Consider the following 55096-nt stretch of genomic DNA (forward strand, 5'->3'; position numbering starts at 1 on the left):
CCATTGCAGCATTGGTTCCCCCTGATCGGTTTGGAAGTGACGCGACACTAGACCGTTGCGGCGGGCTGCCGCAAGTTGCCTTTCACGCTTCATGAACAGCTTGAAACACTGGAGGGCCGGCCGACATCATTTTTATCTGACATTTGCCGCCCGGGCCTTTTCGGGACCAGGAGAATATGATTCAACCCGACAGGGGCGGGCGTCGGCACACATTGCGGCGAGTATCGGAACACCGGACTTCAAGAGCAGGGGGCACATGGCCAAGGAAACGCGCGGCGATTTCTATCCGGTACCGATCGTCGATCAGAACACGCGGCCGGGCGCCGTCACCCGGCTCGTCATCTTCATTGCCGTCCTGACGGGGGCCGCGATCGTTTTCGGCCTGTTTCGCGAGCGGCTCGGCGACCCTTTCCTGCTGGGCATGCTCGGCGTGCTGGCGATGATCGGCGTCGGCTTCCTATTCGCCACGGCAATTGGCTTCGTGCAGATCACGCCACGCTCGACGGGCGACGAACTGTCGAAAGCATTCGTCGATTCGATGTCGCAGGGCCTTCTGGTCACGGACACCAAGGGCCGCGTGGTCTATGCCAACCGCGCCTATGCCGACATGACCGGAGCCTCTTCCGCGGCCGACCTGAAGACGGTCGAAGGGCTGCTTTCGGATGTTCCGGAAGCTTCGGTCACCATCTACCGACTGGCCTCCGGCCTGCGTGACGGCCAGCCGGGCGACGGCGAGTTCCGGCTCGCGCAGTCGATCAAGCCTGGCGCTGAGCCAGGCGCGCGCTGGTATCGCGCCCGCGCCCGCGCTTTCAGCGTGCCGGGCCAGCGGCCGCCGATGCTCGCCTGGCAACTTGCCGACATTTCGCAGGAACGCGCCGAGCAGGAGCGTTTCTTCCTGGACCTGCAGAAGGCGATCGATCATCTCGACCACGCGCCCGCCGGCTTCTTTTCCGCCGACCAGGAAGGCCGCGTCACCTATATCAACGCCACGCTCGCCGAATGGCTGGGCATCGACCTTGCCAGCTTCACGCCCGGCGCCGTCTCCCTGCCGGAGATCGTCGCCGGCGACGGCATGGCGCTGGTGCGCTCGGTCAAGGCCGACCCCGGTACGACGCGCAACGCGGTCATCGATCTCGACCTCACGACAATGACGGGCGAGGCGCTGCCGGTGCGCTTCATGCATCGCGTTTCAGCCAGCCGCGAAGGCCTCAACGGTCCGACGCGCACGATCGTGCTCAACCGCACGCAAGGCGAGGACGCCTCGGCGGACCTGCGCGCTTCGGAAGTGCGGTTCACCCGCTTCTTCAACTCGACGCCGATGGCGATCGCCGGCGTCGACGCCAGCGGGCGCATCCTGCGCACCAATGCGCCGTTCCTTTCGCTGTTTTCATCGGTCGTCGACCGGGACGCCGTCGATCGCCGCATGCGGCTCGACACCGTCATCCACGAACGTGACCGCCCGGCCTTTGCCGCGGCCTTCGAAAAGGCAAGGCAGCGGCAGGCCGATATCGAGCCGATCGACACGCTTCTGCCCGGCAATGAGGAGCGCCACATCCGTTTTTACGTCAATGCGGTCGCCGACGGCACAGGCGGCGAGGGGGCCGAGGAGTCGGCCATCGTCTACGCCGTCGAGACGACGGAGCAGAAGGCGCTCGAAGGGCAGATGGCGCAAAGCCAGAAGATGCAGGCGGTCGGCCAGCTTGCCGGCGGCATCGCGCACGACTTCAACAATGTGCTGACCGCCATCATCATGGCGTCTGATCTGCTTCTGACCAACCATCGGCCGTCGGACCCATCCTTCCCCGACATCATGAACATCAAGCAGAATGCCAACCGGGCAGCCTCGCTGGTGCGGCAGTTGCTGGCCTTTTCGCGCAAGCAGACGCTGCGGCCGGAAGTGCTGAACCTCACCGACGTGCTCGCCGATCTCAGGATGTTGCTCGCCCGTCTGGTCGGCAACGACATCAAGCTGAAGATCGATCACGGTCGCGATCTTTGGCCGGTCAAGGTCGATATCGGCCAGTTCGAGCAGGTGGTGGTCAACCTGGCGGTCAACGCGCGCGATGCAATGCCGGCGGGCGGCGACCTCACGGTGCGCACCCGCAATGTGACCGCCGACGAGTGCAAGACTTTTCCCTACCGGGAACTCACTCCGGCGGACTATGTGGTGGCCGAGGTCGAGGACACCGGCAGCGGCATCGCGCCCGACGTGCTGAAGAAGATATTCGAACCGTTCTTCACCACCAAGGAAGTCGGCAAGGGCACCGGCCTTGGCCTGTCCATGGTCTACGGCATCATCAAGCAGACCGGCGGCTTTATCTTCTGCGATTCCGAGGTCGGCAAGGGTTCGGTCTTCCGCATCTTCCTGCCGCGCCACATCGCCGAGGCAAAGAAGGCAGGCGAACCCGGGGAAGCACCGGCAGCGGTGCCTGCCAAGTCGGCCGAGACAGGCAAGGATTTGTCCGGCTCGGCCACGGTGCTGCTGGTCGAGGACGAGGATGCGGTGCGCATGGGCGGCATGCGGGCACTGACCTCGCGCGGCTATACCGTGCACGAGGCGTCCTCCGGAGTCGAGGCGCTGGAAGTGTTCGAAGCGCTCGGCGGCAAGGTCGACATCGTGGTTTCGGATGTGGTGATGCCGGAGATGGACGGGCCGACGCTGCTCGGCGAACTGCGCAAGCGCCAGCCGGACATCAAGTTCGTCTTCGTGTCCGGCTATGCCGAGGATGCATTCGCCAGGAACCTGCCGGCGGACGCGCATTTCGGATTCCTGCCGAAACCGTTTTCGCTCAAGCAGTTGGCAACGATCGTCAAGGACATGCTGGAGTCTTAGGCCGTGAACCCATAAATCGGGAAATGGCCGAGATTGGTGGTTTCCGGAGGGCAGCTTAGGAGGCGGAATCGCCGAATAGCGGCCGTTCAGCAAATCCGAGCAGCAAGGTTTTTGCGATCTCTCGCGCCTTCGAGGCAAGCGCCTCATCCGGCAGTTCGCCGGCGGTCCAGAATGACAGGACCCCACGAAAGGCAAATGCGAGCTGCTCCGGCAAACTGCGCAGCGCCTCCTGCCTGCCGGCCGCGATCAAGCCTTCGCCCGCTCCAAGGGCCAGCGACCACAAGGTTGTGGAGTGCGCCAGGACCTTTCCGGGGGACGGGCCGGCCGTGCCGATCCATCCCATCACGGCCCGGTTTATCTCCGGCTCCTCCAACATCACCTCGACCGCGGTATCGATGGCCAACAGCACGCGGCCTGCGGCATCGGCAGGCGGTGACATCCCGGCAAAGCGCTGGGCCATCGTATCGATCCGCCGCCGCGAAAGGGCATGCATGATCGCGGCCTTGCTCCCGAACTGATTGAACGGCGTCGCGAAACTGACTCCGGCCTCGGTGGCGAGGTCGCGCATCGAGAAATCGGCCTTACCCTGTCGGAGCAGTCGCTCCGCCGCATCGATCACACGCCGGCGAAGCGGCTCACCCCGCGTGGCGGTCGGAGCAACCTTGGTCTTGTTTGGTGTCATGTTGTTATCTATATCATGATATAGTTTTAATCATAGCCCGGAGTGAACCATGACTTCCACCCCTAAGACATTCCTCATCACCGGTGTCAGCTCCGGGCTGGGGCGAGCATTTGCAAGAGGCGCGCTTGAAGCGGGCCATCGGGTGATCGGCACCGTGCGGCGGGAAGCCGACGCCGAGATCTTCGCCGCGCTCGCGCCCGATCGCGCCCACCCGCTCTTGCTGGACGTGACCGATTTCGAGACGGTCCCGGCGGCTGTCACCGCGGCGGAACGGCAGGCGGGTCTAATCGACGTGCTGGTGAACAACGCCGGTTACGGCCATGAGGGCGTGCTGGAGGAGTCCTCCCTGGACGATCTCCAGCGCCAGTTCGCCGCCAACGTCTTCGGGCCCGTCGCGATGATCAAGGCGGTGCTGCCGGGCATGCGCGAGCGGCGTCGCGGCCATATCATCAACGTCACGTCCATGGGCGGCTTCATCACCATGCCCGGGATCACCTTCTATTGCGGAAGCAAATTCGCGCTCGAAGGCATTTCCGAAGCGCTCGGCAAGGAAGTAGCAGGCTTTGGAATTCGGGTGACGGCGCTCGCTCCCGGCCAATTCCGCACGGATTGGGCCGGACGCTCGATGGATCGCACGCCGCGCAGCATTGCCGACTATGACGCGGTCATGGACCCGATCCGCGCCGCGCGACAGGCCAAGAGCGGCAACCAACCGGGCGATCCGGCCAAGGCCGCGCAGGCGTTGCTCGTGCTGGTCGATGCCGCGAACCCGCCGGTACGGCTGTTCCTGGGCGACGACGCGCTGGGGCTGGTCGACCAGAAGCTGGACGCGATGCGGAGCGAAATCAGCGCGTGGGAGGAGCTTTCGCGATCAACCAGCTTCGCATCATGAGCGCTTGGAGTGCGTCGGCTGATGAAGACGCGCCGCGCGTCTTCATCAGCCTGCAATTGGGGCGGCCTGTGACCGCCGGCCGAACATCCCGCCGAAGAGCAACCAAGTGAAGCCTTGCTTCAGCGGCTCTATCGCGAGCGCAACCTGATCGAGCGGTTCTTCTCTGAGCTGAAGCACTTCCGGCGTGTCGCCACCCGCTACGACAAGCTCGCCGCCAACTTCCTCGCCATGGTCCAGCTCGCCTCAATGCGGCTGTGGCTCCGCGCTTGTGAGTCTACGTCCTAGAACAGTTCAGCTTTGATAGAGTCGCCGGCCGCTTTAACTCTTTGTTTTCGTGATATTGTCGTCCTGAAACGAAGTTTCCGTGTATTAGCGTTCCCGAATGCCTCTTGCGCAATACTGCGACAAGGCCATGATTGTGGATGAAACGGCAGGGACGAGCTGTTGACGCCACACATCGAAGCCAGCAAGGGTGACTACGCCGACATTGTGCTGTTGCCGGGCGACCCCCAGCGCGCCGAATGGATGGCCATGACATTCCTGGAGGCCCCACGCTGCATCAACCGCCGGCGCGGTGCCCTTGGCTTCACTGGCCTGTTTCGTGGTCAGCCGGTCAGCATCCAGGCGACCGGCATCGGCGTATCCTCCTTTCTGATCTATGCGCATGAGCTGCTGGACGGCTACGGTGTGCGGACTTTGATCCGTACCGGCACCTGCGGCGGGCTGACCGCTGAGGTAAAACTACGCAGCCTCGTCATCTCGCAATCGGTGCGGCCCGAAAGCGCCCGAAGCGGTCAGGTTTTCGGCCTCTATGACGCTGCAGCCGGGCCGGACCCGGCGCTGTTTGCTCGCGCATTGGCGAAGGCGGCCGAACTCGGCATCGACCATCGTGCCGGGCTGACGGCATGCAGCGACGTCTTCCACCATCCGCAGGGACGCGCCCGTTTTGCCGATGCGCAGGCAGCCGGCGCGCTGGCCGTGGACATGGAGACCAGTGCGCTCTATCGCATTTCCAGGCATTTCGGGGCCCGTGCGCTATCGATCTGCACGGTGGTCGACGATATCGACAGCGGCGAACAGACCCAATATGCGGAACGCCAGGATCTTTTTACCGACATGACGCGGCTGGCGCTGGAAATCGCCGCCGCCGATCGGCCCGGTGCGTGATAGGCCCGCCGAGCCGCCCCAGTTCCTGATGCATTCCGAACACAAAGCCGGCGGGCACTTTTCTGGATTCTTCAGGCGGCTTCCCATTTCGGCGGCATCTGGTCTTCCATACCCGGCCGGTGGCTGCGCAGATAGAGTGCGCAGGTGGTGCGCAGCATGGAGGCGAAGTTGGGAATCTCGCCATTGATCTCGATGGCTTCGTCATAGAGTTTCGAGATGAATTTCGGCGTCGTCAGGTCCTGGCTTTCGGCGATTTCGTCGAGCAGTGCCCAAAACGTCGCCTCAAGCTGGATGCTGGTCGAATATCCGTCGATGCGGATCGACCGGTTGATCTGACGATAACCTTCGGGGTCCTGGGCCGCAAATACCCTGCACATCCGACAACCTCCCACGTTCGTTGATTTTTGGCGTTGATTTTGGGTGGACAGATGCTTTTGCCGCCAGAGGCGACGCGGCCTTTGTCCCCGACAGCATTCTCCGGCAAAATCGGCTGAACAGCAATCGGACTTTCGTCCTTGCGGTTGTCAGGCGAGTCGATCTTCGGAGCGTGGTAACCGGCTGCCACCATCTTTTGCCGTCGCCGCGCATAATCATCTTCGAAGCATCGAGTGGCGAGGACTGATTTGGCGAAGGCAATCCACACCATGATCCGGGTTCTCGACGAGACCCGCTCCGTCGATTTCTACAGAAATGTCTTCGGCCTCGATGTCGCCGAAAGGCTGGATTTCGACACGTTCACGCTCATCTACCTCAGCAATGCCGAGACGCAATTCGAAGTCGAACTGACCGTGAACAAGGGTCGGCAGGAGCCTTATGCGCTTGGCGATGGCTACGGCCATCTCGCGGTTTCGGTCGTCGATCTCGACGGCGAGCACGACCGGCTCGGCGCGCTCGGCCTCAACCCGAAGAAGATCGTCGAATTCAACCGTGACGGTTCGCTGATCGCACGCTTCTTCTTCATCGAGGATCCGGACGGCTACAGGATCGAGGTTCTGCAACGAGGAGGCAGGTTCCAGTAGAGATCGCGGCCGCGTGTGCGCGGCGCCAGCCAAGGCATCCCATGGATGCAACCAGCAAGCAGGGAGGAAAATATGGTCACGATCTATGAAAGCAGGCCCGGGCTTTCGCGGCGCGAGCTTCTGAAGCGCGGCGGCGTCGGAGCCTTGCTCGTCATTTCCGGCAGCGCGGTCATCAGCCCGGAACATGCCTGGGGCCTCGAAACGTCGGCGCTGAAGCCGGAGACGATGGCGACGCTGATCCAAATGGGGCGGGACGTCTACCCGCACGATCAGCTTCCCGACAAATATTACGCCATCGCGGTCAAGAGCCATGACGATCAGGCCGGCAAGGATGCCGCACATAGGGATCTCATCGAGAACGGCATCGCCGATCTCGACAAGAGGTCCGGCAAGGGCGGCTACCGGAACCTTGGTTGGGAGGATCAGCGTGTCGCAGTGCTGAAGCAGGTCGAAGCCACGCCTTTCTTCCAGGCGGTGCGCGGGGGCCTCGTCGTCAGCCTCTACAACCAGAAGGAGGTCTGGCCGGTCTTTGGCTATGAGGGCGAATCCTATTCCAAGGGCGGCTATATCGCGCGCGGCTTCGACGACATCGAGTGGCTCTGAGCCGCTCCTCTCGCCACCCAGCAAAATCGAAATCATGGGAGGAAACCATGGCAGCAGCATTTGATCTGAAAAACGACAATTTGGTCGTCATCATCGGCTCGGGAGCCGGCGGCGGCACACTCGGCAATGAACTCGCCCAGAAGGGCATCGACGTCGTGATCCTGGAGGCCGGCGCTCGCCACGAATTCGACGACTTCATCAATGACGAGTGGGACTCCTTTGCCCAACTCGCCTGGAAAGACAAGCGCACGACTTCGGGCGACTGGCGCGTAGCCAGGGATTTTCCGAACCTGCCGGCCTGGATCGTGAAATCGGTCGGCGGCTCGACCACGCACTGGGCCGGCGCTTCGCTGCGCTTCCAGGAGCATGAGTTCAAGACCGCCTCGACCTACGGCAAGGTGGAGGGCGCGAACCTGCTCGATTGGCCGGTGACACTGGCCGAGATGGAGCCCTATTACGCCAAGGCCGAAGCCAAGATGGGCGTCACCGGCACCAATGACTGGCCGAGGCTGCCGGGCAACAATAATTTCAAGCTGTTGAAGGCTGGCGCCGACAAGCTCGGCTACAAGGAATGCCACACCGGCAACATGGCGATCAATTCGGTCGAGCGTGACGACCGGATGTCCTGCCAGCAGACCGGCTTCTGCTTCCAGGGCTGCAAATGGGGCGCCAAATGGTCGACGCTCTACACCGAGATCCCGAAAGGCGAAGCGACAGGCCATCTCGAGGTGAGGCCGAACGCCATGGCCGTCAAGATCAACCATGACGCCTCGGGAAAGGTGACCGGCGTCGTCTATGCCGACAAGGACGGCAAGCTGCAGGAGCAGAAGGCCCGCATCGTCGCCGTCGCCGGCAATTCGATTGAAAGCCCGCGCCTGCTGCTCAATTCGGCTTCGAGCAAGTTCCCTGACGGCCTCGCCAATTCATCGGGGCAGGTGGGCAAGAACTACATGCGCCACACCACCGGCTCGGTCTATGCCATCTTCGACAAACCGGTGCACATGTATCGCGGCACCACGATGGCCGGCATCATCCGCGACGAGGCGCGGCATGATCCATCGCGCGGTTTCGTCGGCGGCTACGAATTCGAGACGCTTTCGCTCGGCCTGCCGTTTATGGCGGCCTTCCTCGATCCCGGCGCTTGGGGCCGCTCCTTCACCACCGCGCTCGACCACTACGACCACATGGCAGGGCTGTGGATCGTCGGCGAGGACATGCCGCGCGAAGAAAACCGCATCACGCTGCATGCCGACGAAAAGGACGAGCACGGCATGCCGATCGCCGATGTGCATTTCGACGATCATCCCAACGATACGGCGATGCGCGATCATGCCTACAAACAGGCCATGGCGCTCTACGACGCGGTTGGAGCGACGCGGACTTTCCCGACGCCGCCCTATCCTTCCACCCATAATCTCGGCACCAACCGGATGAGCGAGAAGGCGGCCGACGGTGTCGTCAACAAGCACGGCCAGACGCACGACATCAAGAACCTGTTCGTTTCCGACGGCAGCCAGTTCACGACAGGCGCGGCCGAGAACCCGACGCTGACGATCGTCTCGCTGGCGATCCGGCAGGCCGATTACATCGCCAGCCAAATGTCAGCGAGAAGCATCTAGTTCCACCTCCCGACTGCCTGCTGGCGCGGAGCCCCGACCGGGGTTCCGCGCCATTTTTCTCGACTTTCAGCCCTTGGTGCAGGTCGAGGCGGTGAAGGCGCCGTCGGGCTGTCTCATGATGATGTCGAATGAGGGCGGGCCCTGGCCATCCAGAGTCGCCTGAGTGAGGGACAACGAGTTGCCGCCGGCGGTGTAGCCGCCGAGTGGTCCCAGCCAGGAGATCACCCCATTTGCGTCCATCTGGTAATTGTAGCCCTGCTGGGCGGTCCCGAAGGTGACTGGGCCGGTATAGACGTTTCCCTTGATGGTGATGTCGCCGAGGTTGAGGAACATGCCGAGCAGGTAGACCTCGCAATGATAAATGCCGTCGGGCATCTTGCCGTCGCTGAAGTCGGCTCGCGCCGCCCCGGTCGCCGCCGCCAGAAACAATAGGCCGGTAGAGATGCGTGAAATTCCGGATGCCATGACGTCGCTCGGTTGAGGGGCGAGCTTGCCCCATTTGTGTGCCGTACCGCAATATTTGTCGCGTGCGGCCCGCGTCCGGAGATCAAAATCTAGGCATTTGGAGAAATTGGACGAAAATTAGGCAAAAACTGTGTGCGCTGCGCAAATTTCTCTCAACCAATTTTTAACCGGGCGCTCACGATTTCTCTAAGTACGATACATCAAGCCGCTGATAACATTGAGCATTAACTCCTCCCGCGAGACCGCCTCGGCGGTTGGCATGGGGGTTGCTTCGTAGTGTTGCGTTGCAATCAATCAGCTTGGGAGTGTCAGGCATGAGGGGTAATTTCTCGACAATAACAAAAATGTTTTCGGCGGGCGTGGTCGCTGCCGGCCTGTCGATGTCGGCGCCCGCGAAAGCGGCCGACGACACGATCAAGGTCGGCATCCTCCATTCGCTGTCCGGCACTATGGCGATTTCGGAGACGACGCTGAAGGATGCCATGCTGATGCTCATCGACGAGCAGAATGCCAAGGGCGGCCTGCTCGGCAGGAAGCTCGAAGCGGTCGTCGTCGATCCGGCGTCCAACTGGCCGCTCTTCGCCGAGAAAGCGCGCGAGCTGATCTCCAAAGACAAGGTCGCGGCGGTGTTCGGCTGCTGGACCTCGGTGTCGCGCAAATCGGTGCTGCCGGTGTTCTCGGAACTCGACAACATCCTGTTCTATCCCGTCCAGTATGAGGGCGAGGAGAGCGAGCGCAACGTGTTCTATACGGGCGCGGCGCCGAACCAGCAGGCCATTCCGGCCGTCGACTATCTGATGAGCGAGGATGGCGGCTCGGTGAAGCGATGGGTGCTGGAAGGCACCGACTATGTCTATCCCCGCACCACCAACAAGATCCTCGAGGCCTATCTGAAGGCCAAGGGCGTCGCGGCGGAAGACATCATGGTCAACTACACGCCGTTCGGTTTCTCGGACTGGCAGACCGAAGTCTCGGCAATCAAGAAGTTCGGTTCGGCCGGCAAGAAGACCGCCGTCGTCTCCACCGTCAACGGCGACGCCAACGTGCCGTTCTACAAGGAACTGGGCAACCAGGGCATCAAGGCCGAGGACATCCCGGTCATGGCCTTCTCGGTCGGCGAGGAGGAGCTTGCCGGTCTCGACACGGCGCCGCTGGTCGGCCATCTCGCCGCCTGGAACTACTTCGAGAGCGTCGACACGCCCGAGAACAAGAAGTTCATCGCCGACTGGCACAAGTTCATCAAGAACGACAAGCGCACCACCAACGACCCGATGGAGGCCCACTATATCGGCTTCAACATGTGGGTGAAGGCGGTCGAGAAGGCCGGCACCACCGATCCGGACAAGGTGATTGACGCCATGGTCGGCGTCTCGGTGCCGAACCTGACCGGCGGCTATTCGACGATGATGCCGAACCATCACATCACCAAGCCGGTGCTGATCGGTGAAATCCAGGCCGACGGCCAGTTCGAGACGGTCTCGCGCACGCCGGGGCTGGTGATGGGCGACGAGTGGTCGGATTACCTGCCCGACTCCAAGGACTTGATCTCCGATTGGCGGGCGCCTCTGTCCTGCGGCAACTTCAATGTCGCTACCGGCAAATGCGGCGGCAAGGGCACAAACTGATCCTCCCGGGCTGGACCTTCAGGTCCATGCCCATGACCGCGAGCGTCCGGACGGTTCCTTCGCCGTCCGGACGTCCAACTCAACCCTGAAGAGTCGCCTGACGCCGATGAACCTTTTCCGCGCACTTGGCCTGACACTGCTGTTCTTGCTGGCGACGCTGTCGTCATCGGGCGCCGGCGAAGCCGATCTGCGTGGCATCATCGCCAAGTTCGCCGCCGCCAAGGGTTTTTCGGAGACGGGAGCTGTCGTTCACGACCTGGCGGCGACCGGCGATCCGGCAGTGGAGCGGCCTCTTGCGGCACTCGCCGATGGCAATCTTTACATCCGCAAGATCGATTCCCTGGTCTTCGTCGGCAAGGAAGGCGGCGAACGGGTCCAGCTTTTCGACCCGCTGAGCGGTGAGCCATCCGGTGAAGCAGCCAAGGACGACATCACCAAGATCAAGGTCAACAACACGCTGCGCCGCACCATCCGCGATGCGCTGGGCACGCTGACGCTTGGCGCCAAGGATCCGGCCGTGCGGCTCGCCGCCGCCGACACCATGTTCAAGACGCCCGATTCCGCAAACATCGAGCCGCTCGACGCTGCGATCGCCAATGAGACGGTCGCCAGTGTCAAGACCTTGCTGGAACAGGCTCGTGCCGCGTCGATCCTGAGCTCGGATCGGCCGGATGCCGACAAGCTCGCGGCAATCGCCTTGATCGGCGCGCGCGGCGACCGCGATGCGGTATCGCTGCTCACCTCGGCAGAGGCCAATGCGTCGGGCGCAGTGAAGGAAGCGGCGACAGCGGCAATCGCCAACATCAATTCGACGCTGGCCCTGTGGGACGCCGGACAGAACATCTGGTACGGCATTTCGCTGGGCTCGGTGCTGCTGCTGGCGGCGATCGGGCTTGCCATCACCTTCGGCGTCATGGGCGTCATCAACATGGCGCATGGCGAGATGGTGATGCTCGGCGCGTACACGACCTTCGTCGTCCAGCAGGTGATCCGTACATCCTTTCCCGGCCTGTTCGACTGGTCGCTGGTGATCGCGCTGCCGCTCGCCTTCCTGGTCGCGGGGCTTGTCGGCCTTGCCATCGAGCGCGGCGTTATCCGCTTCCTCTACGGGCGGCCGCTGGAGACGCTGCTGGCGACATGGGGCGTTTCGCTGATCCTGCAGCAGGCAGTGCGCTCGATCTTCGGGCCAACCAACCAGGAGGTCGGCAATCCCTCCTGGATGTCGGGTTCGTTCGATGTCGGCCAGCTTGCCATCACCTGGAACCGGCTCTGGATCCTGGTCTTCGCGCTTAGCGTCTTTGCCGTGCTGCTCTATGTGATGAAGCGCACCCCCTGGGGCCTACAGATGCGCGCCGTCACCGCCAACCGCCGCATGGCCGCCTCTATGGGCATCAGGACGCCATGGGTCGACGCGCTGACCTTCGCGCTCGGCTCCGGCATTGCCGGCATTGCCGGCGTGGCGCTCAGCCAGATCGACAATGTCTCGCCCAATCTCGGCCGCGGCTACATCATCGACAGTTTCATGGTCGTCGTCTTCGGCGGCGTCGGCAATCTGTGGGGCACGCTGGTCGGCGCCTTTTCGCTGGGCATCGTCAACAAGTTCCTCGAACCCTATGCCGGCGCCGTGCTCGGCAAGATCGTCGTGCTGGTGCTGATCATCCTGTTCATCCAGAAGCGCCCGCGCGGCCTGTTCGCGCTCAAGGGCAGGGCGGTGGAAGCATGATGTCGGGACGCTTCTTCGCCGCGGGCGCGGACCGCCGCATCGCCATCACCATCCTCATTCTGCTGGCGGCGGCCATCATCGTGCCGCTGCTCAACCTGGTTGTTTCGCCTACGAGCGCATTCTACGTTCCACCCTATATCGTGGCGCTGACCGGCAAATATCTCTGCTACGCGCTGCTGGCACTCGCGCTTGATCTTGTCTGGGGCTATTGCGGCATACTCTCGCTCGGCCACGGCGCCTTCTTCGCGCTCGGCGGCTACGCGATGGGCATGTATCTGATGCGCCAGATCGGCTCGCGCGGCGTCTATGGCAACCCGGTCCTGCCTGATTTCATGGTGTTCCTGAACTACAAGGAACTGCCCTGGTTCTGGACCGGCTTCGACCATTTCTGGTTCGCCGGCCTCATGGTGCTTGCGGTACCCGGCCTGCTTGCCTTCGTCTTCGGCTGGTTCGCCTTCCGCAGCCGCGTCACAGGCGTCTATCTCTCCATCATCACACAGGCGATGACCTATGCGCTGCTGCTCGCCTTCTTCCGCAACGACATGGGCTTCGGCGGCAACAACGGCCTGACCGATTTCAAGGACATTCTGGGCTTCAACATCCAGGCCGACGTGACCCGCTCGGCGCTGTTCGCGGCCAGCGCGGTGATGCTTGCGCTCGGCGTCTTCGTCACCTGGGCGATCGTCGGCTCCAAATACGGCAAGCTGCTGATGGCGGTGCGCGATGCCGAAAGCCGCACCCGCTTCCTCGGCTGGCGGGCTGAGAATGTGAAGTTGTTCGCCTTCACGGTTTCAGCTGTCATGGCCGGCGTCGCGGGCGCGCTTTACGTGCCGCAGGTCGGCATCATCAATCCGGGCGAATTCGAACCCTCCAATTCGATCGAGGTGGTGATCTGGGCCGCGGTCGGCGGGCGCGGCACCATCATCGGGCCGATCATCGGTGCGCTGCTGGTCAACACCGGAAAATCCTGGTTCACCGGCGTGCTGCCTGAACTGTGGCTGTTCGCACTCGGCGGCGTGTTCGTCGCCGTGACGCTGCTCTTGCCGAAAGGCATCATCGGCATGTGGGATAGCCGGCGCGGCAACGCCAAGGCGCTGCGTGCGGCATCGTTGGCCGAGGAGGCCGGCGCCGATGGTGAAATCGCGCCATCCAAAGTCGTGCAGTCGGCGGCCAGAACACCCGGCGAATGGTCCTCGTCCAGCCTCGAACCACAGCCGGCGGAGTAACGAGCGATGCCGAAGTCGAACACCATTCTCTATCTCGACGGCGTTTCGGTTTCCTTCGACGGCTTTCGCGCCATCAACAATCTGTCGCTGGTGCTCGACAAGGGCGAGATGCGCGCCATCATCGGCCCCAACGGCGCCGGCAAGACCACGATGATGGACATCGTCACCGGCAAGACACGGCCCGACGAGGGCGAGGTGTTCTTCGACGGCCAGGTCGATCTCACCTGCCATGACGAGGCCGAGATCGCCATGATGGGCATCGGCCGCAAATTCCAGAAGCCGACGGTTTTCGAAAGCCATACGATCGAGGAAAATTTGATGCTGGCGCTGAAGGGGCCGCGCTCGATCTTTCCGGCGCTGTTCCATCGACGCTCGCCCGCCGAGACGCGGCGGATCGATGACATCCTCGGGACCATCCGGCTCGGCGACAAACGCGACGAGCTCGCCGCCAATCTCAGCCATGGGCAGAAGCAGTGGCTGGAGATCGGCATGCTCCTGGCGCAGGACCCGAAGCTGCTGCTGGTCGACGAGCCGGTCGCCGGCATGACCGACGCCGAAACCGAGGAAACCGCGCGCCTGCTCAAGGAGATCGCCCGCGACCATTCAGTGATCGTCGTCGAGCACGACATGCATTTCGTGCGCGAGCTCGGCGTCAAGGTCACCTGCCTGCATGAGGGCTCGGTGCTTTCCGAAGGCACACTCGATTTCGTATCCGCCGATGAACGCGTCGTCGAAGTCTATCTGGGGAGATGAGCATGGTTTGGCGGGTGCAATTCCATCGCTTCGATCTTGCCTTCCTTCGGTTCTGGAGAAGGCGCTGACATGCTCGAAGTTTCCGATGCCACGCTCCACTACGGCGCCGCCCAGGCGCTGCGCGGCGTGTCGCTGAAGGCGGGCGCCGGCAAGATCACTTGCGTGCTCGGCCGCAATGGCGTCGGCAAGACCAGTTTGATGAGATCGATCGTCGGCCACCACAGGCTGACGAGCGGAAGCGTTGCCTTCGAGGGGAAGGCGCTCGACCGGAGCGCGGCGTATGACCGCGCCCGGTCGGGCATCGCATTCGTGCCGCAGGGCAGGGAGATCTTTCCGCTGCTCAGCGTGCGGGAAAACCTTGAATCGGGATTCTCGCCCCTGAAACGGGCCGACCGCAACGTGCCGGCGCATGTTTTCGAATTGTTTCCGGTGCTCAAGCAGATGCTTGGCCGCCGCGGCGGCGATCTCTCCGGCGGCCAGCAGCAGCAGCTCGCCATCGGCAGGGCGCTGGTGATGCGGCCCAAGCTTCTGGTGCTCGATGAGCCGACGGAAGGTATCCAGCCGTCCGTTATCAAGGACATCGGCCGCGCCATCCGCTATTTGCGCGACCAGGCCGGCATTGCGGTTCTTCTCGTGGAGCAATATCTCGACTTCTGCCGCGAACTCGCCGACGAGGTCAACATCATGGACCGCGGCCAGATCGTCCATACTGGTCCTGCGGAAGATCTCGACCGGGCGGATGTCAGGAAGTTCCTGACGGTGTAAATCCATCTCCTGATGAAAGATTGCTCAATCTTTCTTCAACACCCGCTGGCACGCTCAATACTACATGCTAGTCTTCTGATGGCTTTGTGAGTCGGCCGCTTCCGTATCAGTCTGGTTTGTCGCAGATCGAGGTGGGCGACGGGCAAGTTCCGCGCAAGCATGCGTTCCTAGCATCCTCCCTGCGATCTCTGTCGTTCAACGCGTTTGGGCATACAGGCCAAGGGGCAGCCATGGAACGTTACGTCGAGGACTACCAGAAGCGGCGGCTCACAGAGCGCGTCGACATCATCACAGCCATCAACATTCTGAAGTCCCAGGGCTATGACCACGACGAGCTGATCGAGGAGATCACCAAGGTCTTCTATGTCGACCTCGATGCCTTCAATGAAATTGTCATGGCGGCGTAAAAGCCGCATTCGGCCATTCAACAATGATGGGCACGGCATTGATGCGCTTGGTCAGCTAGCGCGCCGGAATGGAGAGGCGGTGACGCGGTTGCGGCCGCCGCGCTTGGCGGCATAGAGCGCCTTGTCGGCGGCGCTAAGCACCTTGTCGAAGCTCAGGCCCTCTTTGGTGCCGAAAGCAAAGCCGGCGCTGACGGTGCACGTCAGGGGACCGTTCTCGGTGTCGATGCGGCGCGCGGCGAACGAGGTCCGTATCGTCTCGGCCGTGTTTTCCACTGTTTCGGGCAAAGTCCGCTTTAGCACCACCGCGAACTCCTCGCCGCCCATGCGCGCGGCGACATCGGTCGGGCGAAGGTTGCCGGCAAGCTCCTTGGCGAACACTTTCAGCACCTCATCGCCCGTCGCGTGGCCGAACTCGTCATTGATGGCCTTGAAGCTATCGAGGTCGAACACGACCACGGCGGTAAAGGCGCCGACGGGAGAATCGCCAAAGAGGTCGAACAGCGCGCGGCGGTTGAGCAGGCCGGTCAGCTGATCCGTCAGCGCGTTGCGGCGGTGATGCCCCGCCAGACGCCCCTGGTTGAGGGCCAGCGACAAGGCGCCGATGCCGGTCATGCTGGCGATGACGACGATGAGGCTGAGATCCTCGGCCCAGTTCCTTGGCGCATGGCTCATGATCAGCTTGCCGTCCCATGCCAAAACCGTCGCGCAGAGCAGGAAGGACATGGCGGTCGCTGAATAGAGTGCGGCGGCGCCGATGGTAAGCGCTGGGGCCTCGGCGCGGCCCTTCCAGTATTCGGCGGCGGTTGCGAACAGGAGCAGGGCCGCGAACAGGTTCTCGAACATGAAGCCGAGCCCGTCATAGCCGAGAGCCATGGGCGGCAGCGCCACCGCCAGCGAAATGCCGCTGCCGATTAAAATCCTGGAGACCGGCGAGCCGCCGCTTCTGAATTGGTAGGCGGCGCCCAGCATCATGGAGAAGCCGACCAGCAGCAAGGTGAAGGTGGCGATGCCGAGGCCGCGCCTGGGCGCGTCGATATAGGCGTCATAGGTGAAGACCTCGCCCACCACCAGCAAGGCGCTGAGCGCCCAGGTGAGCAGGAACTTGTCGGTGCGGGCGGTGAGCCATGTGCCGAACAGCGTCAGGCTCAGGCAGGCAGCGGAGAAACCGACCGCCAGCAGAAGTGAGTTGTAGTCGAGCGACATGCCCCTCGTTCCTTGCCCGCGACGACCCTGCAGCCTGACGTTGCTGGAGTCATGACGCAAGGAAGTGTCGATAAGGTTACGATCGCGGCGAAAAAGCCAAGCTTGCACGGCGTTAGAGGACTACCGCCGACAGGAGCAGAACCGCACCGACCGCCATCATCAGCAGACCCGGCCAATTCTGTGACACGCCTAGGAAACCGAGGCCGCGCCGGCGTGGCTCAAGCGTCGGGGCCTGCGTTGCGAGATTGGGCATCCGTCGATCCGAAGCTGCAGGTGCCGGATCGCTGAGCCGTCCACGCCTGAGAGCTGCGCCCGCCATATACACAACGCCGGCGACGATGAGAAACGCACCGATAAGGATGACAGCCATCCTTCCTCGCTTTTCTGCTGGTTTTCCCGCGCGGGAACCCGCCACCAAGGCAAAACGACGATGACGCCTTGAGGTTCCGACAGAGGCTGTTGACGCCGGCAATTCATGCAAATGGAAATAGCCGCAGAGGCTTGCCGCTTAGCTGGTTTCTGTCACTCGCTTCATCAGCGCCATGGCGCCGAAGGGCGCGCGCACCTTGCCCTCGGTGATGAAGTAGACGAACACGTCGCGCGGTTGCACCGGCGCGTCGGTAGCAGGGTCGGCGCGCCGCAAATCGGCCGGCTGCTTGCCTTCCGCCCAGACCTTGGCCCGCGCCGCCCATTCATCGAGGCCTTTTGGCGTGTAGCAGTCGGGATTGTCATCCGAGCCGGTCTGCAGCCGCGCATAGATGAAATCGCCGGTGATATCGGCGATATCAGGATATTTTGCGTGATCGGCATAGACGATGGCCGCCTTGTATTTGCGCGCGAGCGCCGGGAATTCCGGCACGATGAAACTGTCGTTGCGAACTTCAAGCGCGTGGCGCAACGCGACACCGTCTTGGCTTTCCGGCAACAACTTCAGAAAAGCCTCGAAATCGTCGGGATCGAATTTCTTTGTCGGCGCGAACTGCCAAAGGATCGGCCCAAGCTTATCGCCGAGCGCGGCGACGCCGGAGCCAAGGAAACGCATCATCGATTCACCGGCTTCGCCCAGCACGCGGCGGTTGGTGACGAAGCGGTTGCCCTTCAGCGAATAGACGAAACCGTCGGGGGCCTCATTGGCCCATTTGACGAAGGTCGGTTCCTTGAAGCTGGAATAGTAGGTGCCGTTGACCTCGATGCTCGGTACCTGCCGGCTGGCGTATTGCAACTGCTTGGCCTTGGGGAGTTTTTCCGGGTAGAAGGACGTGTCCCACGGCTCGAAGGTCCAGCCGCCCATGCCGGCGCGGATCGTTCCCGATTTGCTCATTGTCGTCCTCCCGTTTCAGAAATCTGGCCGCGTTCAGAAAAATCAGGCCGCCGTGACCTCGTCGACCGGCTTGGCCATGTCGACGAGCACCCATCCTGGCCGATAGGGATTGGGCCGGCGACCCGTTTCGCGATAGCCGTAGGCCAAATAGAGCGCGATGTTGCGCTCCATTTTCGCATTGGTGTAGAGCCGCACCTCCGGCACGCCCCACAGGCGCGCCTGCTGATCCGCATGTTTCAACAATGCGATGCCGAAGCCCTTGCCCTGAAATCCTGGCGCCACCGCGACGGAGAAGATCATCGCGTGGTCTTCGTGCCGCTCCAGGACGATCAGCCCGGCCAGGTCGCCGCCGCTCTCCAGCAGCCAGGCCTCGCCGCGTTCGATGCGCGGCGCATAGTCTTCGGTGACCGGGATCGGCGGCGCGCCCAACAGCGCGGTGTAGGGCGCGTAGGCATCCGTGGTCAGAGTCATGACGGCGGTGACATCCGGGGCGAGGGCTTTCCTGATCTTCATTCCGGAGATTCCCAACGCCAGCCCGCCATCACTCCGCTGCTTCGCGCTTGCCTCCGGGGCGTCGCTCCAGCAATTCCTTGAGGAATTGGCCGGTGTAGCTGCGTTTTTCGCGCACGATCGCTTCCGGCGTGCCGGAGGCGACCAGCTCGCCGCCGCCATCGCCACCCTCGGGGCCGAGATCGAGCACCCAGTCGGCGGTCTTGATCACTTCGAGATTGTGCTCGATCACCACCACCGTGTTGCCCTGGTCGACCAGTTCGTGCAGCACTTCCAGCAGCTTGGCGACATCGTGAAAGTGCAGGCCAGTGGTCGGCTCGTCCAGGATATAGAGCGTCTTGCCGGTCGCCTTGCGCGACAGCTCCTTGGCGAGTTTTATCCGCTGCGCCTCGCCGCCCGACAGCGTCGTCGCCTGCTGGCCGATATGGATGTAGCCGAGGCCGACCTGCTTCAGCGTGTCGAGCTTGTCGCGCACGCCGGGCACGGCGGCGAAAAAATCGACGCCTTCCTCGACCGTCATGTCGAGCACGTCGGCGATCGACTTGCCCTTGAACAGCACGTCGAGCGTCTCTCTGTTATAGCGCTTGCCGTGGCAGACGTCGCAGGTGACGTAGACGTCGGGCAGGAAGTGCATCTCGATCTTGATAACGCCGTCGCCCTGGCAGGCCTCGCAGCGGCCGCCCTTGACGTTGAAGGAGAAGCGGCCCGGCTGGTAGCCGCGCGCCTTGGCCTCGGGCAGGCCCGCGAACCAATCGCGGATCGGCGTGAAGGCGCCGGTATAGGTGGCGGGGTTGGAGCGCGGGGTGCGTCCGATCGGCGACTGATCGATGTCGATGACCTTGTCGAGGAACTCCAAGCCCTCGATGCGGTCGTGCTCGGCCGGATGCTCGCGCGAGCCCATGATGCGGCGCGAGGCCGCCTTGAAAAGCGTTTCGATCAGGAAGGTCGATTTGCCGCCGCCCGATACGCCGGTGACGGCGGTGAAGGTGCCGAGCGGAATTTCGGCGGTGACGTTCTTCAGATTGTTGCCGCGCGCGCCGACGACTTTCAGGCGGCGGTTCTTCTTCGCCTCGCGGCGAACCGCTGGTGTCGCCACTTCGAGCTCGCCCGAAAGGTATTTGCCGGTGATCGAATTCGGGTTGGCCATCACCTGCTGAGGCGTGCCCTGGGCAATGATTTCGCCGCCATGGATGCCGGCGGCCGGGCCGATGTCGACGACGTAGTCGGCATGCAGGATGGCGTCCTCGTCATGCTCGACCACGATGACCGTGTTGCCGATGTCGCGCAGGTGCTTGAGCGTGTCGAGCAGGCGCGCATTATCGCGCTGGTGCAGGCCGATCGACGGTTCGTCCAGCACGTAGAGCACGCCGGTGAGGCCGGAGCCGATCTGCGATGCCAGCCGGATGCGCTGGCTCTCGCCGCCCGACAGCGTGCCGGAATTGCGCGACAAAGTGAGATAATCGAGGCCGACGTCGTTGAGGAAGCGCAGCCGCTCGCGGATTTCCTTGAGCACGCGCACGGCGATCTCGTTCTGCTTGTCGTTGAGCTGCGCCGGCAGGTCGGTGAACCACTGGTCGGCCTTGCGGATCGACTGTTCGGTCACTTCGCCGATGTGCTTGCCGGCGATCTTCACCGCCAGCGCTTCCGGCTTCAGCCTGTAGCCACGACAGGCCGGGCAGGGGGTGGCCGACATGAAGCGCTCGATCTCCTCGCGCATCCAGGCGGATTCGGTCTCTTTCCAGCGCCGCTCGAGGTTGGGGATGACGCCCTCGAAGGTCTTGGTCGTCTTGTAGGAGCGCAGGCCGTCATCATACTGGAAGGTGATCTCGCGCTCGCCGGTGCCGCGCAGGATGGCTTCCTGGGCTTCCCTGCTCAAATCCTTGAACTTGTCGCCGAGCTTGAAGCCGTAAGCCTTGCCGAGCGCCTCCAGCGTCTGCACGTAGTAGGGCGAAGTCGATTTCGCCCATGGGCTGACGGCGCCATCGCGCAGCGAGACGTTCTCGTCGGGAACGACCAGATTGGGATCGATGGCGCGCTGGCTGCCCAGCCCGTCGCAGGTCGGGCAGGCGCCGAACGGGTTGTTGAACGAGAACAGCCTGGGCTCGATCTCGGGAATGGTGAAACCGGAGACCGGACAGGCGAATTTTTCCGAGAACAGGATGCGCTCATGCGTCTCGTTCTTCGATTTGTTGACCGAATCCTCGCCCGTCTGACTGGCATCGAGCGGCTTGTCGGCGAACTCCGCCACCGCCAGCCCCTCCGCGAGCTTCAGCGCGGTCTCCATGGAATCGGCAAGGCGCGTTGCGAGGTCGCCACGCACGACGATGCGGTCCACGACCACGTCGATGTCGTGCTTGTATTTCTTGTCGAGTGGCGGCACATCAGCGATCTCATAGAAGACGCCGTCGACCTTGACGCGCTGAAATCCCTTTTTCTGCAGCTCGAGCAATTCCTTGCGGTACTCGCCTTTGCGGCCGCGCACGATCGGCGCCAGGATGAACAGGCGCGTGCCTTCCTCGACCGCCAGCACGCGATCGACCATCTGCGACACCGTCTGGCTCTCGATCGGCAGTCCGGTGGCGGGCGAATAGGGTACGCCGACACGCGCGAACAGAAGCCGCATGTAGTCGTATATCTCGGTGACGGTGCCGACCGTCGAGCGCGGGTTCTTCGAAGTGGTCTTCTGCTCGATGGAGATGGCCGGCGAAAGGCCGTCGATCTGGTCGACATCCGGCTTCTGCATCATTTCGAGGAATTGCCGCGCATAGGCCGACAGGCTCTCGACATAGCGGCGCTGGCCTTCGGCATAGATGGTGTCGAAGGCAAGCGACGATTTGCCGGAGCCCGACAGGCCCGTCATGACGATCAGGCTGTCACGCGGCAGGTCGAGATCGACATTCTTCAGATTGTGTTCGCGCGCCCCGCGAATGGAAAGATATTTATGGTCGGCCATTGCCGGTCGCCGCCTCAGATCTGGAATTTGTGGGATCGGCGGGTTTTCCCCGGCCGTCCCCTATGTAGGTATTTTTGCCGCCGCGTCGAGAGACGCCACAATTCTCGACCAAGTCGTTTAACCGTCTTTCGCACGAACGGGCAAGCGGAAAGAACAAAGACCGAACACGCTCCTGACAAAAGCGGTGGAGCAGGCGGCGTGGTTCCCATCAGGGGATATCTCGCTCGATCACATTTTTTCCGATCGGACATCGAGCGGTTGACGTCCCTGGCTGAGGGGAGCAGACTCCACACGTCAATGAAGCCGGCTGTCTTTCGATGGCCTCGCCGCCCAAAGGCGGTCTGCGAGACGCCGCGGGCTATTGCGATCAGTGCTTCTGACGACGATTGTCGCAATGGACACAGGAGTGGAGCATGACGCCACCGGACAGTCCCTTGAGGCTCCAGCAGTGACTGGAGCCGCGGCAGGCATGAATGCCAGGGAGACGCGAGCGCCTTCCGACGTGACCCTGCCGGATGCACCAAAATCAGAGACTACTGGTCGGATCGTCGGCTGAACGCCGCGAAGCGTCCGAAATCGAAAGCCGGTAAAACATTCCCGGCGAAAGATTGGATTATAGATCCAGAAAAGCCCCGTCCGTTTGCTAAAAGCACGGCGGGGCTGCTCTTTTGGGGGAACGCGCAGGTACTGACGGCCCCGACATGTCAGCTACCGCGGCGGTTTGATCCCGCCGGCGCCGACATCGACCGTGATGCTGCCGGAAATCCTGACATCGGTATCGCCGATCTTGAACCGGCCGTTGCCGTTGGCGGGGAAGGCGTCATCGGGTTCGGGCTGCGGGGCCGGCTTGGCGATGCGATAATCGCCGGCCACACCGGGCAGGCTGCCTTTCTGGCTGTCGTTGGCAAAGGCGCCGCCGGCCAGCATGAGCGCACCGGCGAAAATAGTGACGGCAAGACGCCAAGGTTGGAATAAGCGGCTGTCGATCATCGGCCGGTTATAGCGCCGCCCCGCCGAGGTGGCCAGACCGGCGGTCATCAAATCGCCGGACGGCGGGGCCGTCGCAATTCATCGTGCTTGTGCCGGTCACGCCGCCTTTTTGCGGGTATCGTAGACATGATCGACGAGACCCCATGCCTTCGCTTCCTCGGCGGTCATGAAATAGTCCCGGTCGAGCGTGCGCTCGACCTCTTCATAGGTGCGGCCGCAATGGCGCGCATAGAGCTCGGTCATCTGCCGCTTGGTGCGCAGAATGCCTTCGGCGTGACGCTGGATGTCCGATGCCTGACCCTGGAAGCCGCCAAGCGGCTGGTGCAGGACGAGGCTGGCGTTGGGCAGCGCGATGCGCCGTCCCGGCGTGCCAGCCATCAGCAGGAACGAAGCCATCGAGGCGGCAAAGCCCATGCACACCGTCGACACCGGACAGCTGACATATTGCATCGTGTCGTAGATGGCGAAGCCGCTGGTCACCACGCCGCCAGGCGAGTTGATGTAAAGCGAGATCTCCTTGTCGGGATTATCCGATTCCAGCGACAGAAGCTGGGCGCAGACCAGCGCCGACATGCCGTCGTTGATCTCGCCGTTGATAAAGACGATGCGCTCGCGCAGCAGCCGCGAGAAAATGTCGAAGGCGCGCTCGCCGCGGCTCGATTGCTCGATCACCATCGGCACCAGATTGGCAAAACCGGTCATCGTCTCTCTCCGTTTCTCATGTGTCGGCCACTCAAGCGGCGCGCTGCAGAAGGCAAAATGAATTGGCGGCGGCCGTACGGCCGGAGGCGCTCGCAGCGAATGAAAGCCGGCAGCCGACACCTGCCATGGTCACCATGGGCCTGGCGGCGGATGTCGCCACACGGGCAAAGCCTTCATGGATAATATGCAGATGCGTGCCGCCCGAAACGGTGGGGGCGAGCGTGAAGGTGACGATGCTGTCGAGCGGGTTCCGTTCCTCGTCGGGCCGCGGCTGTTCCCGCCAGGAATAGCGAAGCCTTTTTCCGGGCTCGGCATCGAGGATCTCGCATTCGATCGGCGCATCCGGCCCGGCAAAGGCGAAATTGCTGCCGATCTCAGGATTGATGTCGTTGGGCATCATCCAGGCCGCAAGCAATTCGGGCACGGTCAGCGCCCGCCATACCTTTTCCGGCGGCTCGGGGAGATCGCACTCGAACTCGATCGCGTCGGGGGCGGTCCGCGCAGGGCTTTCGTCGGTCACTGGTGCGTGCGTCATTGGTCCATGTCCTTGAGAACCGTCCTCAGTTTTTCGATGCGCTCGGGCCAGAACGTCCGGTAGCGTTCGATCCAGCCAAGCAGCGGGTCGAGCCCTTGCGGATCGGCGCGGTAATAGGCGTTGCGGCCCGCCCGCCGCTCGACCACCAGGCCTGCGCCGCGCAGCACCGCCAGGTGCTGCGACACAGCCGGCTGCGATACCGTCATGCCGGTGCGCAGCTGCGACACCGTCATCTCGCTGGTGGCGAGGCGTTCATAGACGGCGCGTCGGGTGGGGTCGGCCAGCGCCCGAAAAATTTCCGCTTCGATCATGACAAAAGCATAAGTCGATACTTATCGGTTTGGCAAGCGGTCTTTTGCGGCCCATATGAAAGGAAGCTGGTGGCTCCTGCATTGCTGCCAATCCTTGACAATGAGCGGCGATGCATATAGGAACGAAAAGAGAACAAAAACCTTGTGGGAAAAGGCAGCCACAGCAGGCAACAGGTGTGCGCAACCTGTAAGGTGCTGCGACAAAAATTTGTTTCGGACGAGCGCGGAGAAGTATCATGGCGGGTAGCGTCAACAAGGTCATTCTGGTCGGCAATCTCGGAGCGGATCCGGAGATCCGCCGCCTGAATTCGGGCGAGCCGGTCGTCAACATCCGCATCGCAACATCGGAAAGCTGGCGCGACAAGAATTCCGGCGAGCGCAAGGAAAAGACCGAGTGGCACAATGTCGTCATCTTCAATGAGGGCATCGCCAAGGTTGCCGAGCAGTATCTGAAGAAGGGCATGAAGGTTTATGTCGAGGGCCAGTTGCAGACACGCAAATGGCAAGACCAGACCGGTGCCGACAAATACACGACGGAAGTCGTGCTGCAGAGATTCCGCGGCGAGCTGCAGATGCTGGACGCGCGCGGCCAGGGTGAGGGCGGCCAGGTCGGGGGTTATTCCGGCGGCGGCAGCCGTGGTTCCGATTTCGGCCAGTCCGGCCCGAACGAAGGCTTCAATCGTGGCGGCGGCGCTCCCAAGGGCGGCGGCGGTTCGTCGCGCGAGCTGGACGACGAAATTCCGTTCTGAGCATCGACACGGCGTGACGGGCATTTGAGGAGAGGGCGCGATGTCGCTCGGACCGCTCCTATCGGCACGTCCTCCGATCCCATGGCATGCGCTCGCGGCCTTTGCCGCGCTGGCGATAGGCGGCGTGCAGCTGGCGCTGCCGAAAGGCACGCTGCGCCACCGCGCGATGGGCTATCTCTGGGCGGCGCTGATGCTGGCCGTCGCCATCTCGAGTTTCTGGATCCAGCAGATACGGCTCATTGGCCCTTTCAGCCCGATCCATCTCTTGTCGATCCTGGTGCTGGTCACGGTGCCGCTGGCGGTCTGGCATGCACGCAATCACCGCGTCGCCAAGCACCGCAAGGCGATGATTGCGTTGTATATCTTTGCACTGGTGGGTGCCGGTGTCTTTACGCTGGTGCCCGGCAGAATCTTGCACGACGTGGTCTTCGGCGTCGCGCAAGCCAGACCGTGATCCCGAGTGGAAGGAATATCAGTTGAAAGCACGCATCAAATGGGTCGAGGAACGCACCTTCGTCGGCGAGTCCGGCACAGGCCATAAGGTCGTACTGGGGACCGCGTTCGGCCCTGAAGGGAGAACGCCGGGGCCGAGCCCGATGGAACTGGTGCTGATCGGCACCGGCGGCTGCTCGGCCTATGATGTCGTCCATATCCTCGAAAAGGGGCGCGAGGCGATCGAGGACTGTGTGGTCGAGCTCGATTCCGACCGAGCCGAGACCGATCCCAAGGTGTTCACCCGCATTCATATGCATTTCATCGTCAAGGGCAGGGCGCTGTCGCCCGACAAGGTGAAGCGGGCGATCGATCTCTCGATCGAAAAATACTGTTCGGCTTCGGCCATGATGTCCAAGACCGCCGCCATTACCCACGATTTCGAAATTATCGACACGACGGCAAAATAAGCGGCCTATGAGGCCATCAGCGCCTTGATGCCGTCAGCCACGAACTGGACGGCAAGTGCCGCCAGGATAACGCCGAGCAGGCGGGTCAGGATCGAACGGCCGGTCTGGCCGAGGATGCGGTCTATGCGCTCCGACAGCACGAACACGAGATAGGTGATGGCGAGGCAGACGAAGATGATGCCGACCAGTGCCGCCTGGGCGCCAAAGCCCTGAAACGAGCCGGAGAGCAGCACAGTCGCCGAAATCGCGCCGGGGCCGGCGATCAGCGGGATCGCCAGCGGGAAAGCGGCGATGTTGTGGATCATGTCCTTGGTGATGGCCACGTCGCCGATCTTCTCCTTACGGTCCTGCCGGCGCTCGAACACCATTTCAAAAGCGATGAAGAAGAGCAAAAAGCCGCCGGCGACACGGAAGGCCGGCAGCGTGATGCCGAACACCGACAGGATCGAGGCGCCGGCAACGGCGAACAGCGCCATCACCAGGAAGCCGATGACCGAAGCGCGGACCGAGACCTGCTGGCGCTCCTCGCGGTTCATGCCGCGCGTTATCGCCAGAAACAGCGGCGCCAGCCCGGGCGGGTCGATGGTCACCAGAATGGTGACGAAGGCGTTGAACAGGCTGTCGAAACTCGGCATCTCTCACCCCTCCCGCCGGGCCGAGCCCGCATCCCGACATTGGTAGAGCAAAGCAGGGACGGAGGAAACCGGCTGGGGAGAGGCGGCTCGCGAACTCTGCGAAAGCCGGCTGGGCCGAGGGAGACGCGAAAGAACGCAGGGAGTGCCTGAGTTTGCGTCGCGGGCTTGCTTGATCAGGTACGGCCAGAGCGCCGCGCCAGGAACTCCACTTCGAGCCGCCATGTCGCGCCATTGTCGTGCGAGCGCTCGCCGAGCCAGCGGAAGGAATTTTCGGTTATTCGTGAAAAGCTCCAACGTACGGAGGAACCGGTGCCGTCGGCGCCCACTTGGACAATCGTGTCGCCTTCGGCGCGACCGAGTTGGCGGCTGTAATACTGGTTGCGCGGATCGCTCCAGAAAATATGCCAGGCATTTGCGCCGGGATCGTAGACGCGCAAGGTCGTGCCATAAAAGGTCCATTTGCCGAGAGAAGGCGAGGGGCCGGCATCGCGCGCGGGCAGGATCCAGACGTCCTGAATCGCGCGGCCTTCCAGCACCCAGCCGAAATGCACCTCGCCGCGTCCGGTCAGCACGGTGCCGTCCTCGAGATGACGGCTGGCATCGAAAGTCCAGGCGCCGACGAAGCGGCCGTAGAGATCCAAATTCTCGGCAAAGCCGGGGGCTGGCCCGTCGCTGTGCAGGGCTTCGGTAAAAGTGGGCTGGTTGGTCATGGCTGGTGCCTTCATGCTGTCAGGAGGCCGCAAGCGATAGGCCGGGGCAGGGTTCTGCGCTTGGGAAAAATTGCTATCTTTCAGGCTATGACGACGAGCCACAGGATCATTGCCTCGGGGCCAGGCTGGCAGGTGTCGGACGTGGTGTGCACGGCCGGCGCCGGCGACCGGCCGTTCGAGGAGGAGCACCGGACATTCTGCGTCGCCGCGGTGACCAGCGGCACCTTCCGCTATCGCGCCAGCCAGGGTACCGCGATGCTCGCGCCAGGCGCGATGCTGCTCGGTAATCCCGGCACATGCTACGAATGCGGCCACGAGCACGGCGCCGGTGACCGCTGCCTCTCCTTCCATTTTGCTCCGGCCTATATGGAACGGATCGTGGAGGACGTACCGGGCGCCAGAATGCTGGCCTTCAAGACGCCGCGCTTGCCGCCCCTGCCGGCGCTGATGCCGCTGCTGGCCGAAGCGGAGGCCGCGCGCGATGTGGGCGAAACCGCTGCTTTCGAGGAACTCGGCTTGCGCATTGCCAGCGCAGCAGTCGCCGCAAGCTCAGGGCGCACCAAGATGGCGCGGACACCCAGCGGCCGCGACCAAAAACGGGTCGCGGAGGCGGTTCGGCGTATCGAGATCGATGCCGATCAGCCGCTTTCGCTGGCCGTGCTGGCCCGGGAGACGGCGACCAGTCCGTATCATTTCCTGCGCACATTCCGGCAGATTGCCGGAATGACCCCCTACCGGTTTCTGCTGAGGACCAGGCTGCACCGGGCAGCAGTGCGGCTCCACGCTTCGGACAAGGCGATCTCGACGATCGCCTTCGAGGCGGGCTTCAACGACCTGTCAACTTTCAATCGCCGCTTCCGGCGCGAAATGGGCGAGACGCCCGGCAGCTATCGCGCCCGCCGCGCAGGCCGCCGCTAACACGAGATGGCGGGCCTTTGCGTCGACGGCTCCGAAAAGCACATCGGCCATATCGTCGCAATCACCGGTATCCTTTTGAAATCACCGCCAAAATCGACACTGGAAAAGTGCCGTCGACATTGGAGTTTCGGCCCGGCTTCCTATATATACGGCAAGTGATTCCTGTTTAGATTGTGATCCGATTTGACCGACCAAAAAACACCGCGCGGCGCCGACGGCGGCCCCACCGGCATCGAGCCGATTTCGATCATCGAGGAGATGCAGCGATCCTATCTCGATTACGCCATGAGCGTGATCGTCAGCCGCGCGCTGCCCGACGTGCGCGACGGCCTGAAGCCGGTGCATCGCCGCATTCTCTTCGCCGCGCATGAGAGCGGCTATCACTGGAACCGCAAATATGTGAAGTCGGCGCGCCCGGTCGCCGACGTGATGGGTAAATACCATCCGCATGGCGACGCCTCTATCTATGACGCCCTGGTGCGCATGGCGCAGGACTGGTCGCTGCGCGTGCCGCTCATCGACGGGCAAGGCAATTTCGGCTCGATCGACGGCGATCCGCCGGCGGCCATGCGCTACACCGAGTCGCGGCTGACCAAGGTCGCGCATGAACTGCTGGAGGATATCGACAAGGATACGGTCGATTTCCAGGACACTTACGATGCTTCCGGCAGCGAGCCGAAGGTCCTGCCGGCGCGCTTTCCCAATCTGCTGGTCAATGGCTCGGGCGGCATCGCCGTCGGCATGGCCACCAACATCCCGCCGCACAATCTGGGCGAAGTCTGCAACGCCGCGATCGCGATCATCGACAATCCGGCCATCGACCTGCCGGCGCTGATGGAAATCATTCCGGGGCCGGATTTCCCGACCGGCGGCATCGTGCTCGGCCGCTCCGGCATCTACAGCGCCTATTCGACCGGCCGCGGCTCCATCGTCATGCGCGGTAAGGTCAACATCGAGGCCCGCGGCAATGACCGCGAATCGATCATCATCACCGAAGTTCCCTACCAGGTGAACAAGTCGTCGATGATCGAGAAGATGGCCGAACTGGTGCGCGACAAGCGCATCGAGGGCATTTCCGACATTCGCGACGAGAGCGACCGCCAGGGCTATCGGGTCGTCGTCGAGCTGAAGCGCGACGCCGTGGCCGACGTCATCCTCAACCAGCTCTATCGCTTCACGCCGCTGCAAACCTCTTTCGGCGCCAACATGGTGGCGCTCAATGGCGGCAAGCCCGAACTGCTGACGCTGACCGATATGCTGAGGGCATTCGTGTCCTTCCGCGAGGAGGTGGTTACCCGGCGCACGAAGTTCCTGCTGCGCAAGGCGCGCGACCGGGCCCACGTGCTGGTCGGCCTCGCAATCGCCGTCGCCAACATCGATGAAGTGATAAAGCTGATCCGCACCGCGCCGGACCCGCAGACGGCGCGCGAGCAGTTGATGGAGCGGCGCTGGCCGTCCGGCGACGTCGAATCTCTGATCCTCCTGATCGACGACCCGCGCCACCGCATCAACGAGGACGGCACCTACAATCTGTCCGAGGAACAGGCGCGCGCGATCCTGGAGTTGCGCCTGCAGCGCCTGACGGCTCTCGGCCGCGACGAAATCGCCGACGAGTTGAACACGATCGGCGCCGAGATCGTCGACTATCTCGATATCCTTTCGTCCCGCGCCCGCGTCCAGCAGATCGTCAAGGACGAGCTCGCGGCCGTGCGCGACGAATTCGGCACGCCGCGCCGCACCGAGCTGAGCGAAGGCGGCGCGGACATGGAAGACGAGGACCTGATCCAGCGCGAGGACATGGTCGTGACGGTGAGCCATTCCGGCTACATCAAGCGCGTGCCGTTGTCGCTCTACCGGGCGCAACGCCGCGGCGGCAAGGGTCGCTCGGGCATGTCGACCAAGGAAGAGGATTTCGTCACCCGCCTGTTCGTGGCCAATACGCACACGCCGGTGCTGTTCTTCTCCTCGCGCGGCATCGTCTATAAGGAGAAGGTCTGGCGCCTGCCGATCGGGAATCCGCAGTCGCGCGGCAAGGCGTTGATCAACATGCTGCCGCTGGAGCAGGGCGAGCGCATCACCACCATCATGCCGCTGCCGGAGGATGAGACGAGCTGGGGCGAGCTCGACGTGATGTTCGCCACCACGCGCGGCACGGTGCGCCGCAACAAGCTTTCCGACTTCGTCCAGGTCAACCGCAACGGCAAGATCGCCATGAAGCTGGAGGAGGAGGGCGACGAGATCCTCGGCGTCGAGACCTGCACCGACAGTGACGACGTGCTTCTGACCGCCAGCTCCGGCCAGTGCATCCGCTTTTCCGTCGGCGACGTGCGCGTCTTCCAGAGCCGCAACTCGGTCGGCGTGCGCGGCATCGCCATGGCCGAAACGGACCGCGTCATTTCGATGGCCGTCATCGAGCATGTCGATGCGCCGCCGGCCGAACGCGCCGCCTATCTGAAGCGCGTGGTGGCCGAACGGCGCCTGGCCGCCGGCATCCCGGCAGGCGAGGAGGAAGAGATCGCGTTGACCAACGAAGAGGTCGGCGAGGAGGCGGAGCTGTCGGACGAGCGCTATGAGTTCCTCAAGGCGCATGAGCAGTTCGTGCTGACGGTGACGGAATACGGCTACGGCAAGCGCTCATCGTCCTATGATTTCCGTCTGACCGGACGCGGCGGCAAGGGCATTCGGGCCACCGACGTGTCGAAGACGGCCGAGATCGGCAGGCTGGTGGCAACCTTCCCGGTCGGCAATGACGACCAGATCATGCTGGTGTCCGACGGCGGTACCGTTATCCGGGTGCCGGTCAATGGCATCCGCTTCGCCAGCCGCGCCACCAAGGGCGTGACCATTTTCAACACGGCGGAAGGCGAGAAGGTGGTTTCGGTCGAGCGGATTTCCGAGCCGCAATCGGACGAGGAAGAAATCGTCGAGGTTGGTGCCGAGATCGATCCGGCGGCCGATGCCGGCCCGGATGATGCGCAATAAGTCTGGCTTGGACAGACATGGCAACGCCGGCCAATCGGCCGGCGCGTCGCAACAAATTCAGGCTAGTTCAATAGTGACGGTGAGGCTTGCGGGGGCCGAACCCTTCGAAGCGTTTGGCGTTGGTCTTGATGCGGACGCGCTGGGCCTCCTGATGCAGCCCGAATACAGTGGCGATCAGCATGGCGACGGTCATTGCAGTGGCGAGCATGTAGATCAGCATGTGCGTGTTCTCCTGCGCTCTACAACGCTTACATGGGACTTTGGTTTCATCTTCTTAAAGGGGCAAGGTAGTGAACGCTGCGTGAAGCGTTCGTGATCGGCGCATTCATCTGTCGTTCATCCCTGCAAAAAGGTTCAAGGGGATCGCATCAATGAGATTTGCCTTCCGTCCGCGCGCCCGTTAGAAGCACCGGCATGAACGAACGAATTGCCCTTTATGCCGGCTCCTTCGACCCGTTGACGAACGGCCATCTCGACGTGCTGAAGGCGTCGCTGGCCGTGGCCGACATTGTCTATGCGGCGATCGGTATCCATCCCGGCAAGAAGCCGCTATTTTCCTTCGAGGAACGGGTCGAACTGATCGAGGCCGCGACCAAGGCCGAATTTGGCCGCGACGGCACGCGCATCAAGGTGGTCGCCTTCGACGGGCTGGTCATCGATGCGGCCAGGAAACAGGGGGCCTCGATCATGATCCGCGGCCTGCGCGACGGCACCGATCTCGACTACGAGATGCAGATGGCCGGCATGAACGAAACCATGGCGCCTGAGCTGCAGACGGTTTTTCTGCCCGCCAGCCCCTCGGTGCGCACCATTACCGCCACACTTGTGCGCCAGATTGCCTCGATGGGCGGCGACATCCGCCCCTTCGTGCCGGCCGCGGTCGCCGGTGCACTCGCCGCCAAATTCACAAAATAGGGTTCTCGGAGAAGACCATGCAGCTGAAAAAGCTCGCCTCGTTCCTCGTCGTGCTTGCCGGTCTCGTGACAGCATCGGCCTCGGCCTATGCCGCCGACCCGGAAAACACCATGATCATCACCCTGAAGGACGGCGATGTAACCATCGCGCTGCGTCCCGATCTCGCGCCCAAGCATGTCGCGCAGATCAAGAAGCTGGTGCGTGAGCATGCCTATGACAACGTCGCCTTCCACCGCGTCATCGACGGCTTCATGGCGCAGACCGGCGACGTCAAATTCGGCAACATGAACAAAGGCTTCAACGCCCAGGCTGTCGGTACCGGCGGCTCCGACCTGCCGGACCTGCCGGCGGAATTCTCGCAGACCGAGCACTACAAGCGCGGCGTGGTCGGCATGGCACGCTCGCAGGATCCGAATTCGGCAAACTCGCAGTTCTTTATCATGTTCGCGCCGGCGCCGCCGCTCGACGGCCAGTACACGATCGTGGGCAATGTCGTCAGCGGCATGGAACTGGTGGACCACATCAAGAAGGGCGACGAGGCCGACAACGGCACGGTCACCGATCCCGACCGGATGATCAAGGTGCGCATCGCCGCCGACAAATAGTTTTGTTTTTTGAAAAGGATATCAGACATGGCCGACATCAAGGATCGCGAAAACGCGCTCATCATGGAAACGACCAAGGGCAAGGTCGTCATCGAAATGCTTCCCGACCTGGCGCCCGGCCATGTCGCCCGCATCAAGGAACTGGCCCGCGAAGGTGCCTATGACGGCGTGGTCTTCCACCGCGTCATCGAGGGCTTCATGGCGCAAACCGGCGACGTCAAGTTCGGCAATTCGAGCAAGCCCTCTTTCGCGCCTTCTCGCGCTGGCATGGGCGGTTCCGACAAGCCGGATCTCAAGGCCGAATTCTCCAATGCCAACCACGGCCGCGGCACCTGCTCGATGGCGCGCTCGCAGAATCCGAACTCGGCCAATTCGCAGTTCTTCATCTGCTTCGACGATGCAGCCTTCCTCAATCGCCAGTACACGGTCTGGGGCCAGGTCATCGAAGGCATGGACAATGTCGACAAGATCAAGCGCGGCGAGCCGGTGCAGGATCCCGACAAGATCGTGTCGCTGAAGGTCGCGGCCGACGTCAAGTAAGGCGACAGGACAATGATGGGCGTCGTCTGGTCGCTTCTCGGCATCCTGTCCGGCGCCTTCATTGCCATTCAGGCGCCGATCAATTCGCAGTTGGCGCGCGGCCTGGGGCTCCCGGTCGCGGCTGCCGCGTTTTCGTTCCTGTCGGGCGCCATCGTGCTCGGCATCATTGCCGTCGCGGTGGTGAGGCTGCAAGGCATCTCGCTCGACTGGAAGGCGCCCGCGCCGTGGCTGTTCATCGCCGGCGGCATGCTGGGCGGCTTCTACGTCACACTGTCCACCATCCTGACGCCACGCATCGGCGCCGCCGCGCTGATGGCGTTCCTGGTGGCGGGCCAGTTGCTGGCGGGCATGCTGATCGACCGCGTCGGATTCCTCGGCGTCGCGGTTCGCGAAATCTCGCTCGGCCGCGTGGCCGGCGCGGTGCTGCTTCTGGCCGGGGCGTTGCTTATCAGGCTCTTCTGATGCGTGTCGATCTGTTCGATTTCGACCTTCCGGAAGAGCGTATCGCGCTTCGCCCGGCAGAGCCGCGAGACAGCGCAAAGATGCTGGTGGTCAGGCCGGGCGAGGGGTTTTCGGACCGGGCGGTCCGCGAGCTGCCTTCCCTGCTCCAGGCTGGTGACGTGCTGGTCTTCAACGACACCAAGGTCATCCCGGCGCAACTCAAAGGTATCAGGCGGCGCGGCGAGGCGGCGGCGCAGGTCGAAGCCACATTGCACATGCGGATGGCGCCGGACCGTTGGCTGGCCTTCATGCGGCCGGGCAAGCGCGTTGCCGTCGGCGACCGCATCCATTTCGGCCATGACGGCAATTCGTGCTTCCTCGGCCAGCTTGACGCCACGGTGATCGAAAAGGGCGAGGCGGGCGAGGCGCTGCTCGGCTTCGACCTGTCGGGCCCTTTCCTCGACGAGGCGCTGCATGCGGTCGGCCACATCCCACTGCCGCCCTATATCGCCTCGAAGCGCGACGACGACGAGCGCGACCGGGCCGACTACCAGACCATCTATGCCCGGGAGGAAGGCGCCGTCGCAGCACCCACGGCGGGCCTGCATTTCACGCCGGAGCTGTTTGCGGCGCTCGACGCCAAGGGCATCGAGCGCCGCTTCGTCACCTTGCATGTCGGCGCCGGCACGTTCCTGCCGGTGAAGGCGGACGACACCGCCGACCACAAGATGCATGCGGAGATCGGCTCGGTCAGCGAGGCAACTGCCGACGCATTGAATGCGGCAAAGGCGAGGGGCGGGCGCGTCATTGCCGTCGGTACGACCTCGCTGCGCCTGCTGGAAAGCGCCGCGCGAGAGGATGGCGTGCTGGCTGCATGGTCCGGCCCGACCGACATCTTTATCACGCCCGGCTATCGTTTTCGCACCGCCGACATGCTGACGACCAATTTCCATCTGCCGCGTTCGACGCTGTTCATGCTGGTTTCGGCTTTCAGCGGCCTCGATACGATGCGCGCCGCCTATGCGCATGCCATTGAGCACGATTACAGATTCTACTCCTACGGAGATGCAAGCCTGCTGTATCGAGCGGAGATGAGCGATGGACGATGACCTCGACAGGCTGGACCGCGACAGTTTGATCGCCGAAGTCAAAAAATTGCGCGCCGGCATTCGCCAGCATCGCGATGCATCGGGGCACGATCTTTGCTGGCATCATCCCGATTTGTGGGACCTGCTGCCCGAGAAGATCGATCCGGCAATCGCCGTGCCGCCCTGGCCAAAATTCATGCGCGGCTGCATCCACTATCGCCAGTCGCTGGACGAACAGGCTCCGGGCGCACCGGCACACGACAAGGAATTCAATGGCTGAGACGTTCACCTTCAAGGTGCTGGCGACCGAAGGCAAGGCGCGGCGCGGCTTGATCAGCATGCCGCGCGGCGAAATCCGCACGCCTGCCTTCATGCCGGTCGGCACCGGCGGCACGGTCAAGACGATGTACATGGATCAGGTGCGCGGCGTCGGCGCCGATATCATCCTGGGCAATACCTACCATCTGATGCTGCGGCCCGGCGCCGAACGCGTGGCGAAGCTTGGCGGCCTGCACGAATTCGCCCGCTGGCCGCATCCGATCCTGACCGACAGCGGTGGCTTCCAGGTCATGTCGCTGTCAAAGCTTCGGAAATTGACCGAGAAGGGCGTCACCTTCCGCTCCCATATCGATGGCGCATCCTATGAAATGTCGCCGGAGCGTTCGATCGAGATCCAGGGCCTGCTCGATTCAGACATCCAGATGCAACTCGACGAATGCACGGCGCTGCCGGCCGCGCTCAAGGAAATCGAGCGCGCCATGGAATTGTCGCTGCGCTGGGCCGAGCGCTGCAAGACGGCGTTCGGCGACCAGCCCGGGAAGGCGATGTTCGGCATCGTGCAAGGCGGCGACAATGCGGATTTGCGCGTGCGTTCTGCGCAAGCGCTGAGCGCGATGGATATGAAAGGCTATGCGGTTGGCGGCCTTGCCGTCGGTGAACCGCAGGCGGTCATGCTCGACATGCTCGACATCACCTGCCCGGAACTGCCCGATGACAAACCACGCTATCTCATGGGCGTCGGAACGCCGGACGACATCTTGAAATCGGTGGCGCGCGGCATCGACATGTTCGACTGCGTGATGCCGACGCGGGCCGGCCGGCATGGGCTTGCCTATACAAGGCGCGGCAAGGTCAATCTGCGCAACGCCCGCCATGCCGACGATCCGCGCCCCCTCGATGAGGAAAGCGACTGCCCGGCGGCACGCGATTATTCCCGCGCCTATCTGCACCATCTCGTGCGCTCGCAAGAGGCACTCGGTGCGATGCTTCTGACCTGGAACAATCTGTCCTATTATCAGAAGCTGATGCAGGACATACGCGCCGCGATAGAGACCGGCACTTTCGAGGCACGCGCTGCCGAAATTACCGAGGGCTGGGCGAGGGGCGATATCCCGGCGCTGTGACGGTTCAGGTGCTCAGCGAATTCGACGCGCGCAGGCTGCAGCCGGTGATTTGGAACGTGCCGTCGGGCTGTCGCTCCAACGTGTAGACAGCTTCATAGTCCTTGCCGTCAGGGCCGACGATCAGCACCTGCTGGATGATCGAGGTCGGACCCGTCTCCTCGACCTTGCCGAACGAGTAGCTCCGTGGGTTGCGCACCGGCGCGTAGCCGTTGGTCACCATGTTCATGAAGGTGTCGACGGTCGGGAAGATCCGCTTCACGTTCGGTGCGGCGAAGCTGTAGGCCGTGACGCCGTCATCGGCCAGGAACGCTCTCAGCTGGCCGTCAATGGCCGCTTGCGCCGCCTTGATCTCGGCCTCGCCGGCAAACGCCGACAAGGGCAGGAGGAGAGGAAGGAATGCGAATGCGAAAAGCGTGCGGCGCATAGCCTGTTTCCTTGTCTTTCGAGAACTTGCCTTTCGAAAAATCCTGCCCGTGCAGGCATCCTAACATACGTTTGGTGGCGCTTCAGGGTTTCACCGGCGGCGAATATTCAGTGTTGTCGCGCGACGAAGTCCAGGCAGCCTTGGCGGAATTGCGGGAGGCGTGGCCAACGCTCGAACCGGCTAAGTACCGTTCCAGCGCTTGAAAGCCCGCCTCCAGTCTGCCAGAAGAGCCGCTTGGATTGGACGTTTAGCAGGGCGGAGCCATGAAGGCGTTTTTCGTGCAGATCAAATGCGAACTGGGCAAGTCGTATGAGGTTGCCAGCGCGCTCGCCGACGCCGAGATCGCCTCGGAAATCTACTCCACTGCCGGCAATTACGATCTGCTCGCCAAGTTCTATGTCGACGACGAGGAGGATGTCGGCCACTTCGTCAACGAGAAGGTGCAGATTCTCCCCGGCATCAAGGACACGTTCACCGTCGTCACCTTTCGCGCCTTCTAGCGTCGGAGCCCATTGCCCGAGCATGAGGCAAAGCGTGACCAAGCTCATATTTCCGCTGCCTCAATTTTAGGCAGGGGCGACATACTGATCGCCCGCATCCCTCAAATCACCGATTGCGCTTGATTTTCTCCGGCGGCGCCAGTGAAATGGCGTCACAGGGGAGTATGCGATTGGCAGCGTTCGATGAAATGCTTCCGGAGGTCTCCGGACTTAGAAGACCGTATTCGGCTTACGATCGCTGGCTGAAAGAGCAGGACCCGGCCAGGCTTACCGAGAAAATGCAGGACGCCGAACGCGTCTTCCGCAAAACCGGCATCACCTTCGCCGTCTATGGCGAACAGGAAGCCTCCGAGCGGCTTATCCCCTTCGACATCGTTCCGCGCATCATTTCTGGCAATGAGTGGCGCCGCCTCACGCAAGGCATCGAGCAGCGCGTGCAGGCGCTGAACGCCTTTCTCGACGATATCTATCACCGCCAGGAAATCCTGCGGGCCGGACGCGTTCCCCGCGACCTGATCGCCAGGAACGAAGCCTTCCTGCCCGAGATGATCGGGGTCAGGCCACCCGCCGGCGTCTACACCCACATCATCGGCGTCGATATCGTGCGGATCAGCGAAAACGAGTTCTACGTGCTGGAGGACAATGCGCGCACCCCATCGGGCGTTTCCTACATGCTGGAAAACCGCGAGACGATGATGCAGCTCTTCCCCGAGTTGTTCCAACAAATCAAGGTGCGGCCGGTGGAGAACTATCCGCAGCTTTTGCGCCAGTCGCTGGCGGCGGTGCGGCCGCAGAACGCCAAGGGCACGCCGACCATCGCCGTGCTGACGCCCGGCAGCTACAACTCCGCCTATTTCGAACATGCCTTCCTGGCTGATCAGATGGGGGTGCAACTGGTCGAGGGGCAGGATTTGCGCGTGGTGGACGGTCATGTCGCGATGCGCACGACCGAAGGCTACAAGCAGATCGACGTGCTCTATCGCCGGGTGGACGATGCCTTCCTCGATCCGCTGACTTTCCGGCCGGACTCCGCGCTCGGCGTGCCTGGCATCATGGATGTCTACCGGGCCGGCAACATCACGATCGCCAATGCGCCGGGAACCGGTATCGCCGACGACAAGGCGATCTATTCCTACATGCCCGAGATCGTCGAATTCTACACCGGCCGCAAGGCGATCCTCGGCAATATTCCGACCTGGCGCTGTTCGGAGCCGGACAGCCTGAAATATGTACTCGAACACATCGATGAGCTGGTGATCAAGGAAGTGCACGGTTCAGGCGGCTATGGCATGCTGGTCGGACCGGCGGCGACCAAGAACGAATGCCAGGATTTCGCCAAGAAGCTGCAGGCCAAGCCGTCCAATTACATCGCCCAGCCGACGTTGGCGCTCTCGACCTGTCCGATCCTGACCGAAAAGGGCCTGTCGCCGCGCCATGTCGATCTGAGACCCTATGTGCTGGTCTCCGACCGCATCCAGATCGTGCCGGGCGGGCTCACGCGCGTCGCGCTTAAGGAGGGCTCTCTGGTGGTCAATTCCTCGCAAGGCGGCGGCACGAAGGATACCTGGGTGCTGGATGATTGAGATGAGTAGTCAGTAGTCAGTAGTCAGTAGTCAGTAGTCAGTAGTCAGTAGTTGGTATCAGAGGGGACAGAACAATGCCGTATCCAATCGAAACTCGAACATTCCCTACTCGCTACTCACTATTCCCTACTCACTAGCCCGAAGGGCCACTCCATGCTTCTCGGCCGTACCGCCAACGGGCTCTACTGGATGAACCGCTATATCGAGCGTGCGGAAAACATGGCGCGCCTGGTCGATGCGGGCCTGCGCATGGCGCTGACGCGCACGCAGAGCGCGTCGGAAGAGTGGAATTCGGTGCTGCTCAGCGCCGGCTCCGACGTCGCCTACACGCAGAAGTATCAGGACTATACGGCGGCCGATGTAGCCGACTTCCTGTTGCGCGACACGTCGAACCCGTCGAGCACGATGTCGTCGATCGAGACGGCACGCAACAATGCCCGCATGGTGCGTACCGCGCTGACGCGGGAGACCTGGGAAAGCATCAACGAGGCCTGGATGGCGCTGAAGCGCATGCTGGCAAGGCCGATCGACGAGCGTGACCTGCCAAACGTGCTCGATGCGATCAAGCGCGAAACGGCGCTGATCCGCGGCTCGTTCTACGGCACCATGCTGCGCAACGAGATCTTCGATTTCTCGCAGCTCGGCACCTATGTCGAGCGCGCCGACAATACGGCGCGCATCCTCGACGTGAAGTACTACGTGCTCTTGCCGTCGATCTCCTGGGTCGGCTCGACGCTCGACAATTACCAGTGGGAATCGATCCTGCGCTCGGTATCGGCGCACCGCTCCTACCGCTGGGTCTACGACGCCGACTACAAGCCGACCAACATCGCCGACTATCTGATCCTCAATGTGCGCATGCCGCGATCGCTGACCTTCTGCTATCGCTTCCTGGCCGAGCACCTGAAGTTCCTCGGCGACGACTATGGCGGGCGCCATCCCTGCCATGCGACGGCGGAAAAGACCCAGGCCATGCTGCAGGCAGGCTCGATCAAGGATATTTTCGACGCCGGCCTGCATGAATTCCTTGCCGGCTTCATTCGCGACAACACCAGGCTCGGCGACGAGATCGCGCAGGATTACAGGTTCTATTGAGGAGGCCATGCGGCTCAAGATCACCCATCGGACCGAATACCGTTACGACGCACCGGTGCAGTACCTGCTGCAGCGGCTGCGGCTGCTTCCGGTGAGCGGGCGCACGCAGACCGTGCTGTCCTGGGCCCTGAAGGTAGAAGGCGCGCGCGAGGAAGTGCGATTTGCCGACCACTACGGCAATGACACCCGATTGTTGAGCGTCGAGGGTGACCATGATTTCATTACGGTCGAGGCGTCAGGCGAGGTGGTGACGCGCGATACATCGGGGGTTTGTGGGCCGCATCAGGGATTCGCGCCGCTCTGGCTGTTCGCACAGGAGACGCCTTTGACCATGATCGGCGATGGCATTCGCGCACTCGCCGAGACAGCCGGCAAGGGCACCGATATCGAAAGACTGCACCGTCTGATGGCTATCATCTCCGAGCGGGTCGCCTATGCGCCGGGCACCACCAATGCGACGACCCCGGCTGAAGAGGCTCTCGCGCTGAAAACCGGGGTGTGCCAGGATCATAGCCATATCTTTGCCGCCACCGCCCGCGCCATGGGTTTCCCGGCACGCTATGTCAGCGGCTATCTGATGATGGACGCGGCCATCGAGCAGGCGGCAAGCCATGCCTGGGCCGAAGCGCATGTTCAGGGCCTCGGCTGGGTTGCCTTCGACCCCTCCAACGGTATCTCTCCTGATGAGCGCTATGTGAGAGTGGCGACGGGGCGCGACTATCGCGATGCGTCGCCGGTTTCGGGGATTCTGCTGGGAGAGGCGCAAGAGCGGCTTGCCGTCACCGTCACGGTGGAGCAGTAGTCACCCGATGCAGGTCGTCCAACGCCACCTTGGTTTGGGTGACGACATGCATGAAAACAAGGACCTGAGCGCGCCGCATGGATCCGTTCCGACGCGACGCGGTTTTTACGGTTCGCTGCCGGAAGAGTAAACCATGACCTATTGCGTCGGCCTCAAGATCGATCGCGGGCTCGTGTTCATGTCGGACACGCGCACCAATGCCGGCATGGACTCGATCTCCACCTTCAAGAAGATGCATGTCTGGGAAGATCCCGGTGAGCGCGTCATCGTGCTGATGTCGGCCGGCAATCTGGCGACGACGCAAGCCGTGATCAGCGTGCTCGACGAGCGCACCAAGGCGGTTGGCGACCGGCACGCGGCAGTGCTCGAAACGCCGTCCATGTACCAGACGGTGCGGCTGGTCGGCGAAACCGTCAAGGACGTCATCGCCCATTCCTCGCCCGCCGGCGACAAGGCCGATTCCTACTTCAACGCCTCCTTCATCCTGGGCGGCCAGATAAAGGGCAGCGCACCGCGCCTGTTCATGATCTATCCCGAGGGCAATTTCATCGAATCGACCGATGACACGCCCTTTTTCCAGATCGGCGAGACCAAATACGGCAAGCCGATCATCATTCGCGCTTATGACCGGTCGATGAGTGTCGCGGAGACCGTGAAGCTGCTTCTGGTATCGTTCGATTCCACGCTGAAGTCGAACCTGTCGGTCGGGCTGCCGCTGGATCTGCTTTTCCTGGAAAAGGATGCCTTCCAGGTCGGGTTGAAGAAACGGATCGGTCATGACGACCCGTACTACCGCACGATCTCCGAGGGATGGTCGAGCGCCTTGAAGACGGCGTTTGCCAGTCTGCCGGATTTTCCGGGATAAGGACGCGCCGGATTTCTCCGGTGGTTGCAAATGTTTAACAGTGGGTTTTGACAACCGGGGCGAAGGGCGCCGGTGAAGCGATCATGTCGGGAGGACAGGATGAACAGTGACGATTTCCGGCAATGGTCGCGGCGGGCCGCCGACTGGGGCGCCGACTACCGCGAAACGCTGCGCCAGCGCCCGGTGCGGCCGCTGGTCGAGCCCGGCGACATATTCAGGAGCATAGAAGCCTCGCCGCCCGAAGACGCGGAGCCGATGGACAGGATCTTCGCCGATTTCGAGGAGAAGATCCTGCCGGGCATGACGCATTGGCAGCATCCCCGCTTCTTCGCTTATTTTCCGGCCAACGCGGCACCAATTTCTGTGGTGGCTGAGTATCTGGTCTCTGCGATGGCCGCGCAGTGCATGCTGTGGCAGACCTCGCCGGCGGCGACGGAGCTCGAAACGCGGACTGTCGATTGGATGCGCCAGGCGCTCGGCCTGCCGGAAGGCTTTTCCGGGGTCATCCAGGATTCTGCCTCCTCCGCGACGCTGGCGGCGGTGCTGACGATGCGCGAACGCGCGCTCGACTGGCAGGGCAACAAAAAGGGCCTGGCGGGGCAGGCGCGGTTGCGCATCTACTCGTCGGATCAGGTGCATACTTCGATCGACCGGGCGATCTGGGTGGCCGGTATCGGTGAGGACAATCTCGTGCGCATTCCGGTCGCCGGCCGCTTTCGCGCCATGGACATAGCGGCCCTCGAGGCGGCGATCGTCGCCGACAAGAAGGCAGGCTTGCTGTCGGCGGGTATCGTCGCCTGCGTCGGCGGCACCAGCACCGGTGGCACTGACGATATCGCCGGCGTCGCCGCGATCGCCAAACGCCACGGGGTCTATCTTCACGTGGATGCCGCCTGGGCGGGATCGGCGATGATCTGCCCGGAATACCGGCATTTCTGGGCCGGTGTGGAGCAGGCGGATTCTATCGTCTTCAACCCGCATAAATGGCTGGGCGCGCAGTTCGACTGCTCGATCCAGTTCCTGCGCGACCCCGAAAGCCATGTCAGGACGCTTGCCATCAAGCCGGATTATCTGAAGACGCACGGTCATGACGGCATCATCAACTATTCCGAATGGTCGGTGCCGCTCGGCCGCCGCTTCCGCGCGCTGAAACTGTGGTTCCTGCTGCGTGCCTATGGACTGGAAGGCCTGCGCACGATGATCCGCAACCATGTCGCCTGGAGCGAAGGCCTGGCAGCGCGCCTGGCCGACGAGTCGGATTTCGAGATCGTCACCGAGCCGATGCTGTCGCTGTTTTCGTTCCGGCACAAGGCGGAGGGAGCCGATGCCGACGAGCACAATCTCCGGCTTGTCAATGCGATCAATGATGACGGACGCATCTACCTGACACAGACCAGGGTGAACGGGCGCGTCGCCATCCGCTTCCAGGTCGGCCAGTTCGAGGCGACCGCGGCGGATGTCGATTCGGCTTTTGCCGCCATCACCGAAATCGCGCGCGGATTAACCTGAGGCTGCTGAGTCGGAACTGCGTCCAAGTTTGCCTTTGCTATCATGCGGTTTCCATTAGCCGGCTTACGCCTTTTCATTGCTTTCGTTTTCGTCTATGATCAAGAAAAACGAAAGCAAAAGGTCTTCAGATGTATCTGTCGCCGCGCCATGCCGAAATCGTCCAAATGGCCAAGGATCACGGCCGCGTTCTGGTCGACGATCTGGCCACCCACTTCAACGTCACGCCGCAGACCATCCGCAAGGACCTCAACGATCTTTGCGACCAGCGGTTGCTGTCGCGCATCCATGGCGGCGCCTTGTTTCCTTCCGGCATCGAGAACATGGAATACGAAGCCAGGCGCAAGATCGCCGCCGAGGAGAAGGAGGCGATCGGCAGCGCGGCCGCCAGGCTGATTCCGGACAACGCCTCGTTGTTCATCAATATCGGCACCACGACGGAGTCGGTCAGCAAGGCGCTGCTGGATCACAGCGGCCTCATGGTCATCACCAATAACATCAATGTTGCCAACAGGATGCGCATCTATCCTTCGATCGAGGTGGTGATCGCGGGCGGGGTGGTTCGCGGCTCGGATGGCGGCGTCGTCGGCGAGGCGGCGGTGGATTTCATCAGGCAGTTCAAAGTCGACTACGCCGTCATCGGCGCCTCGGCGATCGACCATGACGGCGCCTTGCTCGATTTCGATTTCCGCGAGGTCAAGGTCGCGCAAGCCATTATCGCCAATGCCAGGCACGTCATCCTAGTGTCCGACCGGACCAAATTCGAGCGCACGGCGCCGGTTCGCATCGGCCATCTGTCGCAGGTCAACACCTTCATCACCGACCGCTGCGATATCCCCTCGGTGCGCAAGATCTGCCAGGAGGCCGAGGTTCAACTGATCGAAACCTCGCTCGATTGAGGACGTTGCAGCGCTTTCACGAGCTTGTGATATTTCGTTTGACATTCGTTATGAGTTCGAAATAATTCCGCCACGGTTTCGCAAAAGAGCCAAATGGTGCAATGCGAAATCGCTGGAGGAATTGGTGGACGCATCTTCGATCCGTGACATTTTCGTCATAGGCGGTGGCATCAATGGCTGCGGCATTGCCCGTGATGCCGCCGGCCGCGGGTTTTCGGTATTTCTGGCCGAGATGGACGATCTCGCCAGCGGAACCTCCTCAGGCTCGACCAAGCTGATCCATGGTGGCCTGCGTTATCTCGAATTCTACGAATTCCGCCTGGTGCGCGAAGCGCTGATGGAACGGGAGGTACTGTGGAAGAACGCGCCGCACATCATCTGGCCGATGCGCTTCGTGCTGCCCTATGCCAAGGGCCTGCGTCCGGCCTGGCTGATCAGGCTCGGCCTTTTCCTTTACGATCATATTGGCGGGCGCAAATTGCTGCCGGCGACCAGGACCCTGGACATGGCCACCGACCCTGCCGGCAAGCCATTGAAACCATTGTTCAAGAAGGCCTTCGAATATTCCGACGGCTGGGTCAACGATGCGCGGCTGGTGACGCTGAACGCGCGTGACGCCGCCGACCGGGGCGCGACCATCCGCACCCGCACCAAGGTGGTCGGGGCGCGCCGCGAAGGCGGGCTGTGGACGATCAGGATCGAAAATCTGCGGACCGGCGAGACCGAAGAGGTCAAGGCGCGGCTGCTGGTCAATGCCGCCGGCCCCTGGGTCGATCATGTGCTTTCCGGCGTCGTCGGCCTCAACGATGTGCACAATGTCCGTCTCGTGCAGGGCAGTCACATCGTCATCGCGAAGAAATTCGACGATCCACGCGCCTATTTCTTCCAGAACAAGGATGGCCGCATCATCTTCGCCATTCCTTACGAGGACGAGTTCACGCTGATCGGCACCACCGACCAGGACTACCCCGGCGATCCGCACGACGTGAAGATCAGCGACACCGAGATCGACTATCTCTGCGCGGCGGCAAGCGAGTATTTCGCCCAACCCGTCAAGCGCTCGGATATCGTCTGGACCTATTCGGCCGTGCGTCCGCTCTATGACGATGGCGCTTCCAAGGCGCAGGAGGCGACACGCGACTATGTGCTGAAGGCCGATGGCGGCGAGGGCACAGCCCCGATCGTCAACACGTTCGGCGGCAAGATCACCACTTATCGCCGGCTGTCGGAATCTATGCTGGAGAAGATCGAAGGCTTTCTCGGCAGGCGCGGCAAGCCGTGGACGGCAAATGCGCCGCTGCCGGGCGGCGATTTCGCGGCGACCGGTTTTGATGCGCAAGTGGCGAGGCTGAAGAGCGCCTATCCCTTTCTCGACCAGCGTTTGGCACGTCGGCTCACGCGGCTCTACGGCACGCGCGCGCAGATGTTGCTTGGCCTTGCCAAATCGAATGCCGATCTCGGCCGCAATTTCGGCGCCGACCTTTACGAGGCCGAGGTGCGCTACCTCGTCGAGAACGAATGGGCCGTCACATCGCAAGATGTGCTGTGGCGCCGGACCAAGCGCGGCCTGCATTTCAGCCGCGAGCAGACGGCGGCGTTGGATGAATTCATGCGCGGCATAAGCCGCCGCCACGTCGCGGCCGCGGAATGAAGGGCTGCTGATGCACACGGCCTGGGAGGAGGCATCATGCTGGAACTGAGGAACGTCACCAAGACGGTCGGCGCGGTGGAGCATATCCGCGACGTGTCGCTGACGCTCCAGCATGGCTCGCTGAACGTGCTGCTCGGGCCGACGCTGTCCGGCAAGACCAGCCTGATGCGGCTGATGGCCGGCCTCGACGCGCCGACTTCCGGCTCGGTCTGGTTCGACGGCAAGGACGTCACCGGCCAGCCTGTTCAAAAGCGCAAGATCGCCATGGTCTACCAGCAGTTCATCAACTACCCCGCGATGAGCGTCTACGAAAACATCGCTTCGCCACTGCGGGTAGCGGGCGTCGAGAAGGCCAGGATCGACAGTCAGGTGCGGGAAGCCGCTGCCCTGCTCAAGCTGACGCCCTATCTCGACCGCACGCCGCTCAGCCTGTCCGGTGGCCAGCAACAGCGCACCGCACTGGCGCGCGCCATCGTCAAGAATGCAAGCCTGGTGCTGCTCGACGAACCGCTCGCTAATCTCGACTACAAGCTGCGCGAGGAATTGCGCGCAGAACTGCCGAGGATCTTCGCCGCCGCCGGCACCATCTTCGTCTATGCCACGACCGAACCACACGAGGCGCTGCTGCTCGGCGGCAATACGGCGACGCTGTCACAAGGCCGCATCACCCAGTTCGGCCCGACCATCGAAGTGTTCCGCAAACCGGTCGACCTGGTGACGGCCAGGACCTTCGCCGATCCGCCGCTCAACACGATCGTGCTGGCCAAGAACGGGCCCGATTTCCTGCTGGAGGGCGGCGTCAAGCTGCCGGTGCCGCCGGAACTTGTCGGCATTCCCGACGGCAATTACACGATCGGCTTCCAGCCGCACCATCTGTCACTCGAGCGGCCGGATGCGAGTGCCGTGCCGGTGCGTGCAAAGGTCACCATCACCGAGATCACCGGCTCGGAAAGCTTCATCCATCTTGATTTCGCCGACGCACGCTGGGTGATGCTGACCCATGGCATCCGCGATTTCGAGACCGACGAAGTGGTCGAAGTGTTCATCGACCCGCGTCACATCATGGTTTTCGACCAACACGGCGTCGCCGTGGCCGCGGCAAAGCTGGCGGCCTGAGGAGAAAACGATGGCGCGCATCGACGTCAACCATGTCAGGCACTCATATCTGCCGAACCCGCGCACCGATGCGGATTTCGCGCTGCGGGAGGTGCACCACACTTTCGAGGACGGTGGCGCCTATGCGCTGCTAGGCCCATCCGGCTGCGGCAAGACCACGCTGCTCAACATCATTTCCGGCCTGCTCCACCCCTCGCACGGCCAATTGCTGTTCAACGGCAGGGATGTCACGAGACTGTCGACGCAGGAGCGCAACATCGCGCAGGTGTTCCAGTTCCCGGTCATCTACGACACGATGACCGTCTACGACAACCTGGCTTTCCCGCTGCGCAACCGCGGCGTTCCGGAGGCCGACGTCGACCGCAAGGTGCGCGAGACGCTCGACATGATCGACCTGGCAGACTGGGCCAGGAAGAAGGCGAGGGGCCTGACCGCCGACCAGAAGCAGAAGATCTCGCTCGGCCGCGGACTGGTGCGCTCGGATGTCAATGCGATCCTGTTCGACGAGCCGCTGACCGTCATCGACCCGCACATGAAGTGGGTGCTGCGCTCGCAATTGAAGCAGCTTCACCGCCGCTTCGGCTACACCATGGTCTATGTCACGCATGACCAGACAGAGGCGCTGACCTTCGCCGACCAGGTGGTCGTCATGTATGATGGCGGCATCGTGCAGATCGGCACGCCGGCCGAGCTGTTCGAGCGGCCGCGCCACACCTTCGTCGGCTACTTCATCGGCTCGCCCGGCATGAACGTCATGCCGGTAGCGATCGATGGCAAGACAGCGACGCTTGGTTCCCAGCGCATCCAATTGCCAGGCGCGCCGAAGGCCGGAAGCGGCGTCGTCGAACTCGGCATCCGTCCTGAATATGTCAGGCTCGGCCGCGATGGCATGGCCGTCCACATCAGCAAGGTCGAGGATGTGGGCCGCCACAAGGTCGTGCGCGCCAGTCTGGAAGGCCGCGAGATCGCCGCCGTCATCGGCGAGGACGAAACCGTTCCCGCCGATCCAAAAGTGCGGTTCGACCCAGCCGGCATCAACATCTATGCCGATTCCTGGCGTGTCGAGATGGGGGCGTAAATGGAAAAGCCCTGGAACAACAAGGCCTGGTTCCTCGTGCTGCCGATGCTCGTGCTGGTGGCGTTCTCGGCCGTTATCCCGCTGATGACCGTCGTCAACTACTCGGTACAGGACACGTTCGGCAATAACGTCTTCTTCTGGGCGGGGACCGAATGGTTCGAGGAGTTGCTGCATTCCGATCGCTTCTGGGAAGCCATGGTGCGCAACCTGATCTTCTCCTTCATCATCCTGGCGATCGAAGTGCCGCTCGGCATCTTCATTGCCCTCAACATGCCCAAAAAGGGCTGGGGCGTGCCGGTCTGCCTGGTGCTGATGGCGCTGCCGCTCTTGATCCCGTGGAATGTCGTCGGCACGATCTGGCAGGTGTTCGGCCGCAACGATATCGGCCTGCTCGGCTATTACGTCAACGCGCTCGGCATCGACTACAATTACGTGCAGGATCCGTTCGACGCCTGGGTCACCGTCATCATCATGGACGTCTGGCACTGGACCAGCCTCGTCGTGCTGCTCTGCTATGCCGGCCTGGTCTCGATCCCCGACGCCTTCTACCAGGCGGCCAAGATCGATGGCGCCTCGCGCTGGGCGGTGTTCCGCTACATCCAGTTGCCGAAGATGAAGCGCGTGCTTCTGATCGCGGTGCTGCTGCGTTTCATGGACAGTTTCATGATCTACACCGAGCCCTTCGTCGTCACCGGCGGCGGTCCGGGCAATTCGACGACCTTCCTGTCGATCGACCTCGTCAAGACCGCGCTCGGACAGTTCGACCTCGGTCCGGCGGCGGCGATGTCGCTGGTCTACTTCCTGATCATCCTGTTGTTGTCGTGGGTGTTCTACACCGTGATGACCAACTACGACGCGGAGCGCTGATATGGCTGGCGCCAACGAACGCACCGAGCGCAACCTGGTGAACGGGACCGCCGCCTCGGAAAGACTCGCCAGTTCGCTGTCGCAGAGCGAGCTGGACAGGCGCATGCGCCGCCGTGGCGAGGAATCGCGCTGGTGGTGGATCGTGCCGACGCTCTACATCATCGTCCTGCTGCTGCCGATCTACTGGCTCATCAATATGAGCTTCAAGACCAACGCGGAGATCGTCAATTCGCTGACGCTCTATCCGCATGCGCCGACGCTGCGCAACTACACCATCATCTTCACCGATGCGTCCTGGTATTCGGGCTACATCAATTCGATCACCTATGTGGTGATGAACATGGTAATCTCGGTCGCCGTGGCGCTTCCGGCGGCTTACGCCTTTTCGCGCTACCGGTTCCTCGGCGACAAGCATCTGTTCTTCTGGCTTTTGACCAACCGCATGGCACCGCCGGCGGTGTTCGCGCTGCCGTTCTTCCAGCTTTATTCGGCATTCGGCCTCATCGATACGCATATCGCGGTGGCGCTGGCGCACTGCCTGTTCAACGTGCCGCTGGCGGTGTGGATCCTTGAGGGCTTCATGTCCGGAGTGCCGAAGGAGATCGACGAAACGGCCTACATAGACGGCTATTCGTTTCCGCGTTTCTTCGTGAAGATATTCATGCCGCTGATCGCCAGTGGCATCGGCGTCGCCTGCTTCTTCTGCTTCATGTTCTCATGGGTGGAACTGCTCATCGCCCGCACGCTGACCACCACCGATGCCAAGCCGATCGCCGCTACCATGACCCGCACCGTGTCGGCGTCGGGAATGGACTGGGGGCTGCTGGCAGCCGCCGGGGTGCTGACGCTGATCCCCGGGGCGCTCGTCATCTGGTTCGTTCGCAACTACATCGCCAAGGGCTTCGCCCTGGGGAGGGTGTGACCATGAACCTCGACTTCTCCTGGATGGCGTGGACCTGGCCGACGGCCGCCTTCTTCGCCGTCATAGCGCTGCTGCTGGTCGGCATGGGTGTCTGGGAATATGCCTCGCCCGGCGGCGATCCGCGCATCGGCGTGCTGCGTTTCAAGACGACGCGCGGCGATCGTCTCTTCGTTTCGCTGCTTGGCAGCGCCTTCATCCATCTCGCTTGGCTGGGTCTTGTCGGACCCAGCCTGTGGTGGGCTCTCGCTCTCTCCGTGGTCTACGCCATCGGCGTCTTCCGCTACGTATAGAGGGGGAAACTGTTGGAGCGGCCGCTTGTTGGCGGCCTCTCCAGATCGCACTTGAAGTCTTTTCAAACGTGGAGGAAACACAATGCGACGGCAATTATTGACATCTACGACCGCCCTTGTCCTCTTGCTCGGCGTGGGCAACGCCTATGCCGGCATGGACGAGGCAAAAGCCTTTCTTGACAAGGAGATAGGCGATCTGTCGACGCTTTCGCGAGCCGATCAGGAAAAGGAAATGCAGTGGTTCGTCGACGCCGCCAAGCCGTTCGCCGGCATGGATATCAAGGTCGTGTCGGAAACGCTGACGACGCATCAATACGAGTCGCAGGTTCTGGCTCCGGCCTTCACCGCCATCACCGGCATCAAGGTCACGCACGACGTCATCCAGGAAGGCGACGTCGTTGAAAAGATCCAGACCCAGATGCAGACTGGCCAGAACCTCTATGACGGCTGGGTCAACGATTCCGACCTGATCGGCACCCACTGGCGTTACCAGCAGGTGCGCAACCTGACCGACTGGATGGCGGGCGAAGGCAAGGATGTCACCAATCCGAACCTCGATGTGAAGGATTTCATCGGCACCTCCTTCACCACCGCTCCGGACAAGAAGCTCTATCAGCTTCCCGACCAGCAGTTCGCCAACCTCTACTGGTTCCGCTACGACTGGTTCAACGACGAGAAGAACAAGGCCGACTTCAAGGCCAAGTACGGCTACGATCTCGGCGTTCCCGTCAACTGGTCGGCCTATGAGGACATTGCCGAGTTCTTCACCGGCCGCGACGTCGACGGCAAAAAAGTCTATGGGCACATGGACTACGGCAAGAAGGACCCGTCGCTCGGCTGGCGCTTCACCGATGCCTGGCTGTCGATGGCCGGCAATGGCGACAAGGGTATCCCGAACGGCCTGCCGGTCGACGAATGGGGCATCAAGGTCAACGAGAAATCGCAGCCGGTCGGCTCCTGCACGGCGCGGGGCGGCGACACCAACGGCCCGGCCGCCGTCTACTCGATCCAGAAATATCTCGATTGGCTGAAGGCCTACGCACCACAGGAAGCGCAGGGCATGACCTTCTCGGAATCCGGTCCGGTTCCCGCGCAGGGCAATGTTGCCCAGCAGATCTTCTGGTACACGGCCTTCACCGCCGACATGGTCAAGCCCGGCCTGCCCGTCATGAACGACGACGGCACGCCGAAATGGCGCATGGCTCCGTCGCCGCACGGTGTCTACTGGAAGGACGGCATGAAGCTCGGCTACCAGGATGTCGGTTCGTGGACGCTGATGAAGTCGACCCCGACCGACCGTGCCAAGGCCGCCTGGCTCTACGCCCAGTTCGTCACCTCGAAGACGGTGGACGTGAAGAAGAGCCATGTCGGCCTCACCTTCATCCGCGACTCCACCATTCACGACAAGAGCTTCACGGAGCGCGCGCCGAAGCTCGGCGGCCTGATCGAGTTCTATCGCTCGCCGGCCCGCGTGCAATGGTCGCCGACCGGCACCAACGTGCCGGACTATCCGAAGCTGGCACAGCTGTGGTGGCAGGCGATCGGCGATGCCTCGTCGGGCGCAAAGAGTGCGCAGGAAGCGATGGATTCGCTTTGCGCCGAGCAGGAGAAGGTCATGGGCCGCATCGAGAGGTCCGGCGTCCAGGGCGATATCGGGCCGAAGCTCGCCGAGGAACATGATCTCGCCTACTGGAATGCCGACGCGGTCAAGGCCGGCAATCTCGCTCCTCAGCTCAAGATCGAGAACGAGAAGGAGAAGCCCCAGACCATCAACTATGACGAGCTGGTCAAGAGCTGGCAGAAGTAGGACTGACCTATGCGGGCGTTCGCGCCCGTGTAAAATTCAGGGAGGCGGCATGTTGCCGTCTCCCTTCTTTGTGTCGTGACGGAGGAAGTGCGAATGAATGGCTTTGTCCTGGCAATCGACCAAGGCACGACGTCGAGCCGGTCGATTCTGTTCGACGGCGACATGAAAGTCGTCGGCAGCAGCCAGCAAGAATTCACCCAGCAATATCCTGCTTCCGGCTGGGTCGAGCATGACCCGGAAGATATCTGGGCCAGCGTCGTGGCGACCGTGAAGGGCGCATTGAAGAATGCCGGGCGGGAGGCATCGGACGTCGCCGCGGTCGGCATAACCAACCAGCGCGAGACCGTCGTCATTTGGGACAGGGCGACCGGCAAGCCGATCCACAACGCCATCGTCTGGCAGGACCGGCGCACCGCGCCGCTATGCCGGAAGCTGAAGAAGCAGGGATTGGAAAAGACCTTCACCAGGAAGACCGGCCTGCTGCTCGATCCGTATTTCTCCGGCACGAAGATAGCCTGGATGCTGGACAAGGTGAAAGGCGCCAGGAGACGCGCCGAGAAAGGCGAATTGCTGGCCGGCACCATCGACAGTTTCCTGATCTGGCGCCTGACCGGCGGCAGGGTGCATGCCACCGACGCCACAAACGCCTCCCGCACGCTAGTCTACAACATCGAGAAGAATGCCTGGGACGACGAGCTGCTGGCCATCCTGAACATTCCGGCAAGGATGCTCCCCGAGGTGAAGGACTGCGCCGATGATTTTGGAATCACGCAGAAAAATCTCTTTGGCGCCGAGATAAGGATCCTCGGCGTTGCCGGCGATCAGCATGCCGCGACCATCGGCCAGGCCTGTTTCGAGCCCGGCATGATGAAATCGACCTACGGCACCGGCTGTTTCGCGCTGCTCAACACCGGCACCGACCTGGTGCGCTCGAAGAACCGGCTGTTGACCACGATTGCCTATCGGCTGAACGGCAAGACCACCTATGCGCTGGAAGGATCGATCTTCATCGCCGGCGCCGCCGTGCAGTGGTTGCGCGACGGCATCAAGGTGATCGGCAAGGCCGAACAGAGCGGCAAGCTGGCGGCCGAGGCCGATCCGACCCAGGACGTGTATCTGGTGCCGGCCTTTGTCGGGCTCGGCGCGCCCCACTGGGATGCCGAGGCGCGGGGCGCGATCTTTGGCCTGACCCGCAATTCGGGGCCGGCGGAGTTTGCCCGCGCCGCGCTCGAATCCGTGGCCTACCAGACGCGCGACCTGCTCGATGCCATGCGCAAGGATTGGAAAGGTACGGCGGCCAAGACGGTGCTTCGGGTCGACGGCGGCATGGTGGCGTCCGACTGGACCATGCAACGGCTGGCCGACATTCTCGACGCCCCGGTCGACCGTCCGACCATTCTTGAGACGACCGCGCTTGGTGCCGCCTGGCTCGCCGGCTCGAAGGCGGGCGTGTGGCCTAAGGCGCGGGAGTTCGCCAAGACATGGGCGCTCGACCGCCGCTTCAGACCAGACATGGAGCCTGCGGCGCGCTCGGCCAAGCTGGCGGGGTGGCGCGATGCTGTTCGCAGGACGCTGAGCGTATCATAATCAACAGTCAGATTGGGCGAGGGGGAAATGAAGCCAAACTGGTACTCTGCTTGGCGCGCCGAGGCTATCAAACAACTGAAGGCCAAGAATAAGCGCTTGGAGGAAGAATTCCGCATCGGCCACTGGTCGCGCTATGACTTGAGCAACGGAAAGCTCTTGTTCTCCAAGGACGGAGCGATCAAGGTGATCACCGAAATCCAGATCGCCGGTTCCACGAATGCCAAGGCACAGAACTGGCTCTGGGCGTGGGCAAATTCAAATCTGCCCGATAGTCTTCTTAGAGATGCAAAGCTGGTTCGGTTCTTCGGCGAGAAGAACCGCATTGACGAACTGGCTCAGGCTTACGTGATAGATGCGGGCAATCAGCTGGAAGTGCTGGGTTGGGAATTGACCGCCGTCATGGTTCGAATTTGCGATGCCGTCGGAGCGTACCGATCACCCCGTGGTGAAGGTGGCGGGCTTTATTATATGGTCAAGACCATCAATTGGGCCAGCTGATCACAGTCTACCTGTTGACCGCTCTCGCACCACAGAAAGCCCGCGCCATTTCCGGCACGGGCTTTGACTTTCTATCCCTCTGACGAACACTGTCGCCCATCAGTAGGGTGAAATGCACTGCTGGCGCGGGCCGTTATACGGCTGGAACGTGTTGTCGGATGCGCGGTAGGAACGGTAACGGTCATAGCACCACTGCACATGCGAATTGCCTTCATAGACGCGGTTCCGGTTGTTGGCGATCGCGCCGGTTATCAGCGCGCCAGTGGCGAAAGCAGCAAGCGGGAACCAGAAATCGCCGTGACGGCGATAGCCCGGACGGTATTCACGGTAGCCGCGATGGCCGTTCCAGTAGGCTCCGCGGTTGTCGCGGTAGAAGTTGCGGTTGCCGCGAAACTCGCCGCGGAAGTTACGGCGCCGCTCCCAGGGCCTGTACTGCACGGTCTGGATATCGGACGAGATCGATGCAGGCTGCGGTACATAGGCCGGTGCGGCTTCGACCGGCATGGCAGCCGCCACTGCGAAGGAAGCTGACAGTGTGGTCGCCAGCAAACCCGACAGGACTTTGTTCATGATCTTCTCCTTGAGAGGTTGACGTCCCTTGTGGCGGAGGAAACGGGCACGCTCGCGAATTGTTCCTGGAAAAAAAGGCAAGTTGCTGATTTGTAATGTTTCTCCGGTTTGGGATCGATGGGGCCCACAGGGTCTTTCGCCTGTCTGGCAAAGGTTCGGCATGTCCTTGCGGAAACGGCCGGCCGGGAGAGCCGGCACGGCGGGAACGCATGGCTTGGTGGCCCGTTTTTTCCGGTTGACCCGTCGAGGCACTCTCCCTATGTTCCGCGCATTTCGAGGGCGCCGTTTCCAGCCCACGGGAGCGCGTAGCTCAGCCGGTAGAGCAACTGACTTTTAATCAGTAGGTCTCGGGTTCGAACCCCGACGCGCTCACCACTCAGTCCCGTGACAAATGCACGTTCAGGACAGCGGCTTTTTTGGCGATCAGTCCTTCCAGATCCGCGTCAGATCGGGTGGTGCCGGTGCGTTCGCGCAGAAGGGAGATCATCGCGCTCATCGAAAGCGGTGCGGTTTTTTGCTGAATCAGGATCGCGTCCACCGCGCCGGCAACGTCGGGGCCTTCCGCTGGTGCTCTCATGGTCGGATCCTTTCTGTCCAGCTCCGCCTCGGTGCCGCCGACCGAACCTCTGATGCCGCGGTCAAAGACGACGGCCAATCCGTTCTTGACGGCGAGGGCTGCGACCATGTCGTCGAGTTCGTGGTCCGAAAAGCTGGGGTCGGAAGGCGTGGGTTTCAGGATTCTGTGAATCACCCTGGCGGCCTGATCCGTCGAAACATAGCCGAAGCGCTGTTTTCTAGCTTCGACATATTGTTCGATGATCATGTCAAGCCGGCGGGCTGCAAT

General features: G+C 62.4%; 59 protein-coding genes, 1 tRNA gene and 1 pseudogene (2 of these 61 only partly in view). 42 read left to right on the top strand and 19 right to left on the bottom strand.

Annotation, left to right across the window (positions count from 1 at the left end; genetic code table 11):
- On the bottom strand, positions 1-12 hold the 5' portion of the coding sequence (locus FJ428_RS14735; RefSeq protein WP_181167299.1) for a flagellar biosynthetic protein FliO. Its footprint begins 726 nt before the window's first position; 12 of the gene's 738 nt are visible here — the first part of the coding sequence; it begins with the start codon at positions 10-12; its stop codon lies beyond the left edge, outside the window.
- A gap of 244 nt (positions 13-256) precedes the next feature.
- On the opposite strand from FJ428_RS14735, the gene FJ428_RS14740 reads away from it, so the two are divergent.
- On the top strand, positions 257-2833 hold the full coding sequence (locus FJ428_RS14740) for a response regulator (RefSeq protein WP_140557782.1): 2577 nt from the start codon (positions 257-259) through the stop codon (positions 2831-2833).
- A 55-nt stretch (positions 2834-2888) separates the two neighbouring features.
- Here FJ428_RS14740 and FJ428_RS14745 read toward each other — a convergent pair whose 3' ends face one another.
- Entirely contained in the window at positions 2889-3515 is a 627-nt protein-coding gene (locus tag FJ428_RS14745; protein ID WP_140498884.1) for a TetR/AcrR family transcriptional regulator, read from the bottom strand.
- Positions 3516-3564: 49 nt separating this feature from the next.
- On the opposite strand from FJ428_RS14745, the gene FJ428_RS14750 reads away from it, so the two are divergent.
- The 3 genes and pseudogenes from FJ428_RS14750 (at position 3565) to FJ428_RS14760 (ending at position 5574) form a co-directional block, all read left to right on the top strand.
- Positions 3565-4407, top strand: coding sequence for an oxidoreductase (locus FJ428_RS14750; RefSeq protein ID WP_140879632.1), 843 nt, complete (start codon positions 3565-3567; stop codon positions 4405-4407).
- Positions 4408-4533: 126 nt separating this feature from the next.
- Positions 4534-4692, top strand: a pseudogene (locus FJ428_RS14755) (transposase); the annotation flags it as partial.
- A 159-nt stretch (positions 4693-4851) separates the two neighbouring features.
- A complete protein-coding gene (locus FJ428_RS14760) occupies positions 4852-5574 on the top strand; it encodes a DeoD-type purine-nucleoside phosphorylase (RefSeq protein ID WP_140515295.1) in 723 nt (240 codons plus the stop codon).
- Between the two features lie 71 nt (positions 5575-5645).
- On the opposite strand, the gene FJ428_RS14765 is transcribed toward FJ428_RS14760, so the two are convergent.
- A complete protein-coding gene (locus tag FJ428_RS14765; protein WP_140498878.1) occupies positions 5646-5951 on the bottom strand; it encodes a ribbon-helix-helix domain-containing protein in 306 nt (101 codons plus the stop codon).
- A gap of 246 nt (positions 5952-6197) precedes the next feature.
- On the opposite strand from FJ428_RS14765, the gene FJ428_RS14770 reads away from it, so the two are divergent.
- The 3 genes from FJ428_RS14770 to FJ428_RS14780 all read left to right on the top strand — a co-directional run bounded on the left by FJ428_RS14770 (position 6198) and on the right by FJ428_RS14780 (position 8815).
- Positions 6198-6593, top strand: a complete 396-nt coding sequence (locus FJ428_RS14770; RefSeq protein WP_140879633.1) for a VOC family protein — start codon at positions 6198-6200, stop codon at positions 6591-6593.
- A 72-nt stretch (positions 6594-6665) separates the two neighbouring features.
- A complete protein-coding gene (locus tag FJ428_RS14775; RefSeq protein ID WP_140515296.1) occupies positions 6666-7196 on the top strand; it encodes a gluconate 2-dehydrogenase subunit 3 family protein in 531 nt (176 codons plus the stop codon).
- Positions 7197-7243: 47 nt separating this feature from the next.
- Positions 7244-8815 carry a GMC family oxidoreductase gene (locus FJ428_RS14780; RefSeq protein ID WP_140656363.1) on the top strand — a complete coding sequence of 524 codons (1572 nt, stop codon included), beginning with the start codon at positions 7244-7246 and terminating at the stop codon, positions 8813-8815.
- A gap of 66 nt (positions 8816-8881) precedes the next feature.
- On the opposite strand, the gene FJ428_RS14785 is transcribed toward FJ428_RS14780, so the two are convergent.
- Positions 8882-9280 (bottom strand): hypothetical protein, encoded by a 399-nt coding sequence (locus tag FJ428_RS14785; RefSeq protein WP_140498872.1) that lies wholly within the window; start codon positions 9278-9280, stop codon positions 8882-8884.
- 314 nt (positions 9281-9594) lie between these two features.
- Between FJ428_RS14785 and urtA the strand changes: the two genes are divergently transcribed.
- The 6 genes from urtA (at position 9595) to FJ428_RS14815 (ending at position 15779) form a co-directional block, all read left to right on the top strand.
- Entirely contained in the window at positions 9595-10905 is a 1311-nt protein-coding gene (gene urtA / locus FJ428_RS14790) for an urea ABC transporter substrate-binding protein (protein WP_140729213.1), read from the top strand.
- 106 nt (positions 10906-11011) lie between these two features.
- Positions 11012-12628 (top strand): urea ABC transporter permease subunit UrtB, encoded by a 1617-nt coding sequence (gene urtB, locus FJ428_RS14795; RefSeq protein WP_140729212.1) that lies wholly within the window; start codon positions 11012-11014, stop codon positions 12626-12628.
- The gene (urtC, locus tag FJ428_RS14800; protein WP_140664310.1) at positions 12625-13854 is read left to right on the top strand and encodes an urea ABC transporter permease subunit UrtC; all 1230 of its coding nucleotides are present in this window, start codon (positions 12625-12627) and stop codon (positions 13852-13854) included. The genes urtB and urtC overlap by 4 nt, the downstream gene beginning before the upstream one ends.
- 6 nt (positions 13855-13860) lie before the next feature.
- Entirely contained in the window at positions 13861-14607 is a 747-nt protein-coding gene (gene urtD, locus FJ428_RS14805) for an urea ABC transporter ATP-binding protein UrtD (protein ID WP_140664313.1), read from the top strand.
- A 69-nt stretch (positions 14608-14676) separates the two neighbouring features.
- Complete coding sequence (gene urtE / locus FJ428_RS14810; protein ID WP_140557767.1) at positions 14677-15372, top strand: urea ABC transporter ATP-binding subunit UrtE; 696 nt, start codon at positions 14677-14679, stop codon at positions 15370-15372.
- A gap of 230 nt (positions 15373-15602) precedes the next feature.
- Positions 15603-15779 carry a hypothetical protein gene (locus tag FJ428_RS14815; protein WP_140498860.1) on the top strand — a complete coding sequence of 59 codons (177 nt, stop codon included), beginning with the start codon at positions 15603-15605 and terminating at the stop codon, positions 15777-15779.
- Positions 15780-15830: 51 nt separating this feature from the next.
- On the opposite strand, the gene FJ428_RS14820 is transcribed toward FJ428_RS14815, so the two are convergent.
- The 9 genes from FJ428_RS14820 to FJ428_RS14860 all read right to left on the bottom strand — a co-directional run bounded on the left by FJ428_RS14820 (position 15831) and on the right by FJ428_RS14860 (position 24304).
- Positions 15831-16982, bottom strand: a complete 1152-nt coding sequence (locus tag FJ428_RS14820; RefSeq protein ID WP_140664316.1) for a GGDEF domain-containing protein — start codon at positions 16980-16982, stop codon at positions 15831-15833.
- A 112-nt stretch (positions 16983-17094) separates the two neighbouring features.
- Complete coding sequence (locus tag FJ428_RS30655; protein WP_140564488.1) at positions 17095-17352, bottom strand: hypothetical protein; 258 nt, start codon at positions 17350-17352, stop codon at positions 17095-17097.
- Between the two features lie 138 nt (positions 17353-17490).
- Positions 17491-18303, bottom strand: a complete 813-nt coding sequence (locus tag FJ428_RS14830; RefSeq protein ID WP_140515303.1) for a DUF72 domain-containing protein — start codon at positions 18301-18303, stop codon at positions 17491-17493.
- A 42-nt stretch (positions 18304-18345) separates the two neighbouring features.
- A complete protein-coding gene (locus FJ428_RS14835) occupies positions 18346-18816 on the bottom strand; it encodes a GNAT family N-acetyltransferase (RefSeq protein ID WP_140498852.1) in 471 nt (156 codons plus the stop codon).
- 28 nt (positions 18817-18844) lie between these two features.
- Complete coding sequence (gene uvrA, locus FJ428_RS14840) at positions 18845-21766, bottom strand: excinuclease ABC subunit UvrA (RefSeq protein ID WP_140498850.1); 2922 nt, start codon at positions 21764-21766, stop codon at positions 18845-18847.
- A gap of 708 nt (positions 21767-22474) precedes the next feature.
- The gene (locus FJ428_RS14845) at positions 22475-22756 is read right to left on the bottom strand and encodes a hypothetical protein (RefSeq protein WP_140560963.1); all 282 of its coding nucleotides are present in this window, start codon (positions 22754-22756) and stop codon (positions 22475-22477) included.
- A 96-nt stretch (positions 22757-22852) separates the two neighbouring features.
- A complete protein-coding gene (locus FJ428_RS14850; protein WP_140498846.1) occupies positions 22853-23458 on the bottom strand; it encodes an ATP-dependent Clp protease proteolytic subunit in 606 nt (201 codons plus the stop codon).
- Positions 23459-23489: 31 nt separating this feature from the next.
- Positions 23490-23993 carry an SRPBCC domain-containing protein gene (locus tag FJ428_RS14855; RefSeq protein WP_140879634.1) on the bottom strand — a complete coding sequence of 168 codons (504 nt, stop codon included), beginning with the start codon at positions 23991-23993 and terminating at the stop codon, positions 23490-23492.
- Positions 23990-24304, bottom strand: a complete 315-nt coding sequence (locus FJ428_RS14860) for a metalloregulator ArsR/SmtB family transcription factor (protein WP_140515307.1) — start codon at positions 24302-24304, stop codon at positions 23990-23992. Before FJ428_RS14860 ends, FJ428_RS14855 begins: the two co-directional genes overlap by 4 nt.
- Before the next feature lie 236 nt (positions 24305-24540).
- Between FJ428_RS14860 and FJ428_RS14865 the strand changes: the two genes are divergently transcribed.
- Genes FJ428_RS14865 through FJ428_RS14875 form a run of 3 tightly spaced genes read left to right on the top strand, consistent with a single transcriptional unit; the run spans position 24541 to position 25955 of the window.
- Positions 24541-25053 carry a single-stranded DNA-binding protein gene (locus tag FJ428_RS14865; protein ID WP_140498840.1) on the top strand — a complete coding sequence of 171 codons (513 nt, stop codon included), beginning with the start codon at positions 24541-24543 and terminating at the stop codon, positions 25051-25053.
- Between the two features lie 40 nt (positions 25054-25093).
- On the top strand, positions 25094-25507 hold the full coding sequence (locus FJ428_RS14870; protein ID WP_140525355.1) for a DUF2306 domain-containing protein: 414 nt from the start codon (positions 25094-25096) through the stop codon (positions 25505-25507).
- Positions 25508-25529: 22 nt separating this feature from the next.
- Positions 25530-25955, top strand: a complete 426-nt coding sequence (locus FJ428_RS14875) for an OsmC family protein (RefSeq protein ID WP_140498836.1) — start codon at positions 25530-25532, stop codon at positions 25953-25955.
- Between the two features lie 5 nt (positions 25956-25960).
- Here the strand turns inward: FJ428_RS14875 and FJ428_RS14880 are convergent, their stop codons facing one another.
- Entirely contained in the window at positions 25961-26590 is a 630-nt protein-coding gene (locus tag FJ428_RS14880; RefSeq protein ID WP_140498833.1) for a MarC family protein, read from the bottom strand.
- Between the two features lie 173 nt (positions 26591-26763).
- Positions 26764-27300 (bottom strand): hypothetical protein, encoded by a 537-nt coding sequence (locus FJ428_RS14885; protein ID WP_140498831.1) that lies wholly within the window; start codon positions 27298-27300, stop codon positions 26764-26766.
- A gap of 87 nt (positions 27301-27387) precedes the next feature.
- Here FJ428_RS14885 and FJ428_RS14890 point away from each other — a divergent pair, with 87 nt between their 5' ends.
- Positions 27388-28218 carry an AraC family transcriptional regulator gene (locus FJ428_RS14890; RefSeq protein WP_140879818.1) on the top strand — a complete coding sequence of 277 codons (831 nt, stop codon included), beginning with the start codon at positions 27388-27390 and terminating at the stop codon, positions 28216-28218.
- A gap of 183 nt (positions 28219-28401) precedes the next feature.
- Complete coding sequence (gene gyrA, locus FJ428_RS14895; protein ID WP_140879635.1) at positions 28402-31200, top strand: DNA gyrase subunit A; 2799 nt, start codon at positions 28402-28404, stop codon at positions 31198-31200.
- A 67-nt stretch (positions 31201-31267) separates the two neighbouring features.
- On the opposite strand, the gene FJ428_RS14900 is transcribed toward gyrA, so the two are convergent.
- Positions 31268-31420, bottom strand: coding sequence for a hypothetical protein (locus FJ428_RS14900; protein ID WP_140498827.1), 153 nt, complete (start codon positions 31418-31420; stop codon positions 31268-31270).
- A 194-nt stretch (positions 31421-31614) separates the two neighbouring features.
- Here FJ428_RS14900 and coaD point away from each other — a divergent pair, with 194 nt between their 5' ends.
- The 7 genes from coaD to tgt all read left to right on the top strand — a co-directional run bounded on the left by coaD (position 31615) and on the right by tgt (position 36192).
- Positions 31615-32115 carry a pantetheine-phosphate adenylyltransferase gene (gene coaD / locus FJ428_RS14905; RefSeq protein ID WP_140525353.1) on the top strand — a complete coding sequence of 167 codons (501 nt, stop codon included), beginning with the start codon at positions 31615-31617 and terminating at the stop codon, positions 32113-32115.
- Between the two features lie 110 nt (positions 32116-32225).
- A complete protein-coding gene (locus tag FJ428_RS14910; RefSeq protein WP_224518951.1) occupies positions 32226-32720 on the top strand; it encodes a peptidylprolyl isomerase in 495 nt (164 codons plus the stop codon).
- Between the two features lie 27 nt (positions 32721-32747).
- Positions 32748-33260: a peptidylprolyl isomerase gene (locus FJ428_RS14915; RefSeq protein WP_140525351.1), complete on the top strand. Its 513-nt coding sequence runs from the start codon at positions 32748-32750 to the stop codon at positions 33258-33260.
- A gap of 12 nt (positions 33261-33272) precedes the next feature.
- Positions 33273-33722 carry a DMT family transporter gene (locus FJ428_RS14920; protein WP_140515312.1) on the top strand — a complete coding sequence of 150 codons (450 nt, stop codon included), beginning with the start codon at positions 33273-33275 and terminating at the stop codon, positions 33720-33722.
- Positions 33722-34810: a tRNA preQ1(34) S-adenosylmethionine ribosyltransferase-isomerase QueA gene (gene queA, locus FJ428_RS14925; RefSeq protein WP_140879636.1), complete on the top strand. Its 1089-nt coding sequence runs from the start codon at positions 33722-33724 to the stop codon at positions 34808-34810. Before FJ428_RS14920 ends, queA begins: the two co-directional genes overlap by 1 nt.
- The gene (locus FJ428_RS14930) at positions 34800-35069 is read left to right on the top strand and encodes a hypothetical protein (protein WP_140525349.1); all 270 of its coding nucleotides are present in this window, start codon (positions 34800-34802) and stop codon (positions 35067-35069) included. The genes queA and FJ428_RS14930 overlap by 11 nt, the downstream gene beginning before the upstream one ends.
- Complete coding sequence (gene tgt, locus FJ428_RS14935; protein WP_140879637.1) at positions 35062-36192, top strand: tRNA guanosine(34) transglycosylase Tgt; 1131 nt, start codon at positions 35062-35064, stop codon at positions 36190-36192. The genes FJ428_RS14930 and tgt overlap by 8 nt, the downstream gene beginning before the upstream one ends.
- A gap of 4 nt (positions 36193-36196) precedes the next feature.
- On the opposite strand, the gene FJ428_RS14940 is transcribed toward tgt, so the two are convergent.
- A complete protein-coding gene (locus FJ428_RS14940) occupies positions 36197-36616 on the bottom strand; it encodes a DUF4864 domain-containing protein (RefSeq protein WP_140498811.1) in 420 nt (139 codons plus the stop codon).
- A 263-nt stretch (positions 36617-36879) separates the two neighbouring features.
- Between FJ428_RS14940 and FJ428_RS14945 the strand changes: the two genes are divergently transcribed.
- The 16 genes from FJ428_RS14945 (at position 36880) to FJ428_RS15020 (ending at position 53682) form a co-directional block, all read left to right on the top strand.
- Positions 36880-37116 (top strand): Lrp/AsnC family transcriptional regulator, encoded by a 237-nt coding sequence (locus FJ428_RS14945; RefSeq protein ID WP_010909609.1) that lies wholly within the window; start codon positions 36880-36882, stop codon positions 37114-37116.
- A 170-nt stretch (positions 37117-37286) separates the two neighbouring features.
- Positions 37287-38699 carry a circularly permuted type 2 ATP-grasp protein gene (locus FJ428_RS14950; protein ID WP_181165357.1) on the top strand — a complete coding sequence of 471 codons (1413 nt, stop codon included), beginning with the start codon at positions 37287-37289 and terminating at the stop codon, positions 38697-38699.
- A gap of 153 nt (positions 38700-38852) precedes the next feature.
- Entirely contained in the window at positions 38853-39794 is a 942-nt protein-coding gene (locus FJ428_RS14955; RefSeq protein WP_140498807.1) for an alpha-E domain-containing protein, read from the top strand.
- Between the two features lie 7 nt (positions 39795-39801).
- Entirely contained in the window at positions 39802-40596 is a 795-nt protein-coding gene (locus FJ428_RS14960; RefSeq protein WP_140557753.1) for a transglutaminase family protein, read from the top strand.
- Positions 40597-40729: 133 nt separating this feature from the next.
- Positions 40730-41461 (top strand): peptidase, encoded by a 732-nt coding sequence (locus FJ428_RS14965; protein ID WP_140879638.1) that lies wholly within the window; start codon positions 40730-40732, stop codon positions 41459-41461.
- A 99-nt stretch (positions 41462-41560) separates the two neighbouring features.
- Positions 41561-42970: an aspartate aminotransferase family protein gene (locus tag FJ428_RS14970; RefSeq protein WP_140674577.1), complete on the top strand. Its 1410-nt coding sequence runs from the start codon at positions 41561-41563 to the stop codon at positions 42968-42970.
- Positions 42971-43098: 128 nt separating this feature from the next.
- The gene (locus FJ428_RS14975; protein ID WP_140515319.1) at positions 43099-43866 is read left to right on the top strand and encodes a DeoR/GlpR family DNA-binding transcription regulator; all 768 of its coding nucleotides are present in this window, start codon (positions 43099-43101) and stop codon (positions 43864-43866) included.
- Between the two features lie 124 nt (positions 43867-43990).
- On the top strand, positions 43991-45517 hold the full coding sequence (glpD, locus tag FJ428_RS14980) for a glycerol-3-phosphate dehydrogenase (RefSeq protein WP_140498798.1): 1527 nt from the start codon (positions 43991-43993) through the stop codon (positions 45515-45517).
- A 36-nt stretch (positions 45518-45553) separates the two neighbouring features.
- A complete protein-coding gene (locus FJ428_RS14985) occupies positions 45554-46633 on the top strand; it encodes an ABC transporter ATP-binding protein (protein ID WP_140674580.1) in 1080 nt (359 codons plus the stop codon).
- A 10-nt stretch (positions 46634-46643) separates the two neighbouring features.
- Entirely contained in the window at positions 46644-47711 is a 1068-nt protein-coding gene (locus tag FJ428_RS14990) for an ABC transporter ATP-binding protein (RefSeq protein ID WP_140584363.1), read from the top strand.
- On the top strand, positions 47712-48578 hold the full coding sequence (locus tag FJ428_RS14995; RefSeq protein WP_140498792.1) for a sugar ABC transporter permease: 867 nt from the start codon (positions 47712-47714) through the stop codon (positions 48576-48578).
- Position 48579: 1 nt separating this feature from the next.
- The gene (locus FJ428_RS15000) at positions 48580-49500 is read left to right on the top strand and encodes a carbohydrate ABC transporter permease (RefSeq protein ID WP_140498790.1); all 921 of its coding nucleotides are present in this window, start codon (positions 48580-48582) and stop codon (positions 49498-49500) included.
- Positions 49501-49502: 2 nt separating this feature from the next.
- Complete coding sequence (locus FJ428_RS15005; protein WP_140498788.1) at positions 49503-49790, top strand: DUF2160 domain-containing protein; 288 nt, start codon at positions 49503-49505, stop codon at positions 49788-49790.
- Positions 49791-49872: 82 nt separating this feature from the next.
- Positions 49873-51597 carry an ABC transporter substrate-binding protein gene (locus FJ428_RS15010; RefSeq protein WP_140498786.1) on the top strand — a complete coding sequence of 575 codons (1725 nt, stop codon included), beginning with the start codon at positions 49873-49875 and terminating at the stop codon, positions 51595-51597.
- A 93-nt stretch (positions 51598-51690) separates the two neighbouring features.
- Positions 51691-53184, top strand: a complete 1494-nt coding sequence (glpK, locus tag FJ428_RS15015; RefSeq protein WP_140879639.1) for a glycerol kinase GlpK — start codon at positions 51691-51693, stop codon at positions 53182-53184.
- 27 nt (positions 53185-53211) lie between these two features.
- Positions 53212-53682, top strand: coding sequence for a DUF6882 domain-containing protein (locus FJ428_RS15020; RefSeq protein ID WP_140633191.1), 471 nt, complete (start codon positions 53212-53214; stop codon positions 53680-53682).
- 99 nt (positions 53683-53781) lie between these two features.
- Here FJ428_RS15020 and FJ428_RS15025 read toward each other — a convergent pair whose 3' ends face one another.
- Positions 53782-54252: a BA14K family protein gene (locus FJ428_RS15025; protein WP_140633194.1), complete on the bottom strand. Its 471-nt coding sequence runs from the start codon at positions 54250-54252 to the stop codon at positions 53782-53784.
- 299 nt (positions 54253-54551) lie between these two features.
- Between FJ428_RS15025 and FJ428_RS15030 the strand changes: the two genes are divergently transcribed.
- A tRNA-Lys gene (locus FJ428_RS15030) sits at positions 54552-54627 on the top strand.
- Between the two features lies 1 nt (position 54628).
- On the opposite strand, the gene FJ428_RS15035 is transcribed toward FJ428_RS15030, so the two are convergent.
- Positions 54629-55096 carry the 3' portion of a hypothetical protein gene (locus FJ428_RS15035; RefSeq protein ID WP_140879640.1) on the bottom strand. The gene runs 18 nt beyond the window's last position, so only the last 468 of its 486 coding nucleotides appear in the window; the start codon falls outside the window, past its right edge — the gene reads right to left on this strand; the stop codon is at positions 54629-54631.

The organism is Mesorhizobium sp. B2-8-1 (assembly GCF_006440955.1).
In the GTDB taxonomy this organism is placed as follows: Bacteria; Pseudomonadota; Alphaproteobacteria; order Rhizobiales; family Rhizobiaceae; genus Mesorhizobium.

Bases quoted from the DNA above. Each gene is read 5' to 3' on its own strand.
- FJ428_RS14740 (WP_140557782.1), top strand. From the start codon at position 257: ATGGCCAAGGAAACGCGCGGCGATTTCTATCCGGTACCGATCGTCGAT.
- FJ428_RS14745 (WP_140498884.1), bottom strand. From the start codon at position 3,515: ATGACACCAAACAAGACCAAGGTTGCTCCGACCGCCACGCGGGGTGAG.
- FJ428_RS14750 (WP_140879632.1), top strand. From the start codon at position 3,565: ATGACTTCCACCCCTAAGACATTCCTCATCACCGGTGTCAGCTCCGGG.
- FJ428_RS14765 (WP_140498878.1), bottom strand. From the start codon at position 5,951: ATGTGCAGGGTATTTGCGGCCCAGGACCCCGAAGGTTATCGTCAGATC.
- FJ428_RS14775 (WP_140515296.1), top strand. From the start codon at position 6,666: ATGGTCACGATCTATGAAAGCAGGCCCGGGCTTTCGCGGCGCGAGCTT.
- FJ428_RS14780 (WP_140656363.1), top strand. From the start codon at position 7,244: ATGGCAGCAGCATTTGATCTGAAAAACGACAATTTGGTCGTCATCATC.
- FJ428_RS14785 (WP_140498872.1), bottom strand. From the start codon at position 9,280: ATGGCATCCGGAATTTCACGCATCTCTACCGGCCTATTGTTTCTGGCG.
- urtA (WP_140729213.1), top strand. From the start codon at position 9,595: ATGAGGGGTAATTTCTCGACAATAACAAAAATGTTTTCGGCGGGCGTG.
- urtB (WP_140729212.1), top strand. From the start codon at position 11,012: ATGAACCTTTTCCGCGCACTTGGCCTGACACTGCTGTTCTTGCTGGCG.
- urtC (WP_140664310.1), top strand. From the start codon at position 12,625: ATGATGTCGGGACGCTTCTTCGCCGCGGGCGCGGACCGCCGCATCGCC.
- urtD (WP_140664313.1), top strand. From the start codon at position 13,861: ATGCCGAAGTCGAACACCATTCTCTATCTCGACGGCGTTTCGGTTTCC.
- urtE (WP_140557767.1), top strand. From the start codon at position 14,677: ATGCTCGAAGTTTCCGATGCCACGCTCCACTACGGCGCCGCCCAGGCG.
- FJ428_RS14815 (WP_140498860.1), top strand. From the start codon at position 15,603: ATGGAACGTTACGTCGAGGACTACCAGAAGCGGCGGCTCACAGAGCGC.
- FJ428_RS14820 (WP_140664316.1), bottom strand. From the start codon at position 16,982: ATGTCGCTCGACTACAACTCACTTCTGCTGGCGGTCGGTTTCTCCGCT.
- FJ428_RS30655 (WP_140564488.1), bottom strand. From the start codon at position 17,352: ATGGCTGTCATCCTTATCGGTGCGTTTCTCATCGTCGCCGGCGTTGTG.
- FJ428_RS14830 (WP_140515303.1), bottom strand. From the start codon at position 18,303: ATGAGCAAATCGGGAACGATCCGCGCCGGCATGGGCGGCTGGACCTTC.
- FJ428_RS14835 (WP_140498852.1), bottom strand. From the start codon at position 18,816: ATGAAGATCAGGAAAGCCCTCGCCCCGGATGTCACCGCCGTCATGACT.
- uvrA (WP_140498850.1), bottom strand. From the start codon at position 21,766: ATGGCCGACCATAAATATCTTTCCATTCGCGGGGCGCGCGAACACAAT.
- FJ428_RS14845 (WP_140560963.1), bottom strand. From the start codon at position 22,756: ATGATCGACAGCCGCTTATTCCAACCTTGGCGTCTTGCCGTCACTATT.
- FJ428_RS14850 (WP_140498846.1), bottom strand. From the start codon at position 23,458: ATGACCGGTTTTGCCAATCTGGTGCCGATGGTGATCGAGCAATCGAGC.
- FJ428_RS14855 (WP_140879634.1), bottom strand. From the start codon at position 23,993: ATGACGCACGCACCAGTGACCGACGAAAGCCCTGCGCGGACCGCCCCC.
- FJ428_RS14860 (WP_140515307.1), bottom strand. From the start codon at position 24,304: ATGATCGAAGCGGAAATTTTTCGGGCGCTGGCCGACCCCACCCGACGC.
- FJ428_RS14865 (WP_140498840.1), top strand. From the start codon at position 24,541: ATGGCGGGTAGCGTCAACAAGGTCATTCTGGTCGGCAATCTCGGAGCG.
- FJ428_RS14870 (WP_140525355.1), top strand. From the start codon at position 25,094: ATGTCGCTCGGACCGCTCCTATCGGCACGTCCTCCGATCCCATGGCAT.
- FJ428_RS14880 (WP_140498833.1), bottom strand. From the start codon at position 26,590: ATGCCGAGTTTCGACAGCCTGTTCAACGCCTTCGTCACCATTCTGGTG.
- FJ428_RS14885 (WP_140498831.1), bottom strand. From the start codon at position 27,300: ATGACCAACCAGCCCACTTTTACCGAAGCCCTGCACAGCGACGGGCCA.
- FJ428_RS14890 (WP_140879818.1), top strand. From the start codon at position 27,388: ATGACGACGAGCCACAGGATCATTGCCTCGGGGCCAGGCTGGCAGGTG.
- FJ428_RS14900 (WP_140498827.1), bottom strand. From the start codon at position 31,420: ATGCTGATCTACATGCTCGCCACTGCAATGACCGTCGCCATGCTGATC.
- coaD (WP_140525353.1), top strand. From the start codon at position 31,615: ATGAACGAACGAATTGCCCTTTATGCCGGCTCCTTCGACCCGTTGACG.
- FJ428_RS14910 (WP_224518951.1), top strand. From the start codon at position 32,226: ATGATCATCACCCTGAAGGACGGCGATGTAACCATCGCGCTGCGTCCC.
- FJ428_RS14915 (WP_140525351.1), top strand. From the start codon at position 32,748: ATGGCCGACATCAAGGATCGCGAAAACGCGCTCATCATGGAAACGACC.
- FJ428_RS14920 (WP_140515312.1), top strand. From the start codon at position 33,273: ATGATGGGCGTCGTCTGGTCGCTTCTCGGCATCCTGTCCGGCGCCTTC.
- queA (WP_140879636.1), top strand. From the start codon at position 33,722: ATGCGTGTCGATCTGTTCGATTTCGACCTTCCGGAAGAGCGTATCGCG.
- FJ428_RS14930 (WP_140525349.1), top strand. From the start codon at position 34,800: ATGGACGATGACCTCGACAGGCTGGACCGCGACAGTTTGATCGCCGAA.
- tgt (WP_140879637.1), top strand. From the start codon at position 35,062: ATGGCTGAGACGTTCACCTTCAAGGTGCTGGCGACCGAAGGCAAGGCG.
- FJ428_RS14940 (WP_140498811.1), bottom strand. From the start codon at position 36,616: ATGCGCCGCACGCTTTTCGCATTCGCATTCCTTCCTCTCCTCCTGCCC.
- FJ428_RS14945 (WP_010909609.1), top strand. From the start codon at position 36,880: ATGAAGGCGTTTTTCGTGCAGATCAAATGCGAACTGGGCAAGTCGTAT.
- FJ428_RS14955 (WP_140498807.1), top strand. From the start codon at position 38,853: ATGCTTCTCGGCCGTACCGCCAACGGGCTCTACTGGATGAACCGCTAT.
- FJ428_RS14960 (WP_140557753.1), top strand. From the start codon at position 39,802: ATGCGGCTCAAGATCACCCATCGGACCGAATACCGTTACGACGCACCG.
- FJ428_RS14965 (WP_140879638.1), top strand. From the start codon at position 40,730: ATGACCTATTGCGTCGGCCTCAAGATCGATCGCGGGCTCGTGTTCATG.
- FJ428_RS14970 (WP_140674577.1), top strand. From the start codon at position 41,561: ATGAACAGTGACGATTTCCGGCAATGGTCGCGGCGGGCCGCCGACTGG.
- FJ428_RS14975 (WP_140515319.1), top strand. From the start codon at position 43,099: ATGTATCTGTCGCCGCGCCATGCCGAAATCGTCCAAATGGCCAAGGAT.
- FJ428_RS14985 (WP_140674580.1), top strand. From the start codon at position 45,554: ATGCTGGAACTGAGGAACGTCACCAAGACGGTCGGCGCGGTGGAGCAT.
- FJ428_RS14990 (WP_140584363.1), top strand. From the start codon at position 46,644: ATGGCGCGCATCGACGTCAACCATGTCAGGCACTCATATCTGCCGAAC.
- FJ428_RS14995 (WP_140498792.1), top strand. From the start codon at position 47,712: ATGGAAAAGCCCTGGAACAACAAGGCCTGGTTCCTCGTGCTGCCGATG.
- FJ428_RS15000 (WP_140498790.1), top strand. From the start codon at position 48,580: ATGGCTGGCGCCAACGAACGCACCGAGCGCAACCTGGTGAACGGGACC.
- FJ428_RS15005 (WP_140498788.1), top strand. From the start codon at position 49,503: ATGAACCTCGACTTCTCCTGGATGGCGTGGACCTGGCCGACGGCCGCC.
- FJ428_RS15010 (WP_140498786.1), top strand. From the start codon at position 49,873: ATGCGACGGCAATTATTGACATCTACGACCGCCCTTGTCCTCTTGCTC.
- glpK (WP_140879639.1), top strand. From the start codon at position 51,691: ATGAATGGCTTTGTCCTGGCAATCGACCAAGGCACGACGTCGAGCCGG.
- FJ428_RS15020 (WP_140633191.1), top strand. From the start codon at position 53,212: ATGAAGCCAAACTGGTACTCTGCTTGGCGCGCCGAGGCTATCAAACAA.
- FJ428_RS15025 (WP_140633194.1), bottom strand. From the start codon at position 54,252: ATGAACAAAGTCCTGTCGGGTTTGCTGGCGACCACACTGTCAGCTTCC.